We start from the raw sequence: 55,605 nt of genomic DNA, 5'->3' as shown, positions 1-55,605 counted from the left end.
TTTGCTGCAGTGGAAATGTATTCTCCACAATCCCAGAAACTTACGGTTGGTTCTACGGTTAATCCGTAAGTTACTAAAGCGATGAAAAAAGTAACCCAACCTACAATAAGGTCATATTTTTTGAAATCCTTGTCTGTTAACATATTTTATTGATTTGAAAAAATAAATGTAATTCCTCAAATTTTTGAAGAAACTGATTAAGTTTGCGAATATATAAAAATAAAATAATAAATCTCACATTTCGAGTAAAATAATGTAGAAAAAAGAAGTGATGGATTTTCTCGGCTTAAAAAGCATTCTTAATTTCAAATTAAAGAGTATTTGTTTCCTATTTTAAAGTATTAGCAAGTGAATTGTTTTATTTTGCAATAAAAGTATTTATATTTGCAACTATTAACATAAATTTTAAATTTGTATGAAAAAATATTTCTTGCTTGTTATGATGATGCCTTTTTCGGTATGTGCATTCAAAGCTACTGATAATCATCTTTTAATAGAGAAAGATTCTATCTTGCCTGATGATTCGTCGTTTGTTGAGAAATTGGAGCCAGACCAATATCCCAAGATGAGTAATTGTAACGATGCAAACGGAACCATTGAGAGTTTCAAAAAATGCTTTGTTTCTTATATTAACGAAAATGTGCAAAATGTTGAAAATCTCGAAGGAAGAGTCTATCTCGTATTTAAAATCAATGTTGAGGGAAAAGTTGAAAAATTAAGAATTCAGTCCAATCACAATGCTTTAGCTGAAGAAGGAGAGCGACTTTTAAGACAGATGCCTTCATTTATTCCTGCTCAAAAAGCTGGAAATCCCATTGATTTTATTTATTCAATACCTTTGACATTCAAGAAATTAAAAGTACTCAAGGAAGAAAAATATATTCCTGACCCAGATGTACAAGCAAGATGGGAAAATTGCGAAAGTATGAAAGATAAAAACAAATCTTTGGGTGAATGTATTCAGAGTTTTATGTTTAAAAGAATAAAATTAGAAGGCGATGAGACGAAAACGGTTTATATGTCGCTAAAAATTGATTCTGATGGAAATTCTGCAGTTGAGGGCATTGAAGGGGAAGATGAGGCTTTGGCAAGAGAAGTTTTTCAAAAATCAAGAGAATTTCCAAAGTTTATTCCTGCACAGAAAAACGGAAAGCCTGTAGGTTCTATAAATCTCATTCCTATCACGTTTAACAAAAAGGAAATGCACGAGTCCTTTAACTTTTTTCCTGATGTTTACCCACAACTCAAATCGTGCAGTACTCAATCCTTTACTTTGGAAAGTTTTCAGAAATGTTTGAATGAACACGTACAGAGAAATTTTGAATATCCGGAATTGGCGGCAAAATATAACATTCAGGGAACTGTTTCTGTCGTTTTTAGGGTGAAGGAAGATAAAAGTATTCAAATATTAGCTGCTTTGGGTGATGAAACTTATATGTTAAGAGATGAGGCAATACGGATTATTAAAAAGCTTTCAGTAAAAGCTCCAGCAATGAAGAACGGGAAACCTACTGTTTGGATTTTTGTTTATCCGATAAATTTTAAGTTAAGATAAAATTTTTATTTTGAATGAGTTAGTGTTTATTTCTTGATGTTTGGTTAAATTTTTTCTGAAAAATATTTGGAACTTAAAAAAAAGAATGTATCTTTGCACCGCGAAAATAACCAATGGCTCATGGTGTAATGGTAACACAGCAGATTTTGGTTCTGTTATTCAAGGTTCGAGTCCTTGTGAGCCAACAAAAACCTCTTGATTTTTTCAAGAGGTTTTTTGTTTTATTTTGGTTGCATAAAAAACTCCAAATTAGATTAATAATTTGGAGTTGTATGATAATTTCTGTTATTTGGGATAATTTAGATTTTCTTCTTTCAGATTGTAAAGCACTTCTTCAAGATATTTTTTTGCTTCATATTTTGCTATCGGGAGGTTGTTGTTGTAAAAATTTCCGCATTCCATTGCAGAAGCTCCCGGAATTTCTCCTTCAAAATCAGCCATATACTTGAATAAATCGGTAATTAACGGAACAATGTCTTTTGAGGTGTAATCTCCTGCCAAAATCAGGTAATTTCCGGTTTGGCAACCCATTGGTCCCCAGTAGATGATTTTATCTTTCCAGTGGCTGTTACGTAGCCAAGTGGCAGCTAAATGTTCGATGGTGTGAATCTCTGCTGCTCCTAAAACAGGCTCGCGATAAGGCAACTTCATACGAATATCAAACGAGGTAAGCACTTCATTGCCTACATAATCTTTACGAGAAACGTAAATTCCTCGTTCTAATTTTAAATGGTCAATACAAAAACTTGCTATTCTTTCCATTTTTTGTTATTTTGATTTTATTTATAAAACTGGCTTTCAACTACATCATTTCACTATATCCGATAGCTTTTCCAATAAGTGTTGTTGAGGTGCAACTTTCTATCTTAACATTCACAAAATCACCTACTTTGTAATGCTCTTTAGGGAAAACTACCACAGTGTTTTGTGTGTTTCGTCCCATCCATTGGGCGTCTGATTTTTTAGAGTTTCCTTCAATAAGCACTTCGCAAACTTGCCCGACTTTTTCCTGTGTGCGAAGAAGGCTATGTTTTTGTTGTAAATCAATGATTTCGGAAAGGCGACGTTTTTTAACTTCCTCAGGAACATCATCTTCAATTTTGCGTGCGGCAAGCGTTCCGGGTCGTTCCGAATACGCGAACATAAATCCGAAATCATATTTAACGTATTCCATCAGTGAAAGCGTGTCTTGGTGGTCTGCCTCGGTTTCGGTCGGGAAGCCGGCAATCATATCCTGTGAAATAGCACATTCAGGAATGCGTTTTCGGATGTTGTCAATTAACGTGAAGTACTCTTCTCTTGTGTGTAATCGATTCATTGCCTTTAAGATACGGTCGCTTCCGCTTTGTACGGGCAAGTGAATGTATTTGCAGATATTGTGATGTTTTGCCATTGTGTCAATCACATCGAGGGTCATATCTTGCGGATTGGACGTAGAGAAACGAATACGCATTTTAGGGTGAGCAACTGCCACCATATCAAGTAGTTTTGCGAAATTTACCGCAGTGGCTTTCTGCATTTCGCTGGCTTTATCGAAATCTTTTTTCAGTCCGCCACCGTACCAAAGATAACTATCCACATTTTGACCCAAAAGCGTAATCTCTTTAAAGCCTCTTTCTTCTAAGTCTTTGATTTCGTTTAGTATAGAAAAAGGGTCGCGGCTTCGTTCACGTCCGCGTGTAAACGGAACAATACAGAAAGTACACATATTGTCGCACCCGCGAGTGATAGAAACAAATGCAGTTACTCCATTGCTATTGAGCCTAATGGGTGAAATATCGGCGTAAGTTTCATCTTTTGACAGAATTACGTTTACTGCTTCTCTTCCGCCTTCTACTTCTTGCAGAAGATTTGGTAAGTCTTTATACGCATCAGGACCTACAACCATATCCACGATATGCTCTTCTTCCAGAAATTTACTTTTTAAGCGTTCAGCCATACAGCCCAATACGCCAACTTTCATACCAGGGTTGATGCGTTTTACGGCATTGAATTGTTCTAAACGTTTACGGATAGTTTGTTCGGCTTTTTCTCGAATAGAACAAGTGTTTACCAGCACCAAATCAGCTTCTTCAAGTATTTGTGTGGTGTTAAAGCCCTCATTTGCCAAGATGGAAGCCACAATCTCGCTATCCGAGAAATTCATTTGGCAGCCATAGCTCTCTATGTATAATTTTTTGTGATTGTTCGTATTTGCTTCCAAAACAAGGCTTTGTCCTTGCTTGGCTTCGTCAATAACTTTTTCCATAGTGATGATTTTTATCAGAGGGCAAAGATAGGAAATAATTCATAATTAACAATCTGTGTTAGAAATTGTGTTGAATATGAGGAATTAAAAAAGACCGCCTTAGCAGTCTTTTTGGTGTTTTTTAGTTTTTAAATTGAATTATTCAGCTTGTAATTCAGAAATTTTTTTAGTCCATTCTGACCATTTTGTAGCGTCTTCAGGAGTTAATTTTTTTGCAGTTTCTTGCATTTTTGCTTGCCATTCAGAAGCTTTTGCTTGAAGTTCTTTGACTTTTTCGGCACTTCCTGATTTCACGGCTTCTGCAGATTCTTTTAAGTAATTAGTGTACTCATCGGCTAATTTTTGAGCTTCATCACTGCTGAATTTAGGCACTTCAATTCCTGATACCAAATCTTTCATTTTTTCTTGAGCATTTTCAACAGCTTTGTTAGCCTCTTCTTTCATTTGGTTCATAGCATCACCGGCTTCTTCTTTTGCTTGCTCCATCGCTTCTGTTGCTTTTTGTTTTGTTTGATTGAAGCTATTGCAAGAAGTCAATGCCATAAGAGCAACAGATGCTAAACTTAATACTACTTTTTTCATTTTATTAAAATATTTAAAATTAAACTACTAACGAATTACAAAGATATAAACTTTTTTTGAAGAAAAAAGTTTTCTTGAGTTTTTTGTGCTTGAAAGTCAATTAATTTACAACACGATTGAGGCGTTTGCCTAATATTTTTTGTAGTTGTATGTAATTCAAAACCTCTTCCAACATTTCACGTTTTTGCTCTTCATCGGAATTGCCAATTTTTGTAGTGATGTTTTCTATTAGGTGGCTAACCAATAACTTACGAATGTTTAAAATAATATCGGAAACAGCCAAGTCGATGTTAGCATCTTTATCTTTTGGTACAATATCTTTCCGAAGCCAATCGTGCAATTGCAAATTTTCATCTTCCATAATAATTTGCGACACTTTTTGGCTGAGTTCCATCGGTAATTTATTTATGAAAGTTGCCAATTGATACGATTCGTCTGCTTGATTGAATTGTTCCATTGCTAAATCATAAATGTTTTTGAAATCGGGATTGGCAAACTGAATTTCGTCTTCGTGAAGTTCAAGATAAATTTTTTCGTAAACTTTCAGCTCTTGTTGAATTTTTTTCTCTTCCAATTTGCCTTCTTCATCAACTTGAAGTACAGAATCCGTAAACACACAAGTCCGATTTCCGTATAAAAGAAGATGCTTGATGAGGTCGTGCTCCAAGATTTCCAGTCGGTTTACGGTCATTTTTGCCTGTTCTTCTTTGCTTCGAGTAACTTCAAGTGGCAGACGCTTTTTGCGTTCTACTTTTTGACCTTCGTAGAAATCTTTTTTTAGAATTTGAGAAAGTGTAGAGAAAAGCACTTCTTCCGAAATATCCATAATAGTTGCACATTCACGCACATACACTTCTCGCTTGATGGAATCCGGAATTTTTGAGATACTTTCCACCATATCACGAATAGTTTCAGCTCGTTTGATTGGGTCATTTTTGGCTTCTTGCATCAAAAGTGAAGCCTTAAAACGAATAAAATCCGTAGCATTTTCCTCCAAATAAAGTACTAAATCCTCATAGGCTGTTTTTCGGGCAAAACTATCGGGGTCTTCGCCTTCGGGGAAAGTACAAATTTTAACATTCATTCCCTGCTCCAAAATCAAATCTACTCCACGGATAGAGGCTCGAAGCCCTGCGGCGTCTCCGTCGTAAAGCATTGTTATGTTGTTAGTTAGTCGATTTATCAGTCGGATTTGTTCAGGAGTAAGTGCCGTTCCGCTTGATGCTACTACGTTTTCAATTCCTTTTTGATGCAATTGAATAACATCAGTGTAACCTTCTACCAAATAGCAATTATCTGCTTTAGCAATAGCCTGTTTGGCGTGATAAATTCCGTACAGAATTTTACTTTTGTGATAAATTTCACTTTCAGGCGAGTTGAGATATTTTGCAGCTTTTTTATCTTGGGTGAGAATACGACCTCCGAAGCCTAATACACGTCCGCTCATTGAATGAATGGGGAACACTACCCTGCCTTTGAATCGGTCGAATTTTTTATCTTCTTTAACGATGGTCAGTCCTGTTTTTTCAAGAAATTCAAGCTGATAGCCTTTTTGTAAAGCCGTATCGGTAAAGGCTGTCCAGTCGTTAGGTGAATATCCCAAACGGAATTTTTTAATGGTTTCGGTAGTAAAACCTCGTTCTTTGAAATAGGTCATTCCGATGGCTTTTCCCTCTTCAGTTTCCAAGAGTGTTTCTTCGAAATATTTTTGAGCAAATTCCGAAACGATATAGAGGCTTTCTCGTTCGTCAGCTTTTTCCTTTTCTTCGGAAGAGATTTCGGTTTCTTCAATTTCAATATGATATTTTTTTGCCAAATACCGAATTGCCTCCGGATAGGTAAAATGCTCGTGTTCCATCAGAAAAGCAATGGCATTTCCTCCTTTTCCGGAAGAAAAATCTTTCCAGATTTGCTTTACGGGCGATACCATAAAACTTGGAGTCCGTTCATTGGAAAAAGGGCTAAGTCCTTTATAATTAGAACCTGCCTTTTTCAGTTGAACGAAATCGCCAATCACTTCTTCGACCCGCATTTGGTCGTAAACTTTGTCAATGGTATTTTTTGAAATCATATGTTTAGATAACTACTGCCGTTCCGCTTGCAGTTACCATCAGCATACCACCATTGCTTCCAACAGTTTCATAATCAAGGTCAATTCCCACAACAGCATTGGCTCCCATTGCCAAGGCTCGTTGTTGTAATTCCTCAAGGGCTGTATTTTTGGCTTCGATGAGTACTTTTTCGTACGTGGTGGAACGCCCGCCAAAAAAATCGGTAAGCCCAGCCATAAAATCTTTTATAACATTGGCACCGATGATGGTTTCACCGGTTACGACACCCTTGTATTCCTTAATGGGATGCCCTTCCAAAGTAGGTGTTGTTGATAGAATCATTTTTTCAAAAATTTTAAAAATACTAATCGTATAGTACAAAGGTAGAAAATTTATTCCAGAATCCGAAATATTTTGTACTTTCGCATTTGACGAAAATTCGTAAGAGTAAAGCAAAATTCTATGGATTACAATCAAGAAATTAAAATCCTTCAGCAGCAAATACCCGTTTCAATTGCTCAAGCCTTGAAACTGCTGAGAAATGCTAACGGAATCGTATCCTTAGCTTTGGAACAATTTCATCAGGAAAACATTGCTCGTATCTGTGAAGAGACTGAATGTAATCCCGTTTTGGCTCGTGAATTTTATGAAAAATGGAATTATAATCCTGAAAAAGCAATTGCGAAAATCCTGAAAAAACCTGTTGTTTTTACAACTTCCACCAGTCAAGATAAAAGTAAAATAGGTTACGTTATTTACGGATTAGATGAAAATTTTGATTCTTTCTCGGGGAAGAAAGGAATTTCTGCTTTTATTTCCGAAGCTGATTTTGAATATATTAAAAGTGAGTTTCAAGCTTTTTATCCACGGATAAATCCGCTTTTTGATGAAATGGAAGAAGAATTCAGTGCAACATCTGATAATGTTTTTGATAAGGAAATTTGTTTGGAAATTGTCGAAAAATTGCAACAAAAAGTATTTGATAGCGAAATTGTTACGGAATTTGTAAGCGATTTTCTTCATTGGCTTCGCAAACAATTGGAATATGCTCATTATATCAATTTTTACGGAAATTTATAAATTAGAAAATGAAACAAACAATTTTAAATGAATTACACTCCACTATCGGAGACGAAACCATTGATTTTTATGTTTTTGCCGAGCGGAAAGTTCCTCGTGTAGTTTCAGTATTTTTTGTGTTTTTCGCTATTTTTTGGTTGTTGGTTACTCTGAGTTTTGGATCTGTCTTTTTTGATGATTTCGGTAGAGGAAATGCCTTTTTTGAGGTGATGAATGGATTTGCTCTTACACAGATTGGAATTTTTGTTTTTATAGGTGCTGTGTTGCTTGTTTGGGGTGTGATTACCTTTTTTCAAAACGGAGGTCATTTTATCGGAACTCCCACACGTTTAATTCATTACAAAAGAGGTACAACCAAAATATATCCGTGGAGTGATTTTACAGGAAATATGGATTTCAATACTAAACAACGTTACATTACTTTTTATTTACATTCTGACAAAAAAGAAAAAAGGGACAACAAAACATATATGATTTGCAGGTCGGTACATTTATTTTCGGCAAAAAATGTTTTAGAAATAGCCAAAATTACCTATCAGCGAATTACCGAAAATAAAGATCTAAATAAATACATTTTTTAGAAATGAGAGGAGCGTTACCCTACCAATTACAATACGTGATTCACGATGAAAATGTGGAGTTTATCATTTTTGCCAATCGTGTAGCTTCTTGGAAAACTGTGTTGGGAAATTTTGTTATGGGGCTGATTTTTAGTGGAGTAGGTGTTTTTGTTTTAGATATGGAAACCAATTCGTTTGCTTTTAGCCATTATTTTGAAAATGGAAAAAAAGCCAATTTTTGGGAATTAATTTCCAGTTATAATTTGGGCTTGTTGGCTTTTGGTATACTATTTTCGCTTGTTGGTGTATTGTTTTTCGTCTCTGTGATTCATTTGACTTTCAGTGAAGGAGGTTATTTTGTAGGAACGCCTACAAGACTTATTCATTACAAAAAAGGAGATGTGAAAATCTATATGTGGGAACTTTTTACCGATGAAATAAAAGTAGATATAGACAAAAAATACATTCGACTTATATTAAAAATTGGGAAATATGAAAGAAAAGACAAAACCGAAGTTTTTGTCCCCGATAAAATTGAAATCATTTCCGCAGAAAATGTTTCTAAAATTGAAAAAGTAGCCCGCGAACGGATTTATTCTCTCAGTCATTTAACAAAATAACAATTGAAAAAGAAAAAACCTTGTGTTGAGTTTACGTTTAATTTTTAAAAAATGGTTAACTTTGTAGCTTCAAATTCAAAATTTATGTCAGAGGAATTAAAAGAACAAAAATCAAATAATTTTATTGAAAATATTATTGAAGAAGATTTAGCAAATGGATTTTCTTCCAGTAAGTTGCGTTTTCGTTTTCCGCCCGAACCTAATGGCTATTTGCATATTGGGCACGCAAGCTCGATATGTTTGAATTTCGGGTTGGGATTGCGATACAAATCGCCTGTAAATCTCCGGTTTGACGATACCAATCCGTCCAAAGAGGAGCAAGAGTACGTTGATGCCATCAAACGCGATGTGGAATGGCTCGGATTTGAGTGGGACAGAGAGTGTTACGCTTCCGATTATTTCCAAGAATTGTACGATTGGGCGGTGCAGCTCATCAAACAAGGAAAAGCCTACGTGGACGGACAAACTTCCGAAGAAATTGCCAAACAGAAAGGAACGCCCATCCAAGCAGGCACAGAAAGTCCGTACCGAAATACTTCCGTTGAGGAAAATTTACAACTTTTCGAGCGAATGAAAAACGGCGAATTTGAAAACGGAAAATATGTACTTCGTGCCAAAATCGATATGGCTTCGCCTAATATGTTGATGCGTGACCCGATTATCTACCGAATTATGCACGCTTCGCATCATCGTACTGGAAATCAATGGTGTATTTATCCGATGTACGACTGGGCTCACGGCGAAAGCGACTATTTGGAACAAGTTTCACACTCAATTTGTACGCTCGAATTTTTACCGCATCGAGAGTTGTACGATTGGTTTTTAGACCAAATTTATGATGAAAAATTGGTTCGTCCGAAACAACGTGAGTTCGCCCGCCGTAATTTGAGCCACACCATTGTCAGCAAACGAAAATTGTTGCAATTAGTGAATGAAAAACACGTTTCGGGCTGGGACGACCCGCGTATGCCTACCATTTCGGGCTTACGCAGAAGAGGTTACACGCCTGAATCTATCCGGAAATTTGCTGACACCATCGGGATTGCCAAACGTGATAATTTGATTGATGTTTCCCTTTTGGAGTTTTGTATCCGTGAGGATTTGAATAAAAAAGCCAATCGGGTGATGGCAGTGCTTGACCCTGTTAAAGTGGTGATTACCAATTATCCCGAAGGAAAAGAAGAATGGCTCGATGCCGAAAACAATCCTGAAGAGGAGGTGTTGACTTTTAGAAAAGTGCCTTTCTCTCGTGAAATTTACATCGAAAAAGAAGATTTCAGAGAAGAAGCCAATAATAAGTTTTTCCGATTGAAATTAGGAGGTGAAGTTCGTTTGAAAAATGCGTATATCATTAAGGCAGAAAGTGTTGTAAAAGATGAAAACGGAAATATTAACGAAATTCATTGTACGTACGACCCTAATAGCCGTAGCGGAAGCGGTACGGAAGCGAGCAAACGCAAAGTGAAAGGAACGCTGCATTGGGTTTCTGTGCCTCACGTCATTGAAGCCGAAGCACGCATTTACGACCGTTTGTTCACCGTTGCCGAACCTGACCGCCAAGAAAAAGACTTTTTGGAATACGTAAATCCGGACTCGCTTAAAGTAACCAAAGCTTACGCAGAGCCGAGCTTGAAAAATGCCAAAGTAGGCGAAGGGTTCCAATTCCAACGATTGGGTTATTTCAGTCTCGATCCTGATTCAACCGCTGAAAAATTGGTTTTCAATAAAACCGTTGGACTCAAAGATACTTGGGCGAAGGTTGAAAATGCTGACATATAATAAAATGAGATAAAAAAGCTGTCTTCAGAAGTTGTAAGGCAGCTTTTTTGGTTTTCAACATCTTTCTGTTAATAGAATTACTCATGATGGCTGTCATTTTGAATTGAAATGTTAATCTAAAAAATAAAAAATGAAAAGAATACTGTCGTTTATCACTCTCGTGTTTTTTGTAACTGCTTCTGCACAAGTACAAATCATTTCAAAAACGGATTACGAAAAAGCTGATTTTAGCTCACTTACCACCTTACAAAAAGACTTAGAAAGAGTGCGAATTGTGGGACTTGGGGAATCAGGGCATTTTATGGGAGAGACGTATGTTTCTAAAATTAAAATGGTTAAGTATTTACATCAACATTGCGGATTTGACGTAATAGCCATAGAATCACCACTGTACAATCTAGATGTATATTACAACGAATATATAAAAACAGGTAAAATTACAGCTTCTAAATTTTTGGCAAAAGGAGCTATATCGGGTGTGTGGACAACCGATGATATGTATGAATTATTTGATTATATTATAGAAACTCAAAAAACGAATAGACCGCTGATTTACACAGGTTTTGATGCAAGTCTATTTGACACAACAGGCTATAAACTTGATGAGGATTATATACATTTTGTGAATCGCCTTAATTCAGATACGAATTCAAATATTCAAGTTGATTCACTTTTTTTTAAAGCACTACATTCCAGTGCGAAATTGTGTTACTATCCTAAAAAAGTAGCTCCAGAGGATACTCTTATTTTGCATAATAAATTTAAAGTAATAAAAACAGCTTTAAATAAATTGGAAAAAGACCAATATTATAACTATTGGGGACAAATAACTGAAAATGTGGAATCGGTGTACCGAAGAGGATATCCCACTCCTTTGTACAGAGAGAAACAAATGGTTAGAAATGTGGAATTTTTGGCAAATCAACAATTTCCTGATAAAAAGATTATACTTTGGGCAGCAACTCTTCATCTATTAGATGACATCACAAAGGTTGAAAAATATAAAAAACTATCTAAAGATTACACAATGGGAAATGCATTACGAGAAAAATTCAAAGACCAATATTATGTAATAGCTTTTGTTCCTGCCACAGGAGTAACGGGTTTTAAAGGATATTTAGGATTGGCAAAATTCAGTGCCAAAGCTAAAAAAGGAAGTATTGAGCGGCATATTTTGGATAATTACAATCCCGATTACGCTTTTATTTCACTACGGAATGAACCTTCCCGAAAGGAAATGGCAAATAGCAAAATTGATAAATCAAATCTTATGGGATTAACTCAATTTAAGATGGATATGCTTTCTGTGGTTGATGCATTTTTCTATTTGAAAGAGGAACATTTGGTATCTTTCGAAAAACGAAAAGCGTATTTTAAAAAAGAACGTGAGGATTTGGAAAGAACTGCTGATACTTCAAACAAATGATTTATAAAATTATCTTTTCATTAGTTGTAAGTATTGCCGTATGTAGCATTTTTACAGTTTTGTTATACCAAGTCTTACCGTGACTAAACCCTCTTTGTGTAATTGTTGATAGTCAGGTTTTTAGGTGTTGCTGTTTTTCATTCATTATCGGAGCGATAGTTGCTTTGGTTACCTTTGTTTTATGTTTTCACAAGGACAAAAAATAAGAAGTCAGAAAGCCACGACCAAAATCAATTGATTTTGGTCGTGGCTTGTTTTTAGCAGCGAGTGATTTTTTCATTTTTATTAAAAAAGCGAGGTGAAAGGTTTGATGAATTGCCGAAAATAAAAAATGAAATTATATTTGCCCCACATAATTTTTACTCCTGCAAAAAGGAATTAGATATATTTTTTATTTTTAACGTTTAAGAAAATACAGAATTTAAAAAATGAGAAAACCACTTTTTACGTTGTTTTTAATTGTTAACTCTATTTTGGTTAGTTATGCTCAGGAAACGGAATTGCCTCAGCCTGAATTACCTACTAAGGAAGTAAAACACGGACGTTTGGGGCGTACACTTTCGCAAATGTTTGAAATCAGTGATGAAGACCAAAAAGGGATGTTCCGACCGACTTCCTACAAACCGATGTACGTAATTCCGTTTCGGTGGACGGATAAATTCAATCGTCAGCCGGTAAATTTCAATCCAAGCAGAGGAAACCCACCATATAGGAACTATCAAAATGTAGAAGCAAAGTTCCAAGTAAGTATAAAAACAAAAATTTGGCAAGATGTTCTTTGGGGGAAAGGTGATCTTTGGGTTGGTTTTACGCAACAAGCGTACTGGCAGGTGTTTAATGCCGAACTTTCACGCCCTTTCCGTGAAATTAACTATGAACCCGAAGTAATGTACATAATGCCTCTGAACCTTTCTGCAGGAGATTTCAAATGGCGGATGTTAGGTCTGTCGGTTAATCATCAGTCTAACGGAAAGGAACAATTATATTCCAGAAGTTGGAATAGGGTGATATTAATGACAGCCTTTGAATGGGACGAATTCATTTTTTTGGCTAATTTCTGGAAAAGATTTTCTGAAAAAAATGATGAAGATGACAATCCGGAAATAGAAAATTATATCGGGCGTTCTGAATTTAATGTGTATTATAGTACATCACGTAATATATTCCATCTTACGTATCGTAACAATCTTAATTTTAGTAAAAACAGAGGGTTTGCCGAACTGACTTATACACATCGCTTTAATTCAGGGCTGAGGCTGTTCGCACAGGTTTCTCACGGATACGGCGATTCACTTATTGAATACAATCACAAACAAACCACCATCGGAGTGGGAGTGTCGTTGTTTGAATTTTGATAAAAATACAGAGAACCTGCATAAAAAGAAAGGAATTTTATTTCCTGCCTTATTCCAAATTTTGTAAACATACCGAAATACAAATACGTATAGAAAGCCGCATTGTGTTTTTAAAACCAAAGACTTTCTATTTTTTTATTGTAATGACAGAAGTAGCTTTATTAAAGATAATTTCTTACAAAAAACAAACTTAAACAGATAAGTACGATTGCATTTATTAGTAAAATCAAATTGAGGAATGTATTACTTAATTGGTTGAAGTATAAATTTATATGGGAACAGCCTTCTGTTAAAATCATTTTAAAAAAAGATTTAACAAAACATTAAAAAATTGCTTATTTTTGCCGTCTTAAATAATTAGTTATATGAAACGGTTTTTAAAATTCCCGACACCTTACACGGTGCTGATGATTGTTATAGTAATTGCGGCAGGATTAACCTTTTTGTTGCCTTCGGGGAGATATGATACGCTTTCCTACGATAGTATTCAGAATGTTTTTATTGTAAATTCAAAAGAACAAATTCAAACTTTGCCGGCTACACAAGAAACTCTGACAGAAAAAAATATTTCCATCAGTATTGAGAAGTTTAAAGAAGGAAAAATTAAAAAACCGGTTTCTATTCCAAATACATATAAGCAAGATGAAGCCAAACCTCAAGGATTTTTAGAAATTCTTTATGCACCCATCAAAGGAATTTACGATACTATTGATATTATTCTGTTTGTGCTGGTTTTGGGAGGCTTTATCGGTATTTTTAACAGCTCGGGAACGCTTAATGAAGGCGTCGGTTATTTAGCTTACAGGCTTAAAGGTAAGGAAGGAATTCTTATTATTTTAGTTTTTACGCTCATTGCTTTGGGAGGAACTTTTTTTGGTTTGGCGGAAGAAACACTTGCCTTTTATCCGATGCTTATTCCTGTATTTTTAGCTGCGGGATATGATTTGATGGTCCCTTTGGCTGTGATTTATCTCGGGTCGTGTGTGGGGACGATGGCTTCTACGGTAAATCCGTTCTCGGTCATCATTGCTTCAGATGCGGTGGGGGTAGATTGGACAACCGGAATGGTAACTCGGCTTGTAATGCTTGTACTTTCAGCTATAATTAGTTTGGTTTATATTATTCGTTATGCAGAAAAGGTAAAACACAATCCGCAAGCCTCGGTAGCATATGGTGCTTCACTTCCCGAATCGTTGCACAATGAAAAAGCAATTCCTGTTGAGCGACTGAAATTATCGAGCAAGCTGTTATTAATTGTTTTTGGCTTATCTTTCTTGGTGATGATTCTTGGTGTATCGCAATGGGGCTGGTGGTTTCAGGAAATGACGGCATTGTTTTTAGTTGCTTCGGTAATCATTGCGATTTTGCAGCGTGCAGGCGAAGAACAGTCCATCGCACACTTTTTGACGGGAGCGAAAGATTTACTCGGCGTGGCTTTCATCATCGGGATAGCTCGAGGAGTTACTTTTATACTCAATGAAGGGCAAATTGCAGATACTATACTTTATTATTCGTCGAACTTGGTGAGCGGAATGTCGCCCGTTTTGTTCTTGCCCGTACTGATGTTTGTTTTCGTGATACTTACTTTATTTATTTCTTCTTCATCAGGAATGGCGGTAGTAACGATGCCTATTATGGGCGGATTAGCGTCGGTTGTGGGAGTAGAAGGACAAAGTGTGGTAAATGCATATTTGTTCGGAATGGGATTGATGAGTTTTATTACTCCAACCGGACTAATTTTGCCTTCGTTGGCTATGGTAAACCTCAATTATAAACAATGGATGCGATTTGTGTCGCCATTAATGCTTATTTTAATTGTTTTAGCCATTGGAGTGTTATTATCAGAGTATTATCTGTAATGAATTACTAAAAAAGGAAAATGTTTTTCTGTTTTTACAGATAGAAAATATCAATTTATTACAGAAGAATATTTAAATTGATGTATTTTCTTATAAAAATCAAAGCAAATATTTTTAATTCAGTTTGAAAAAGAGAACAATTAAATCAAAAATACTTCATATTTATTGCTTTTAAAAAAGAAGTGTAATGAAAAATCCCAAAACATATTGTTTTGGGATTTTTTCTATCAAAAATATAAATGAAAAAAGTTATTTTCTAATATTTACTATTTTGTTTTTGTGCTTTGATGCCTTTATTGATAGATTTTTTCTCTTCCGGAAGCATCTTTAAGTATGTTTTCTATCAGTTGTTGCATCTTTTCTAAAACAATTGTATTTTTTAAAGCATATTTGTCAGCTAAAAGTTTTACGTTACTAAAAATTAATGAAGTTTTTTGATTGGTATCTTCTACTAAGGCAATTTTTAGAGGTAATTCCAAAGCAATATTAGGATTATCAAGCATTAAATGAGTTCCTACTTTTGGATTTCCGAATACAATCACATTGCTTTTAGGCATTTCTATTCCTGATGCTTTTGCATTTTTATGATGGTCAAAATTTGCAAAAATAGTTAGTTGTTTTTCTTTTAAAGATTGTAATAAATTATTTAGTGTCGTATCAAAATCATATTTACTTACTACTGAATAAATTTTTTTTTCCTCGTTTTGACCGTATGTAATCATAAAAGAAAACAAAAATATAAAAACAAAATAGATTTTCTTCATAGTTTAAAAGAAAATAAATAATACGGGGCAAAAGTAATAAAAATAAAATTAAATATCGATATTTTAAAAATGATTTTTTAAAAGAATATTTTGTTTTTTATCAAATTAATATTGATGGATATTGTAACTAAATAGTTAATGATAAAAAGCAAATGAATTGTATATTTAACTAAATAGTCAAAATTAAAAAACATATAAAAGCATATAGTAACTAAATAGTTAAAACTTAAATCAAACAGAAATGTACTTTAACTAAATAGTTAATGATAAAAAAACAAAGTGAAATTCTTTTTAACTAATTGAAAAATGCTAAAATAAATAGTAAGAAGAAAAATAAAATTTTATGCTTCTTAAAATTTTAAATGCGATTATAAATGTAAGTTTAGTAATAATTGAATTTAAATGATTAAAAAGTTTTAACGATTTGATATATGTAATCTTCTTTTATAATACAGATGAAACTTAAATACTAATTATTCATATTCATCTTTAAATGAAATTCATAGGGATTTGTTAATGCTAAAAGCAATTTACAGAAAATTTTAAGGAAAAAGAGAATCATAAAAGTTAAAAAAAAGAGAATTAACACTAAAACATATTGCCTTCAAAAACTATTTTTAATATGTTTGTAATATATTAACTTATAATTGTTTAACTTTAAAATATGTATGACCAATGAAAAAACTGTTTACAATATCTAAAACTACTGAAATAGGAGATGTTTCTGAGCGATTGGTAGTGCTTTTTAAGAAAGAAACATCTTTTGCTGATGATGCTTTTTTAGTTTCACTTTTTGAGGAAATTGAAACACTTTCGGAACAAATTATAGAGGCTATAAAACGTGATGTAATTGTTTCAAAACTTGAAGAGGTTGATAATGCACGTGGTAAAATGATTCGTTCATTAAACAATATATTAAAAGGTTATCAGTCGATGCCTATTCCGAAACTGAAGGAAGCAGGAGAGAAATTATATAAGGTATTTTCAAAATATGGCGTATCAATTACGCGTGAAAGTTATGCTAATCAATCATCGCTTACTGAATCACTTTTACAAGATTTCTCTGCTACGGAATTGGAAAGCGATATTTTAACACTTGTAGGGGTTTCGGAATGTATTTCGGAGCTTCGTAATACTCAAAATAAGTTCAACGAAATGCGTTTGGAGTACGAGAAAACGTTGGTGGCTCAATCACAAAAACCTACGGCTTCACAACTCAAAAAAGTGCTGATTACTGTTATCAATACCAAATTAGTGCCTTATCTTATAGCAATGCAATTAGTAAATGCCGATAAATACGGTAGTTTTTCGGCTACCGTAACACAAATCATTGAAGATAATAATATTTCTGTAAAACGCAGAAGTGGGGCAAGGAATAAAAGAAAGAATTCAAAAGACTTAAATTCAAAAGAACAATAAATAGAAATAGTTAAAAAGAAATGCGACCTAATTTAGGTCGCATTTTTATTATTCATAAATGACTTTATATGTGGTTTCGGCTTTTTGAATATTGGTAGTGGCTGTCGAATGAATTTTTGTTAGTGATGTAAAAGTTTTTTCATCTCCGTTTACTGTGTATTTGAAATCGTACTTTTCTATTTCATCATACGGAACGTATTCGGTTCCGTTTATGCTTCCTCTTTCGTGTCTTCGGATAACAATCACAAATTGATGTACATTTTCTAAACTGGAATCAGTAAGAATTTGATATTTTCGGTTTCTTTCTGAGAAGTCATCAATTTGTTTGATAGTTTCCTGAATCTCTTCCCATATTTCACTGATTTTTTCATTATCATTGTCAGCAAAATTGCTTTCTTTTACTTGTTTTGAGTAATAATGTAAAAATCTTTTTTCTTTTATTTCTGTAATGTAGTCATTATCGTAAACATATTCAAAATTACGCTCCGATTTGCTATATTTTACAGCGTTGTTTTCCTCTTTTACAATTGATTTTACCAAATTTTTAGATGGTTTTCCCCAATTAAACGGATATAAATCTTTAAAATAGTTTAAATACCCTAAAGCCCAGTCATCATTTACAAAGAAAGTTAATAAAAATTGATTTTTATTTTCTGTATCGTAGTAAGTATAATTGATGCTTTCTTTCCCATTGGTTACTTTAACCATATTTTCATTGTCCCAATGGTATTTATAAGGTGAATTGCTTATTAATTGTTGCTTATCATTGTAACCGAATTCAGAAACATTCAATGAATCTTGCTCTTTGTATTCTCTCTTAATGATGTTTGCTTTGTCATTTAATGAAAAGGAAATATTCCTGTCTTGCTCGTCTTCGGTTATTTTGGCAAAGATATTTTCTCTTTGATAACTGATTTCGGAAGCATAGAATTGCTTATCATTTTTGGTGATTGTGATGTTTGTTATTTGGTTGTCAGTGTAAGTGAAGTTTGTTTTATAATTTTCTGTTACGGAAATTTCCGATTCCGTTTCGTCATCATAAAAATACTTTGTAGAAAAGGCTTGTACTTCTTTTATTTTTCTTTCGGCTTTTGAGTTTAAGGTAGAATTTTCAGTTTGTTGTTGTTTTTCGGTTTCAGAATTGTTTTTTTCTTTTTGGCAAGAAGTTAAAAGTAAACCAGTAATTAAAATTCCGCATAAAAATCTCTTTCTCATTATTCAATATTTTTTTAAAACGCTGGCAAATGTACATTTGTTTTTTAAGAAATAAAAGAGTGCAGCAACGGAAATGTTGAATATTAACAAATTTTTGTGAAAAATCGGAATGAGGTAATCATCGTTATAATTTTACTGATTGAAGCAGAGGTTAAAGAGATGAAATAGCAATTTTTAAAGGTTTATTTTTTTCGTTTTTGAGTGAAAACTTTTCAATAGAAAACAAAAACAGAACGTTTTTGAAGGAAAAAGCGTTCTGTTTTTATGTTTGCTTAAAATTCGATGTCATCGGCGATATTTCCTCCGCTTTCTTCAGCGAATTTTTTGGCGTATTCTTTTTGCTTTTGCTGCTGATACGGAAGCATATTAATCATATTGCTCATCCATTTCATTGCCACACTTTGAAAATCACCAAGTGAAATTCCGTAATTGTCCTCAATCCATTGTGCTCCATCTAATCCTGCTTCGTATGCGGCTTGCCTTGCTCCGCAAAGCTCATAATAAAATTTCTCATCGGTAGAAATTCGGGTAAGATAGTCATCTTTCGGTTGATTGTCGGTTTGTTTGCTAAATTTCGGGTGAGAATGAGCTTGACCAAAGTATTGCCCATAAAGCGACATCACAGTAAAAGATGTATCTTGCTGCATTCGTTTTATCCAAAGCTGATTGGCTTCGTCCCATAACGGCAGTTCAATGCCTAACCTTTTACAAACTTGCTCATCGGTCATTCCGTTTGCCATATTGGCAGCGGCAGCAGCATAATCCTGAAGCGAAACGCCGTGTATGGGTTGCAATAGCGGATTATTGGCATCGTGTGTCATATTCATAAACGGATTGACAAACCCGCTGTAATTTACCGGACTTTGGTCATCGTAATCATCATCTTCATCATCGTCGGCTTCATAACCGTGTCGTTCAAGAAATTCATCGCTGAAACGATTCAGTTTGTCCATATTCTTTTGAATACGTTTGTTGTTTTCTTTTAGCTGGGCTTGTTCTTCAGGTGTGCCTCGTTTGCCTTCAGCTCGTAGTTGTATAAGAATTTTATAACCGTTATCCATCAGTTCGTCATAAAACTGAAAGAATTTAATTGCGGCTTCTATAAAAGAATTGTCGCCTTCGTATGCTCCGAGCTGTTTTACTTCATTTATGTAATGTTGTAAATCTTTTTTCCATTGTAGCCTGACTTTTTCGGCACGAACGTAATCTTTATCATCCATCGCCTCATTCATATCTTCCATATTGTAATCACATTTATTGATGATACAAATGATTTCGTTATTGTATTCCACTTCATTATCGTAAGAGCCTTTGGCATAGTACACGCCTTCCTCTTCATTCCATCCGCCTTGAAAAGGTTTCTCTTCCTTTTTTGGTTTATTGAAAAATTTTCCGAACATAATTGTTTATTTTTTAATCATAAATGTATTCACTTTACTAAAAATTTATTCTTCGTCCTCCCAATTATCATCATCTTCATAGGAAATGTATGACCATTGCAAGCCTAAATCCTCTAAATTGTTCAGCAAATCATCAAATTCTTCTTGATTTGAGCTTCCTAAGAACAAAGCAGTTGCTTCTTTTTGCTGATTGCCTTCAACTTCAAAACTGATGCTAATAACTGCCGAATTATTTTGATAAATTTCTTGCTCAACAAAGCTTATTGCCTCAATTTTTTTGAAATTTTCCCGAACATATTTAACAACTTCAGGACTGAGATATGATTCTTCTGAAAAAATACTTCCCAACGCATTGGCATTATAGGTAAGTCCGCCCAAAACGCCATTGTAGATTGCCATATAAAGCCAGAAATCAGTAATTTTTTGTGTTTGTAATATCCAATTAGGCTGTGTTTCAGAACCGTAATTTCCCCAAACAGGCGGATTATCCAAATGCAAATCGTTTTTGTGAATTCCCCAATAAGCAACACCTTGATTTTCCTCATAAAAGCAGAGAAAATCTCCGTCAAAGTCTATTTTTTCAGGAGAAAATAAATAGTTATGCGACTGGTTAATGCTTTCAGTCCTGCCCATTTGCAAGTAATATTCCCGAAAAGCTTTCGGAAATGTAACATTTAGGCGTTTTTCTGCCAAAAGAAGCTCATCTTCTGAAAATCCTGCGTATTCGCTTTCCGGAAGTTGGTATATTTTCTTGATTTCTGTAAGTATTTCCAGCATTTATTTGTTATTTTACTTCGGTTTATTATAAGTTAAAACGATTCCGGTAGAGCAACTCTTCGGGTCATAAAAAGCATTTACTTTTCCCCAAGGAAATTCCGTATTTCCAAGTGTTTTGGCAATCCATTTTTCGTATGATTTCTTCTTTTTTAATTCTTTCTTTTCGTCGAAATCTTCCCAAGAGAAATCTTTTTCATAAATGCCTTTAAATTCAAATATAATTCTGTTCAATTCTTCTCCTTTAAAGCAAATATCTACATAAAATTGCTGCTGTTCTACGATAATGTCATAAAAATAAATCCAAAAATAACCCGTCCCTACTTCCCAATATTTGTTATCAGGAAATTGTTCTCTCAGTTGTGTGTAAGTCGTTGCCTGATTTATCACAACATCTTTCAGCAGAAGGAAATCCCCGTTGGTAACATCTATAATTTTCATCGGTGTTCTTTTATTGGTTGATAGATATTATAAAAATGTATGCTTTTTATGGCTTTCGCTTACGAAAGTACGCTAAAATTCATTTAAAAATTCATTTTCAGAATTTCATTAACTGTTAGCCCGAATTCTTTCAGTCGGTAGTTGAGGTTGCAGTAAACATAATCTTCATCTTCTTTCGGGAAACGCATAGCGACTTTCTTGTAATGCGGAAGCAACGTCTCGTTTTTGATACCGTGTAATGCTCGCAGTGCCTCGGTTACCACAGATGGTTTTTCATCATACAAACCTTTTACGAAAGTATCCAAGTATTTTTCTTTATTTTTCAGATGCCCTAAGATGTAAAAAGCATCTGAACGGATTTTATAATCCTTGTTCTCAGCAAAAGGAGCTATCCACTCGCCGTAATCCAAGTCTGTTTCTCTCAACACGTAGCCACAGAAGCGGAAAGTCTCTTCGTCGGTGATGTTTGGTAATTTCTCGAGAATGATTGGCAATAAATCTCGGCTGTCTTGCTTCTTATTTTTGGAATACCAATAAATATTCTGAAAAAAACGTAATAAATTACGCTCGGCAAGCTGTGGAAAATACTTTTTAGCTCGCTCAAAATCAGAAATACATAAAATAGTAACAAAATACTCAAAGTACGTATCTTCCTTTTGTATGTAATCTTCAACTTTATTCAAAACAGCTGCAGAAAGAGGCGGTTTTTTACAATAAAGTCCTAATAAGGCATCGGTTTTTTCTTCTTTTTCAGAAGCATTTTCAAAGATAGAAAGCAATTCTTCGGCACTTCCGCCCATTTGATAACTAAATCCATTCATAGACTTATCAATTTGTCCGGAAATGATTTCATCGAGCCACCGTTCGTACCAATCCAAGAAATTTTCCTCAAAAGCGAAGTGCGGTTTTTGAAAGTCGAGGTCAATATTTACAATCCGTCCGCGATACTTACCTTCCAGCACGATGGCAGTGTCATAGGTACAGCCTTGCGTGCCAAAAGTGAGCAGCGAACCAAAGGCTTTGTCCATTTCACGGTCGTACTCTTCATCAGAAATATCCTCGTCATCAATAAGTTTTGTGATTATGTTATCCCAATGTTCATAGCTTATCTTTGGATATACAACGCACGGAAATTTGAAACGGTCTTCACTCTCTTCAATGCATTGTTCAATAGGATACAGCCCGTAGAAGGGAGCAGCACCGCTTTCTTTTTTCTTTTTTCCACCATTTCCGATATGCAGAAGGAAATTTCGGAAGCATTCAGGCAATGAAATTTGATATTTTTGCTCTAATTCCTTCAGTTTTTCTTCAGAAAGAGGCGAACCTATTTCATATTTATGACTTCTTGCTCCAAAAACTTCAAGTTTTTTATCAACTTCTTTGGCTTGTTGTAGTTTTTCTTTGATTCTGGCTATTTGATTGCTGTAATCCATTATTTTTTATTTTTAAAGAAATCGTTTTTTGATAAGATTTTATATTTTCTGTATATATTTACAACTGACTTTATAAAGCAAGAATTTAACCATCACAGATTTGATGTAAAAATAACACAAAAAATAGATTTACGGACTCATTTCTTGCTGTTTTTCTCGAGCAATACCTCCACCGACCGCAGGTTGAAGCTGTTGTTTGCAATCAACACGATATTCTTCTGCCGGTTGGAGCTGAAATTTGCGAACAACAGTCTCATCGGCTGCCGGTTCAGGCTGTTGTTCGCGAGCAACACCTTCCCCGACTGCCGGTTGGAGCTGTTGTTTTGAAAAAATGAGGTTTTTGTTTCTGTTTTTAGCTTATTTTTCGTGATTTCTTGTTTCTTTTGTCAGAATAATAAGTGATTTTTCTGAATTTTGTATGAAAATAGGCTAAAGTTAGTGTTGAAATTTTTGAAATGCTGTTTTCTACAGCTTAAATTCTTCAGTAAGAATAAAGAATTTCGTAGAAAATGAGTTTCTCTACGAAATTCGTTGTCAGAACATCACTTGAACTTTTAGTCGTCTTCGTGTTTTTCAAGGAAATCGTCGCTGGCTTCGTTGAATTTGTCGGCGAACTTTTGCATCAAGTTGTTGTTTTCTTTCAGCTGTGCTTGCTCCTCAGGAGTGCCTCTTTTGCCGGCCAAACGCATAGCGATAAGCTTTTGGTAGCCGTTTTTCATCAATGCATCGAAGGACTCAAAGTACTTGATGGCAGCCTTTTGGAGCATATCATCACCGTTGTAATCACCTAATTCGTTCACCTGAGCGATATAGCTTGGAATGTTTTTAATCCACTCCAGACGAACCTGCTCGGCACGAGCGTAATCTTTGTCATCCATTGCCTCGTTCATCTCTTCCATATTGTCAAGCGTTACGTTGGTAATACAAACGATTTCGTTATTGTACTCCACTTCGTCATCAAAAGAACCTTTGGCATAGTAAACACCTTCTTCTTCGTTCCATCCGCCTTCTTGGTTTAAGCCTTCAGGAATGTTCATTTGGAAGTTATCTCCCATTGCCTTTTTCATTTCTTCTTGCATTTTTTTCATTAAATCTCCGAACATAATTTTGTGTTTTATTTGGTGAACAATTTATTAAACTCTGGGGCAAAGATATTTTTGAGTGATAAAAATTCCTAAAAATGGGCGACTACAAAGTGTCTACAACAGAAAAACATTTTGTGTCAGTAGCGTTGTTTTTAGTTGTTTGTGAGGTTTTTAGCTTCGGATATTAGTTTGTTGAATTCTTCCTGCGGGATACCTCTTGCACCGAGACTTTCAAAAAGTTCAGTGGCAATTTTTCGTTCTTCCGGTTCGGTTTGTGTTAAAAGTTTTATGATTTTTCGATATACATCGGGGTTTTCATAAAAATTGTACTCATCATAGGTTATTAAATCGTGTATTTCACGAAAAAGAACTTTTTTGTTGGCTTGCCCAAGAATGGGAACGATATTTTTTACTACTTTCCACATTGCAAAACGCCAGCGGAAATACGCAATGAACGTTTCTTCCGGAGTGGAAGTGCTTCTGTTTGAAATTTTTTCGTAGAATTTTTCTTCCTTTTGGGTGCGTTCTTCTGCCAAATCTTTAGCGATGAACTCCAATTCTCGCATTTTTGTGCCGGGAACAAAAGTATTCTGTGTTTGGCAATACGGACAGGGAATGTACGTAGAGATGAAATATATTTCGTTGATTTCCAATTTTCCTCCGCATTGCGTGCAATGAAAATTGTCTTTGATTCGGTTGTATTGCTCGATGATTTCCTGAAGTGTGGTTTCGGGAGATTTTTCTTTTACATCTTCAAAAACATTTTCGGATAAGTTGCGGATTAGGTCTTTCCAATTTTCGAATTCATCGTGGATTTTCCGGAACCATTTTTCTTTAATTTCACCTTCGGGCGTGCGTCTTTCCCTAATTGTGGGTTCGTGAACTTGAATTTGATTGTCAAAAACCTCCTGAGCTTTGTTGATTATGCTTGTAAATTGCCCTTGAATGCCCATTTTAAAGTTAAAAAAACTTCGTTTGTGGCTGTCGATATCCTCGTCGTAAAAGCTTTGTGCTGAGGATTTTGTTTCTTCGGCGAGTTGGTTGGCTCTTTCTGTCAGTTTTCTTAAAAAATTACTGAATCTGATGTGTAATTCTTCCATTTTATATGTGTTTGATGTCCAAATTTTTTTGATAAAAAGTTTGAAGTTTAACGACTGTTATCTTCTTTTTTGATGTAAATTCCATCATCGAGTTTATGGTGTATAAATTCATAACCGCAATAAGCACAATGTGTTACTCCCTCCCGTTTTGCTCTTCCTGCACCGCAATTTGGGCAATCTTGAGTGTCGAGTTTTGCTTCCTCACTTTGGAACTTGTCATCGCCGTATTTTTTTTGCTGTTGAGCTTTCAGTTTCATCTTTTCTACAAAAGATAATTTTTTGTTTTCTTCCATTTTGTTCTGTTTATAAGACTTTTGTTTTGATGTATCTGTGAAGTTTTGGCGTTCGGAAAACGGTTGTTAAACGCTGAAATATTTAAAATTTAGTTTCGGAAAATGGTTGTCGGAGCGGTAATCGGCAATAATGTAACCAAGATGCTCTTTTCCGTCAAAGAAAACACACTCAATACCGTATTCGTATGAGTTTTCGCTGCTTTCATCATAGTTGAAAACATCTAAATAATCTTGCCCGCTGATTTGCTTTTGCATTTCTTCGATTGGAAAAATTCTTAACTTGCTGAGGTCTTCCACAAAATCAAGCATTTCATAGATTTCTTCCAAAAATTCTCCCGAAATATCAAACTTGTTGGCTAAGGTTTTAAAATCCTTTGTTTTGTATGCTTCTAAAAAATCGGAAACAGCGAAATAAATTTCTTCTTTAAGTGGTTGCATATTATTATTTTTTTTAAAAAGAATTAATGTGAAATGTTTTTTTATTCGTCATCAATAGGTTGATCGGTAAGGAGTTTTTGAAATTCTGTGAAATTATCGGCGTGTTTTTGACAAAACATATCGCTGTACCAAGTCCATACCGAGCCATTATGCAGATTGATAAACAGAAATCCTTCGTTCAGGCTACCAATTACGAAACCGCTTTTTACTTCTTCAGGTGTGATATGGCATATATCTTCACGAAAGGTAATCATTGAAAAATCCAAATCAGAGCTGCTTAACCACTGGTAGTCAGCATTGTTGCTGTCGTAAGTTTGTGAAAGTAATTGACTTTCTGTCCAGATTTCTACCTCCTCACTAAATTGGTTTTCTGTATTGGGATACATTGTTAGCCAAAAATCTTGTTTTTCGTAGTTGGTAATAAAATCTAAATACTCTTTCGGAAGTTTTCTTCCTAAATGTGTTGTAATCATATTGTTATGTTTTAAATTTTGAGTTTATTTTTTGTTGAATATCGCTTTTTCAAACCTTACAAATTTATAGTTGCTTGTCCCCACCATTTTTCTTCCTTTGTGTTAGGATATTTTCCTGTGATTTGGAAATGACAAAAGATGAGTTTTCCGTCGTAGTATTCCATTGAAGTAATATCGGAAAGGATTTCTCCACCTTCGTTCTCTTGTGGTTGGTAACCTTCAATGATAATTTCTTCGCCGAATTCCATCGTTTCGGGGTTAAACAGAAAATGACGTGCACTATATTCATTGGAAACAATCCAACATTTGTCGGTTATTTTGCTGATTCCTCCATAAGAGAAATCCTCTGAAAAAGTGAATGTTTTGAGTGTTTTTAAGTCAGGGTATGAGGCTATGAAAATAGTATCTTCATAGAAGTTAAGCAGTAAAGCCTTTTTATCGTTGTCGAATGCAAATAGAAAACATACGTCTCTTTCCATTTCCCGCAGGATTTCAATTGTATTCTTCTGAACGGATAAAAAATATTCTTGCGAACCGTCTTGTCCTCCGCAAAAATCAATGGCAACTGATGTTCTTTCAGGGAGTAAAGTAATAATGAAGGCGGAATCATATATCACATCTTCCATTTGGGTGGAAGTAATTGGTTTTCCTTCATAATCGTATACCAAAACGGTTACTAATTCTTCATTTTCACGACGAACGAGCCAAATCCATTCATTACGCGGGTCGAATTTTGCATAGCAGATGGCTTCTTTCAATTCCCAAAGCATTTCTCGCTCGAAGTTCCATACTGAAAAGCTTTCTGTTTGTTCGTCCCACTTCAGAAGTAATCTTTTCTGTTGGTCGATGTCGAAATTCCTCAAATCAGATGTAAAATCGCTGAGGTTTTTGCTGTACATTGGGTGGTAATCGGTTTTTGTAAAATTGCGTATAACCATATTTATATTTTTATTTTACAGAAATAATTGTTTTCTATGTTGCTTTGTTTCAATAGTTTTTTTGAGTTTTTTGCTCAAAACTTTTTACCGATGCCAAAAAATTTTTTCTACAATGCCCTCGCCCACAATGTTACTGCTTTCCATTATAAAAAAGGAGGTTCCCTCTGTAAGTGCCGAATAATCTACTGTGTCATACAAAGGCAAAGCACTGCACTTTATGGGTTTGTCGAATACAACTTCTTCGCCATCAATGAAATAAATTCCCAAATAATCTTTCTGTCCTTTGACCATAAAATGCGGTCTGTATTTCCCAGAGTTGAGATTTGGAACATATTTTCGTTTGTGAGCGAAAAAGATAACTGTGCAATGAAAAGTAAAATCCAGATAATTATATTCTTTCATAGGTTTATTCGCTTAACATTACTTCTTTTTCATTTTTGGACGGAAAGAAGTTTTCTTGTCAAATCCTTTGTTTGTAATCTTTTGTTCGTTAGGAACTTCGGGCGACTTTTCGGTAGCAGATTTTAAATCGGACAGAAATTGTACAACATTTTGCCACACAAAATCAGGGTCAATATAAATTCCAGCCTGAGCTAAAAACGGATTGGCATCCAGTAGTATGGAAGACGAGTCGTGCCAGAGTCTTCTAAGTAACAACAGCGGTTTTTGTGAAAAATCTTCCCATTGCAATTGTTTGCCTGAACCCCTGGTAATATTTTTTACGGCATAAATATTTTTGGTTCTGTTTTGGTGTAATTGCTCGTATAGTGAATAATTATTTTGAGTATATAAATATGAGGTAATGGTAATGCTCTTGCCATTTTTGAGTTTGAAATCATCACTTCCCAAAAAATAATCAGAATAAGCATCCAAATCCGCTACATTTTCCAAATCAAAATGCGTATAAATATGGTTTTTCGTTGAAAAAATATGTACCAATTCATTGCCCACATACAATACGGAATGCAGAGCATCAGTATCAGTTGGTTCTTTGAAAATGGATTGATTTACAAGCAGTTCGTTTTTAATGAGCAAAACAGGGTCGCGACGGTCGAAGACAATTGTTTCATCCATTCCGTATTCGGCTACTTTGTAATCGTAAAAATCTTTAAATTGACTGATGATTTTCATCATTAAAATGTTTTATATTTATGATGATTTTCAAGATAACGAAGGCAATATTTTCTTGTTTCTGCTTCGCCTCGTGTGTGTTCTATTTTCTGATGTAAGATTTTGACTTTTTCGCTAAAACCTCCAATTTTGCGACTGCATAAAACGCACATTATTATATAGCCCCAAGAGGTCGGGATTTCGCTTAAAGTTTTCACATAATCAGCGATTTGCTTATCCATTTTAGCATCTTCCAAAGTGTATAAGAAATTAATTCTTGCCTCAGCGGAATATTTTTCGTTATAAAAAACCTCTAAAATAGCGTTTTGCACTTTTTCAGATTTTGCCAATTTCGGATACAAACGTTTCAAACCCGTACCGACACGTAGGGCAATGGTGGCAAGTTCGTATTCGTATTCTTGCTTTGCCCACGAGTCGGCAATGCGAAAAGGCTCTTGAAAATTGTCAAAGGCAAAATTCACTGCCTCAAAAAAATGTGCCACCAAACTATCCTCCGTAAAGGTTTGGTTTTCATCAGTAAAGTGAAATAACATCGCCATCATTTTGTGGTCTTTTTCGGTTTTTTGTTTCATATTTTTCTTTTTTAAATTGAGTTTCACGATTATTTTATCAAAGCGTTTATTCTCAATAGTATAAATTTACTTTTCCTTAAAGGCAAATGCTACTAAATGGAATTTATTTGGGTCTAAATCCGTTATGTCTTTATGATTCTCAAAATACAAAATAACGCCGCTATTAAGTTTTAGTTCTATATTTAATTTAGTGGTAGTTTTTTGAAAATCAATATGGTGTGTGTTTAATTCTTGAATGACATTTTTTAGAGTCAATCTGCGTGGTCGCTCAAAAATCCACCTATCAATGCTGATATGCTTACCTGCGTTTAGCTTTTGATAGTTAAAATGGTCAGAAAACATCATATACAACTCATTTTTAGAAAAATGAAACTCTATATTTCCATAAGTCCAAATGTTGCTGCTTGTGTGGTAATTGTCCCAAATGCTATCTGGCTTCGGAAAATTCTCTAAAATATATTCTTTTGTTTGACCAATTTTGATACAGTCAAATTTTCCTGTTTTTATAAATTCCAGAAAATCAATGTGTATAAGATTCATTATTTTTTAATACTTTGTCAAAGCTTTGACAGGTTTTTTTTTCACTCATTTATTAAGATATTTTTCAATGTTCAATTTATCTGTTTTATCTGTGTTTAATTCGTACATCTTGCCTGTGTTGTAAATGACCCAATGGTCAAAAAAAGGCGTGGCTTTACCACCTCTGGCAGTGATTTTGTGTATAAATTCTCCTGTTTTAATATCAATGCGTTCGCCAATGGCATCGTTAAAAACAATTTGATGATTGTAAATGAAAAAATCAGGGGCGTAATGGAATTCTTCCCAATTCAACTTTTTGGTTTTCCATAGAATATCGCCTTTTGCATTGAATTTTATCCCGAAAAATTCGCCGTCAATGGCAAAATATTCATCGTTACCCAAAGCTTCCACTCTGTGAATGAGTTTTTTTGAGCCCAAGTGAATGACTTTTTTCTCAAAAGTAGTCAGGTCTAACAGAATAACTTCATCTTTTTTACGACTATTAGGGTAGGAAAAAATATGATTGTAAAAGTTTTTTGAACAATAAGTTAAACAGTTGTTCCCTTGCATAAAATGCACAATCAAAGTAAATCATAAGTGTTTTATTTATAGTAAGTTATTGTTTTAAAATAGAAATTTATTTCAAAACAATTAAATATTAGTATTTGACAGCACAAAAGTATTTTACTCTGACTAAAGATGACAAAAATAATTGTCTACAAAGTGTCTACAAATTTTATTTTTTGCTTTTTTGATGAAAATTTCCGCCATTTTCGAGGAAACTTTTAAAGTTTCGTTCAGTTTTCTAAAATACATATTTATTAAAACAAGAAAGCATATATACTTTCTTGTTTTAATAAATCATTTTTGAGATTGCTTTATGCTTCCTTTTAGATGAAATAATTTAACTAAGTAAGAAAGACGATTTTTTTATGAATAATCAAAAGTAAAAAGTACAATGTGGCTTATGGGTTCGTATAACATAATGATGGCGTCGGCACCGTGTGAATAACTGTACCCTGAGACCGAAGCAATCTGATAAAACGGATTGCCATTGTGCGTGATAGAAATGTTCCAATCTTCATCTTCTGTCAGAACAAAAGCCGAAGGAATGGGTTCGCTGTCCACCCAATTGCCGCCCTGAATGTCACCTCCCAAGCTATCCAGATAGTTTCCGCCATAGTAAGGAAGTTCATCTTTTTTGCCAAAGTAACCTTTTTTCTGAAAATCTTTTTTATTTTGATTATAGGTGCTTATGGCTTCATCAAAGTTTTTGAGAGCTTCTTCGTAAATCTCTTGTTTTCGTTGCTCAAATAAAACGGAGTTATTTTTGAAATAACTCATATCCCAGTCTTGAGTCATCATTTCCTTAAGTTGGTTGTGGTACATTGGGCTTCGCAAAAAATATCCTTCTTTCCCTAAAAATTCGTATTTATTGTCTTTCGTTAGACGGAAAGCCAGCCAGTTCACCCCGATGAATTCATTATGAAAATCTTTTGTGTATTCGCCAATATAACCTTCATACGGTTCAATAGGGTTAATCATATGCAAAATTGTTTCTTCCCATTCTGGATTGATTTCTTTCAAATTGATAGAAATTAGAGGCAAAAAATGTTCTTTCAGCCAAGATTGTTTTTCCGAAAATACTGCTTCAGCTTTCGGGAAAGGGTGAAGATTTTCATTCAAATCGTTTATGTTTTCTCTAAAATACATATTTTTTTAAGTTAAAAGTTTGTTCATTAAGTTATATTTATTTGTTAGAGAGCATATATACTTTTTGTTTTAATAAATCATTTTTATGTTTCCTTTTAGATGAAATCGTTCAGGAAAGTAAAAGAATAGCTTTCTTTTATGAATAATCAAAAGTAAAAAGTATAATGCGGCTTACGGGTTCGTACAACATAATGATGGCGTCGGCACCACTTCCACAATAATTATGTCCCGCCACTTCTGCAATCATATGAAAAGGATAATTATTGTAAGAAATTTGAATACCGTCATTGGGTAATTCTTCATCGCCATCAGGATATTCTATCGTTATTTTGAAGGCGGAAGGGATTCCTTCTTCTTCTGCGGAAGTTGTCCAATTTCCATAAAACATTTCTCCGCCTAAGCTATCCAGAAAATTCTTGCGATTGGGCTTTCCATTGTACTCAGGATATCTCACGTTTACCAAAGTGCCGTACTTCGCCACGTTTTCTATACTTTGCAGATAGTTTTGTTTTAAGTTTGAAAAATGTTTCTCTTCTTCACTGTCAAAGTTCCAATTGTTGATAGTCGTTCGCATAAAAAATCCTTCCTTGCCCAGAAATTCATATTTGTTATCTTCCGTTAGGCGGAAAGCTAACCAATTGGGAGCCGTAAATTCGTTGTGATGTTTCTCTGTTCCGTCACCGATATAACCTTCATAGGGTTCAATAGGGTTAATCATATGCAGAATTGTGCCTTCCCATTCCGGATTTATTTCTTTCAAATTGATAGAAATTAGAGGTAAAAAATGTTCTTTCAGCCAAGATTGCTTTTCAATAAAAATATCTTCAGCTTTTGGAAAAACGTTTAAATTTTCTTTTAGTTTTTGGATGTCTTCTATTAAATTCATTGTTGTTGAAATATTATTTTATGATGTTTTCAAATCCTTTTTTGTCGTTCAAGACTTTTGCAGAACGATACAATAGAGACCCTTCGCCATTTTCGTCATAATCATCACTATAAAAGGCAAAAAGCAGCAACCCGTTTTCCTTTCTGTTACCAAAAACGCCCTCTTCATCACATTTTTTGAGAGCATCAATGATACATTGTTCAAAATCTGATCGGATTTGGTTGTATTTGTCGTAATCGTCCAAGCCCTTTACAAGCGAATACGCTTCGTTGTACAATTCTTCACTCACAGAAATAAAATCTCCTTCGTAAAGTTTACAAACACCTGACCAGATGGCACTTAACAATCCGTCATATTCAGGGTCATAATCATCTGTTTTTCTCCACGCCTCTATATCTTGGCGGGTAACTCCTGCGTTGTTGGCTGCGAAAAAATCATCAACCAAAAAGAAATAATATGCCACAAGGTCTTTACTTTCCTTATCGGTTTGATTTTTAATAAATTGGAAGGAATGGCGGATTTCTGCCTCTGCTAAACTCTGAATTTTTTGTTTTTGTTCTTGAGTCATAATGCTGATATTTAATTGTTTAAAAATATTTATTTTCCTAAAATTTGATGCTGTTATTTATTCTTGACTTACTTAATGTTGACATATAATTTATATTTTTCGATTAAGTTTTTCATTTTTTCAGAAATAAACCAATCGGTATAGCTATGTTTATCACGAGCGATATAAAACTCGGGCAGATTTTCGTTATATACGATATTTCCAAAATAGTCCGGTGCCAATTCTCCGTCTATTTCTTCGGTGTCCGATTTTTCGTAATCGATAATCTCCAAATACCGATTGATTTTCGCTACAAAAAATGGTTTTTTGATGGTTTTTGCCTCAATTTCAATCGGATAAAAAGTAATTTCATCGCCAATTTCTTTTGAAAGAATTTCTACAAACCGTTCGGAGAAAATGGGTAAACTTACAAAGCCTATCAGAAAATCAGCTTTTTCCAAATCCGAATCTTTTACGCCCGTGTCGGCTTTGCCGGTCAATTGCATATATTGCAGGAACGTTCCGTTGCCGTCGGGGGCAACGAAATAATCAAACATTCTGTCCGTTGAGGCTTTAACCGTTACATAAGTGCATTCGGCTCGCAATTTGGGTTGTAATTTGTACACTTTCATATTTTTATTGTTGATTTTTAGGGTTTGAACTTTTATTCAAAGCTGTAATTTCTTTTAAAAAATTGAGCATAAACGGAAAAGTTTTTATTTCATAAGTAAAAACCTTTGCATCGCTATTTTCTACTTCTAATTTTCTGTTTTCGTTGTATTTATAACAATTATTTTTGGTTGTAACGGTGAATAAATCACCCTCAAAAGCGATGGAATCTACCTCAAAACTACTCCAATCAGGCACGGCATACACCAAGAACAGTTTATCATTGATTGATTCTACTTTGTCGTAATCATTTTCAATTTGCAGGTTACCGTTTTTTACTTCAGCAATGAGAAGTAAAATTCCGGACCCTTCCGTAAACATTGAAATGATATTGCCGTTGCTGTCTCTGTTGGTTGTATCTATCCTGCAAATATTCCCTTGCCAAGTTTGGATTTCAATATCACAAAAATCAGGGGCTGGATTCTGATTAAAAACCTTATTTTGGTTTAGAAAAGCTAAATTTTTAAGCCAAACTTTATCTTCCGGATATTGTGAAACCAATTTTATGTGTTTGTAACGCCCTTGCGAGAGTACTTCAAAAGAAATTTCAGTGAAATTCTCATTTGCTTGAAAATTGAAAACGGGTAGGAGGTAGCTGTCACCATACGGATTTTCATCGTATTCAAAGCATTGATTTTTATTGTTGTATAATAAGCAAACACCGTTGTAATTGTCTTTACCGATGTACACAGAAAAGAGTTCATAATAAAGATTCGTTGAATGTTGGAGTGAAAAAAATTCTGTCGGAATTATTTCAGGAGCCGGAAGCTGAAATCCGTTTGCAAAAGCCGTTTCTCTGATGAAATTAGTAAGTTCTTCTGTATAAACATTGTACAAAAATCCGTGCAGATACTCAGGTTCTTCGTCCTCTCGGTTGAAAGTAGCCAGATTTTCACAAATTTGATAAATAGCTTTTGCGTATTCTTCCTGTGGAGCGTTGGTTTGCCGAAAGTTTTCCATTTTTTTGCAGAAAATATCCAAGTCATCACTGCATTTTTGAATGTTTTCTTGCGTAAAATATCGTTCTTCCTCCGGAGTTTGTTGCCAATCGGTGTGAATGAGTTGTATGATTTCGTTTTTTGTCATTTTTCTTAAATAAACTTTAAATTGTTCTTTGTTAGATATATGTTGTTGTTAATCAATTTTTTGGCATTTTCTGAAATCCAAAGATTGGGTTTGTATTCTGTTTTTCCGTCCGAGATTTTCGCTTTTTTACAAATACTTTTGATGGATTTTACCATATCTTTGTAAATGGGAGCAGTGGGTTCGTTATCGGTAGAAACTCCGTCAATACTTTTGGCGTGAACCAGACTAAGCCCAATCTTTCCTTCGTTATTGAAATAAGCCATTGATATTTTATTGTTAAAGAAACTCAATTCCGCCGGAGAAAGCCCAATGAAAACTTTTTTGCTTCGCACTCGTTTAAAATCAATGTTGCCGTCTGACTTTGAATCGAATTTTTCAAATCTTACCTTGCGATAATCATCAACTATAGAGATGTACATTGGTAGGTATGTGTCTGTAAGTTCGGGATTAGCGAGTTTTATTCTGCCTAAAATTATCTTTTCCCAAAAGTTTTGGTATGCTGAGAAAATGCTTTCTTTTGAATCGTATTGATAATCCAATGATACACGGCAATTTGTTTTCATAAAATAGAAATCTTCTCTGCTGAAAATCAGTTGAAATTCATCAGGAGTAATGATAAAATAGAATTTATCCCAGGTTATTCCATTCATAACGATTACAGAAATTTATTTCAGTTCCCAAGTTTGTTGTACTTTGGCTTGCTTGATGAATTGTTCAAAATTTTTAGCAGTTTGACGGATATATAAGTCGTAGTAAATTTCCCAAACGCTATGGTCTTCAGGATGGAAAAACAACTTTCCGCCATCTGTTGAACCAAAACAAAACGCCTTGCGAATTTGTTCCAAAGTAATGCCTTCAGTTTCACCTTCCAAAGGTTTGTAATTAAGGTCGGCATCGCTAAGCCATTGATAATTAAGTGAACTTTTTTTGTCGTCTGGGTCACTATTACGAATAAGCATATCGTATGCGTAGATACAATAATCTTGACGGGGCGTGCTATTTTGTTTTGCCGTTTTGCGTCTTCCATAGCGAACGCTTGTCATTTGGTTTTCGGGCTTGTTCGCCATAAAATCCTTGTATGACTGCGGGATGTTTTCATTTTCTATTCTTTTAGCGTGAAACTGCTTTTGAGTATCTAATTCTTTTCTATTGTATTTCATAATGTTATTTTTTTCTGCAATTCGTTCAGAATTGCTGTCAATTCTTTATTGGAGTGAGTATAATTGGGCTTTTTCGTTCCGAAATAGACTTCTTTTAATTTTGCTTCAATAGCTGGTTGTAAGTTTCCATCTATCAGTTCTTTAAATTGCAAAAAATCCAATTTAGGACAATCTTTCACAAAATCAATGCTTTGTATTTTTTGTAGAAAAATAACTTTTTGTAAAGTTTTGGATTTCAGTTGAATGTCCTTCAATTTTCGACAAGATTCAATATTCAGTATTTTAAGATTTTCACAATTGCTTACATCGCTAATATCCTCCAATTTACTGCCCATTTGTAACCAAATTTCCTCCAAATTTGACAAATTTTCTAACCCTTTGGCAGTTTTGCATAAAAATTGGGCAAAGCGTACCTTTTTAAGGTTTTTCAGCAATGACAAACGGCTAAAATTTTCATCAGAAAAATGACGAATTTGGATATGTTCCAAACGTTCACATTTTTCAAAATTGATGATATTTTTATGTAAAGCACCAATAAATTCTGTGAGATTTTTGCATTGCGAAATATCGAAAACTTCATTGTTTTCAGTCTGGAAAGCATCATTGAACCACATTAGGTTGATTCTCCGTAGATTAGGTAAGGAGTAAAGAGCCTCGAACCCTGTGATTATCGTATCATTATCGTGAACAATAGTCAAATCCCGAATGCTTTTTAAATCTTTCAGATAAGACAAGTCAATTCGTTTTACATTGTCCCAACCAATACCTCCAAAACTTATCGTATCGTATTGATTTTGTAAGACTTGATCGCGAACATATTCGCCTTCTGGAGCATATCCGCTGAATATATTTCCTGTTGGGAAAGTTTCAAATTTACTTTTCATATTTTTTTCAAAATTAAATGTTTTCTTTTAAAAATAGAGACCAATCATCATCCTCATCTTGAAAGTGAAGAATATGCGTTCGATATTTATCTCCGAAAATATAATTTTGTATAAAATCGTTAAAATCGGTGCTGATATTTAGCATATCTTTGTATTTTTCCGCATCAAAATATACATTTCCTGTAGTTTTATCTATAAAAACAGGCTCATAAAGTATTTGTCCGATTTCATACATTGTATTTTTAGCATTTTCAGGAACTCTGTATTGGCTTTCTAAGATATCCGAAGTTCCCCAAAGTACAACATCTCCGAAAAATCCTCCATCGCAAATTTTCAGGAAGTTTTTATGTTCTTCAGTTACTAAATTTTCGATTTCTGGATTCAATTTTGTTGCTCCTTCAGAAATTTCTCCAATCAAAATAGCATCTTCCAAAGCATTTAGCCGATTTCTGTAATGTGAAATTAAATCTTGTATCATTTATCTTTTCTTTTTTGTCAATTATGAATTTCATTTACATTTTTTCTAATAGAAATCATAGTATAATCCCCATTCTCCCGTTTTACTGTTTCTGGCAAACATAAGGCTTCCGGAATCTATCACATTAAATTGTGCTTTTTCATCGCTACTAATCTGAAATACAAATTCAAAATCATCACCGAAGTATATTCCTGACTGACAAAATGATGGATATCCGCCAAATTTGTGTGAATAACTATGTTCACCGCTCATAATATCATCATAATAATTTAGCAGATTTTCATTTTCTTTGTCATTATAATTATCTAATTCACTAATTTCATCTGCTATGTCATCAGGAATGCCTCCGCCGTCCCAAAAAGGAAAATCTCGCTCCTTATAGATAGGTTTTAGCGGAAAAGGTTTGGGATATTCTTGTGTCGGGAATTCATATTCAACCAATTCATCTTCAGTAGTATATTCTCGGATAAGCCAACCGTCGCCATTTGTGCCAAGTTCGGTAGATAGTTCCCAATATTGCTCTCCATTTTCATCAATTTTTGAAGTAGCTGTTTCACCTTCAATGTGCGGGAACTCTTTTCCCATAAATACCGTAAGCCAAGTGATGTGCTTTAATTGTTCGGGGACAAAAGGCAAATCAGGAAGATAAAACTGAGCAAGTGGATACAATTCTTTGCCATTTTTGTCAATAACAGCTTGCTTTTCGTTAGGTTTACAAAGAAAAACACGACCAATCCAATTTTCATTTCTTTCTCCGCTTGGGCAAAATCCTCCCGTTTCAAATTCAGTAATGGGTTTTTGTAATTTTGTTTTGAATTCAGCTATCTTTTGCTGAATGTACGCTGATTTTTCTTTACTCATATTTTTTCGTTTTTTTGGTTTTTATTTATAAAAATGTTCTATATCATTTTGGTTTGTGAATTTATCTAAGAAAGGCAAAGCATATTTTTCAATATCTTCCAAAACTAATTGTCTTTCCGATTGATATTTTTGTTTTCTGGTGAAAATATCCTGAATTTCATCAAAGGCATACCAAAAATCTTCATTTTTCTTGATATTCCCGATGCGTTCCCGTATATGAAAATGCGTCATCGGAGGGAAATTATTGTCAGTTTTAGCTATATCTACACCAATATTTATTGTAAAAGTAATAGATTCATTGCTGTTATAAAGGCTTTTTTGAATATTTATAAGCTGACAAACATCGTTTTTTATCCGATAAAAGTTAAGTGCTTTTTTCTTGAATCCGATAGGCTTTAACAAATCATAAACGGCTTTAATGGTTTCATCAAAAGCGACTTGTGCATTAGTTTTTTCTTTCATATTCTGCTGTTTTTGAGATGTTTTTTGATGCTAAGTAAAATGAATTTTTTGTTTTACAATTGTTTTTTTAGTTTTCTTATCAAGAAATTTTATTTTTATAATTCACTTTTCTATTTTTCATACTTACTTTTTGATGTTTTATCAAGGAATTTTATTTTTACAAGTCACTCTTCTATTTCGCGTACTTACTTTTTGATTTTCTTTTAAAAAATACCTCATTCTACACTGACTTTTTTGTTTTTTGTACTTTCTCTTTGATTTTTTACACTAACTTTCCTATTTTCTTTACTTACTTTCCTATTTTTGAATTTATTTTTCACCTAAATTTCTGATGAGTTTGTCAATTTCTTCAAAATGTTCCTTATTTGAAGCTGCATAACATACATCATAATAAGGTTTGTTGTTAAAAATAGCAATAATATCACCTATAAAGTTACCATAGAAATCAATACCTATCCATTTTTTGAAAGCAAAGGGCTTTTTTTGGAAATTTTGTTTTATAAATTTTAATTCTTCTTCATTTATAAATAAAAAATCTTCTGACGAATATTCAAAACTGAAAACTGCTTGTAAATTTGCCATTGCATTTAAGAAATCAGTAAGCGTTTCAGATTCTTTTTCCCAAGTTTCTTGGTTTTTACTCATATAAACAGACGGATTTTCCTCTGTAAGGTCTTCTTTTTGAATAGCCCATACACAAGCCCACTGATTTTCTGCATAAAAAATTAAATAATCTTTATTCTTTGACCATTGAACTTGCTCAGGAATGAGTAAACTATCTTGTGTTTGGTTCAGTTTTGTTATTTTTCCTAATTGAACATAATAATCATATAGCACTTGGGGGATATTAGAGCTTACTTTTCTAATATTTTGTAGCTCTTCATCGGTAAATCCGTTGTTTTCTTGGATATTGAAAAGTGTTTTGATGTAATTAAAGTCTGTCATTGTCTTATTTTTGGTTTTATACGCTTGTAAAATCTTCATAGAAAGCTAATTTTTCTCTGCAGAAGGCTATTAAAAGGCGTTTTTCAGGAATTTTTTTCTTTCCGAAGCCACCTAAACAAATTCCTAATGTTTTAAAAGTAGTATATTGCTTTCCTTCTATAAAATTATTGTCAATTTCCTTAAGTTTTTCCAATCCTAAACTGAAAATATCCCTATTTTCAATCATTGGTGTAGTGTCTTTCAGGCAAATTACTTGATTTAGAATATAATCATTGCCTTTTTTATCATAAATAAGCTCTTGTGCATTACGAAATTCTGTTATTCTTTGCATTATATTATCTATTTCTACTTTGAGAGCCTCTCCAAATTGAGTAATGATTTCTTTTTGAGTTTTCCCAAAGTGAAAATTGCCAACACTTTTGTAGGGTTTGATATTAATTTCGTTCATAAGTTTATTTTTTGATATTTTTTTAATTGTTGTTTTCATCTTTTATTTCCGGAATTTGGATATTTGGCAGTGGGTCTCCCATTTTTTTTGCAATTTGATAATGCGACCAGCCTTCAATTTCCTGTTTTCCGTAAATAATCATCCGAATTTCAGTGTCTCTGGTGTCCATATCGCCCAGATACATACGCTGATGTTCAGGAACTTTCTCATATGCTTTTTTCAGTTTGCTTTGGTTTTCCTTCGTTGGATTGTTTTTGAATTCTTTGAATGTATTTAAGCAAATTTCAAACAAAGTAGGTACATTATTGAGCTTTCTGAATATTTCTTCAATTTCCTTTTGTATATTCTTGATGCTATTGCACCAACTTTTTTGCTCAATGGAGAAACTTCCTAATCCATAGATATTTATAACTGAATTTTTTGGCGGATTCGTTACTATTTTTTTCTCTTTGACGAGCTTTTTAAATTCCTCAAAACTGATTTCAAACGGATTTTCAAGCCTTGTAATCTGTAAAGTGTGGTCAGCAAAAGCGATAATTTTTACCAAATGATAGATTTCATTTTCTTTATAGTACAGATTTAAACTATTGGCTTCAATTTTTTTAGAATTAAATCCATATTCATTTTTAATTTCTTTAAAAATAGTTCCTTGACCGTTTTCGCCAATGGTAATTTCGCCTATTTTTTTCTCAACATAGGTGTAAATATTTTTCCATTGCGGGTTCATTTCACGAATAAGGCTTTCAACATAGGCAATAAAACCTTTTTTGTTGAAAATCCATTGCGAATTTTTGATTTTCCAACATCCTAAATTAAAAATTGAAATGTCCTCGCCATCAGGAACGCTTAAAACCACCCATTCGCTATTAACTTCTTGCTTAAAAATCTCAAAATCGTGAAAATTCCAGCAATAAACACGTCCGTTTTCGTAAATATCTAAATCTACGAAGTGATAACCTCCGTTTTCAATAATCGCAGGAACGGAAACGCCTTGTATTTCTTGTGTTTTGTAAACTTTATTTGAAGGTTTGAAATTCATATGTTTTTTATTTAATAATGATAGAAGATTTTTAATTTGTTCGTGTTTTCATTTATGATTTGCTAATCGCTTAAACATTGCAAATTTTCTTTGTGATACACTGCATAAGAGATAATTGTAATGATTTTATATACAAAATTTATTTCAGATGATGCGGTTGCTTTTTGTGTCATTTCAAGGGAAAGAGAAAATAGTTCTTCATAAGCAATTTCTAATTCTTCAAGGTAGAAAACGGGATTATTATAATAGTTTTCCCATAGTTTTTTGATGAATTTTATTTCGGTTTTGTCATAAAGTTTGGCTAAAATGACTTCCTCTTCATAAGTAATATAGCCAATACCTTTATTTTGAGCATTTTTTAGGTGAATTGAGAGCATAATTTATTCGTTTTTTAGTTCGATTTGCTTTTCGGAAAGAATTTCTCCACGATACCTTTTTTCGTATTTTGTTAGAATTCCATTTTGAAAGTATCCGATGTAATAAGCTCGTTCATTTTCGTGTTTGGTGGCTTCTTCTTCCGAGATTTCTTCGTAAAGATAAGTCGGTTTGCCGGATTTTTGTTTATGCAAATCGGAACAACTTAAAAAGAATCGTTTTTCCATAGCTTTTTTAGGCTTTTTGATAGCGAATTTGATGATTTTGTATTTATTTTTTCATTTTTTAGTTCTGATGAAGCTAATTAGGTTTTGAAATACTTTCTATGTAAGCAAACCAATTTCAATTTCATCATTAAGTGGAATACGGTTCAGGTTTTCGTGTGATGTTTTCTCGCTTTGGGCTTTATTAAAAACATTAAAGGCGTATATTTTTTTGATTTTTCCATTTAAGATTTCACCAATTTGTCCTTGCCAAATCTCCTCTTCCTTAGGAATATAGGAGGTGGAACTCCAAAAACTTTCTTTTGTTATCCATTCATTCCAAGTTAGGTTTTTATCAGCAAGATAGCCGTAAGCGTAATCAATTCGGACAATAGGCAGATAAGTTTCGATGATTTTTTGAGCCTTTTCGTAGTCGAAATTATCATTAGCTTGCCAGAAAAACTCGATATCTAATCGGAAAAAGTTATGCGATTGCATCCATAAATTGAATTGTGACCTGTAATTGTAATAATCTTTGTGCGAAGCGCTGATTCCGAACAGATTTTTGTAGCCTTTTTTATCGATTTTCTTCCAAAAGGTTTGTTGTTTTACCAGCGGGTCGCCTTTTGAAATGCCATATCCCGAACCATTGATGTCCATTCGTAAATCGGTCTGTGTAAATATCTCTTCGCCAATGGCAATGAGTGTTTTTACTAATGTTTCTTTCTCGTTTTCGCTGTAATTTTCCTTGCCAATGTTAGCATAAATGCGAAGGTAATTTTGTTTTTTCATTAGAATTTAATTTTTTTAAGATTAAGTTATTCAAACACTAATATTTCATTAATAAAGATGATTTTTTATCGAAAATATCTTTGTGAAAGTGAATAGATGTTCCGTATTTGAATTCATATTTTAAATGTGATGATAACATTTTAAAAACAGATGATGTTGCTTTTATCTCTCCTTCAAACCAAATATCCCAAGCCATTTGTATCGTTTTATTTTCTTTTTCAAATTGGTATAAATCAAAGTCGATAGCTTTATCAAAGATTTCGGGGCTGTATTCTGCAATGAGTTTCCAACTATTTTCTTTCAGATAATCAACAATTTTATAAAATATTTCGGTTGGAATATCAGTTGCGATTTGTGTTTTGTTATTCATTATCAGTATTTTGTGTTATTAATTGGTTGGGTTAAAGCAAATGAGCTATTTTTCTTTCTGAAGGTTGGGATAAGGATTCTCTTTTGATGATTTTCGCCAAATGCTTTTCTCTGCTAAATGCAATCTTTCTTCCAAATCAAAGTTTCCCATTTTTGAAAATACATTATCTTTATTAATTATTTGATTTTCATTGTTTAAAATTGCTCCATTTGTTTTTTTTGCAAGGAAATAAGCAATGCGGTACACATTTTCTTCCGTATCGGAAGTGATTTTGAAAGTCAAATTATCTTTTTCAATGCATTGTATGTCAAACCATTGTTTGTTTTCTCGGGAACGCATATAAAGCTCTGTCCAATTTCTGCTATAAACGGGAGAAGCATCGCCATCACTGTCACAATTATGAAAATCATCACCAAAAAAGAAAGCTTTAAATACGGGAAAATCAGGTCTTTGTTCGTTTATTTGTACTTTTAAAGAAAATTGTTGCATTGAATTTTTATTTTGGTTTGTATTACTAAATTTACTGCCTATCTGAATGCACTATATGTGGCTAAAATCGTACTTAATTTAGATGTGTAATCCTCAATGTATTTCATTGTAATGTCATCACCATAAGGTTCAAAACATTTTTTACTTAATTCAATATCAAGTAGATAAATGTATTTTTTCTTAAACCAAATTTCTTTGCTTATTTGGCATAACTCGGTAAAATTTGCTTCTTCTTGTAATTTACGAAAGGCTTTTAATTCTATCAGTTCTCTTTCACCAAGTGTTTTTGCCCCTGATGCCTGAGTAGAAATATTACTTACGCTGTACATTTCCTTAATAACTGCATCTTTAAGATAAGCTGCACTCGGCAATAAATTAGTAAGTCTGTTTATATAATCATCAAAGAAACCTGTCCCTAATTCCCAATTTTCTGCCAATGGAATACCAATAGCCAAAGGATTTCCTATCCAACTATCATCATTATAGCGTGGCGGAGAAATAATTAGGTGTCCTCTTTGGCTTTTTTGTGAATGCTGACTGATGTAAACATACATATATACTAAGTTTTCGCTATCCAATTCTTTAACCCAAGAACGCATATTACGAATCTCCATTGGAACAGCGAAAAAACCTTGTTCTTTTAGAAACTGCTTTAATTTCTTAATCTCTTCTGCAAAACTCATAATAATGTTTCATTTAGTTTGTTTAGAATTTAAAAAATACTTTTTGATATTATTCATAATTATTTATTGATAGAATTTCCTTTTTTTTCAAAATATAAAAAAATCTTCAAAAGAAATGCATATTTCGGGTATTTTATCAGCAAATTTACTTGCTAAACTTTGCGTTTAATGCTTTTTGTCGCTCGATATTGGAATTAATTTCAGCTAAAACGTTTTTTTTATCCAATTTTCCTGTTGCTCCTATTGCCAAAACCTCTAAATAACGTATTAAAGCAGTAGTTCGCCAAGTAAATTCTTCTTTTTCAGATGTGTTGTAACGTTCCAATTGCTCCAAACTGCTCTCCACCAGCATTCCGTCACGTTTTTTTTGCAGATGCTCAGCGTGTTCCTCATCGTCATCCCATTCGGAGCGTACCTCATTTATCAAATAATGCTTAATTTTCTCCTTTTCGGTGTTGTCATTGCTCAAAAAATAACGCAAGGTGTAACTTGGTTCCACAAAAGTCCATTGGTTAAAATTGCCGTTAAACGGAATTTGCGTCATCAAATCAAGGAGCGTTTGAACGGCAGGTAAATTGTTGGTGTACAATAAACTGAAAAGCAGGTCATTGGCTTTTTTTAAATTGCCTGCATTGGTTGCCGAAAATTTTTTGTCCAACAACTCAATGTGTTTTATTTGTTGGGCAGTAAGCCCTTCGTGTTTTAATAATTCTTTGAAATTCATTGTTACTATTTGTTTAAATTATTCTGTTTTTGATAGAAAATTCTAAAAAAACAGGCGAAAATTCCTGCCAAAGCACTGATTGTCTCTTTGATTTTTTAAAGTAGTCCTTTTTTTATAAAAAGATTAAATTCTTTACTTATTCTTCTTTTTTTGCTGATAATTATGCTTTGGCATTCCTAACGTTCTGTCTACGACGTTATGCATCAGGTAAGCAAAGCCATCTTCAAGTATAAATAGCTGGTCAGACCAGTAAGTTTGTTCGTTTTCAACAGCAGCAGGGTCAAAACTTTTGATAAATTCCGTAATTCGTTCTACTTCGGCTTCCATTGGGAAGTCCTCATCACTTTGATGAGCCTTATACATAAAAATTCCAGCCATATATCGGCAATAACTCCTGTAAAATGCCGTGAGGGAACTATTCACAAACACTAAGTTGCTTTCATCTTCATAACAGAAATCATATTTAAAGATTTTTCCTTCTTTGTCAATCACAAAATATTGTTTCTCAAAGCCAATTTTTCCGAAACATAAAAAATCACCAAAAGGAATGCGTATTTCGGGCATTTCATCGGCAAATTTTACAAAATAAATCCTTTCGTGTTCGTTGTCGAGAAGCAAAGGTATTTCGCTTTCGTATATTTTGTTAATGTCTTTCTCTTCTTCTTGGCGTTCTTTCAGAATAGTTATGCCGTCTGTTTGTAAACATTTTAGTAAATTCATTGTTAGCTAATTAATCTGGTTATTTCGCAAAAATATTTTTAATTTCTAAAAATAATTGGATTTGATTTTCTTCGCTTTTTACCATTTCTTCCACCAAAGGAACTTTCTTTGAGGTTGTATTCCCATTTCTTTTAATTGTTTGCGAAATTGTGGTTTTTCTTTTCCTAATTTGTATAGTAATTCGTGGTCTGTTTGATGATTATAGAAAGCAAATGCTTCCAAAATTTGGCGTGTATGCCAATAATCTTCTGAAAATAGAAATTCTGTGAGTTCACTAATTCTGTTAGGGGGAGCAATGGTAATGAGTGCTTCTATAAACAGATTTTTATCGTGCTTGTTTTCAGTATGATGTATTTTTTGTAAAAGGTCATCGAATACTTTATTATCAGTAGCGAGTTCTGATGCGGTTCGATGCTTATTTTGAAAATCCGGAGATTTAATACCAAAGGCAGAAACATCGGTAATTTCTTCAGATTTTACCTTTTCATAAAAAGTTTTGAGTGTCCGAAAGACTGGTTTTGTCCAAAAATCTTCTGAGAAAAAGAAAATCCAACCTCGCATTATTCCTTTTGTCATAATTCCTGCACAATTGCTGTCTTCATCTGCTGAAAATAACAAAATGTCATCACAAAACGAAAGATTTTCATATTCTTCTTTCAGAAATTTTACGTGTTCAGTGTAAATTTCAACTTCTTCTGCATCAAAAAGATGTATATTTCTGTCGAATTTGGTGTAATTGGCATACCAATCATTGATAATATCAATTTCTTCCTGCAAAAGTCCTTCAGGATTGAGATTGAAATCCTTAAAATAATCTTTGTGATACGTCATTTTCAGTTGGTTTTTGGGTTAATTTTCATCTTTCCAGACATCTTCATAGCCTTCATTGTCAATGATAAAACGAAATCCTTGCTTTAATCCCAAATAAGGTAATACTTCGGGCAAAATTTCAATCAGATGATACCAATGTATTGGTTTGTAGAAATCATCTGCATCAGAATACTCTCCGCAGTAAATAAACCACGAAACGTTTTTGCCTTCCTCCAACACGATTCGCTCCCCAACGATGGGCATTTGTCCGAGTGTGTCTAAGGCTACCGCTACCATTTCATTGAGTTTTAGTTGCTCAAACTCAGATTGGTATTTTGCACAAATTTTCAGTTGTGATTCCTTTATGTTCATAGTTTTGTTCTTTTTATATTTTACCCATTTTATCTCCTATAAATTGCCTCCATTCAGGCTTTAGCTTTGGGCTGATATGTTCAGTTAATTGTAATAGTTCTTTTTTGTATTGAGAACCAGAAAGTTTATAAATTGCCCATAACAGTTTTTTATGAAACGAATAATAATTGTTGTACTGCATATATTTCAGTTTCACTCGGAAAGCTTTAAGCAAATACGGAACGGTTTCTTTGTTTCTGTTGTCTTCCAAAACAGAAATAATATCTTCGTGACGTTCGTGCCAATCTTTGAGTAATAATTCTTGACAAAGTGCTACAACTTCTTTATTATGAATATTAAAAATGAATACAATCAACAACGCATTTTCTAAAGTTTCTCCATCTTTGTTTGCTGTACAATCTTTCAGAAACAGAATTGAAAGTGTTTCAACCGAAATATTTTCTTTTTCAGCACATTGCGTGATGTAATATTTCAGGTCGTATTCAGAAAGTTTTTCCTCATAAAAAAGGTCAATGTAATGATTTATTTCTGCAAAATCCATTGTTTATTCTTTGATGTTGAGTTTAATTCCGTGAGCTACTGCAAATTTTAAGATGTCCTCGCCGACAAAACTGCCATAAGTAAAATTAATTTGTTTGACGGTTTGTAATTTTTCATATGATTTGATGAATTTTCCTTTGTAACTGCAATTTTGCACGAAATTATTGAGGAAAATTTCTGCTTTTTCTTTTCCGCCGTGCCAAAATACAAAGTAGAAAGGTAAAAGTTCATCGTGTTTTACATTTTTGTTGAAAATTGCTCCATTTTCTAATAAAAAATCTACTGCTTTGTCTTTATTTTCAAAAAGTTCAAAAATAGGTAAGGCATATTCTTTTAAATACTTTACAATTTCATCGATGGTTGGCTGAAAACTAAGCCCTGCCAAGTTCCATGCGTGCCAATATTGACACGGCGTGAGGTAACCGAGTTGTTTAGTAAAGATTGACTCCCACATTTCTTGTCCGTTACTTTGTGTGTTGAGCCATTTTTCCATTTTTTTGGAAGAAATGTTAATGTGCGGAAGTATGCTAACGCTACCGCTATGGTTTCGCATACTGGTCTGAAAGTAAATTTCAAACTCAATGCTTTTATCTTGACTTGTTTTCTTTAATTTTCTGCCTTTTTGAATGGCTTTAAAATCAGGGAATTGCTGGGCAATTTCGCCACAGGCTTTTTCAAAAATTTCTTTCGGTGTACTCATATTTTTTTCTTTAGTTTGATTTGTTCATTTTTGTAATTCTGCCTTGAAATATCAATGTTTTTGTTAATACCATTTTGATATACAGATTTTTATTGCAATTCGATTTCTTCAACAGAAATAAAATTAAATTTTAATGTTTTGAGATGGTCGCATTTGAGTTTACAAAACATTTTATTGTCTTTTTCTTGAATTTCAATAGCTTCAATTCGGATAAAAACATCTTCCTCGTCATCTTCAGTGAATAATTGATTGGCTTCTTTTTTCCATTTGCTAAAAAACTGTATATCATTTTGATGATGAAATTTTAACAAAATACGTGTTTTTTGCGGATAGAAAATAGAATAAAGAGAAATCCATAAACTCAAAATCTTTTCGGAAACAATAACTTTTTCCAAACCACCATCGTGATAACAATATTTTAGCATTTTATACAATTTGTTGCCTTTATTTTATTAAAGATATTTGGCTAATCGTTTTTCTTTTAAATTTTGGTAGAGACACGATGCGTGCGTGGTTATTTTAATTTAAAAATCTTCATTTTCAAATTTATTGCCAATGGGTTTCAAATTAAGCATTTGTAAAAATTCACCAAAGCTATCGGCATATTTTTCGCAGCGATAGAGGTCAGTATCGTTATCCCAATCCGAATCATCGCTAAAATGCCATACCGAACTATCGTGCAGATTGATAAAAACGTTACCTTCATAAGTGTCAGCTATGGTAAAGCAAGTTTTCACTTCGTCAATAGAAATCGGTTCATCAAGACGTAAGGGCTTGACTTTTTCAAAATCATAATCGGCTTTGCTAATCCATTCATACCAAAACGATTTTTTATCATAACTATTTGATAGCAAACCTTTTTTTGTATAAAGTTTGATTTGCTTATTATGGCGATACGGATTGTTAAAATACCATACTTGAAAATTTTCTTTTGAATCAATTTTTTCAATAAATTCCAAATAGTCTTTCGGAATGTTTTTGCCTAAATGTTTGGTTATCATATTTTTAATTGTGTTTATTTAATCGTTTCTCTTTCAGTAACTTTAATTCTTAGTTGATGAATTTATCTATATTTTTTTGCAACGTTCCCCAATTTTCAAAATCAGGAACTTCCAACCACTGCGGGAATTGTAAAGTTTTGAAATCAACAAATTTGCCGATAAGTTTCATCTTACTGATTATCAAATGCTAAGTGTAATAATGCTTTTTGTAATTGCATCAAGTTTTCCAAGTTTTGACTTCTTACTGAAAAGGCAGAACTTTCACAATCAAAAAGTAATACTTTAAGTAAAGGTTTATTGGTTTCTTTTAAGTACTTTTTAAGTCGTTTTTCGATGTCGTATGCGTTGATTTCGGTATCCTCAGAATACTGTTTTTCAGTCAAAAAAATATTAAAGTCATCTAATAAAAAGGTGTATTCATTATCAGATGAAGCAAAGATGTGAGGACAAAAACTGCGTGTCTTGTTTCTTGGAATTGTTTGCTCTTCTGGTGCTTCCTCTTTTTCTTCTAATTTTTGTAAACATTCGAGCAGATAATTTTGTAAAGCACCTCCTAATTTACTGTATTTCAATTCAGCCAGAGCAATGTATTTGTCTTTCAATGCTTGATTTTTTACCTTTACGACTATTTCACGTTTTTGGGCGTCACTTTTCCATAAAAAGTCAGGAATATCAATGCTGTTATTAATGATTGTGTCCAAATCTTTTGTCAAGTTTTGTAAAAAATCATCTCGTAATGCTTTTGGAATCTTGCGTTTATTACGTTCACAATAATCAAGCAGAATTACTTTCCATTGCTGAGCCTCTTCGGTCATTATGGGATTATCTCCTCCATCAAAATGTTCACAAAGGAGGCTCAATGCTTTAATGTTTCCAAAAATACTTGTGCGTATTTTGTCCAAAGTTTTGTAATGTTCAATATCTTCACGAATATTTTTAACATTATAATTGGCTGCATCAAAAAAAGCTAATGAGGATAAGTCATTTCGTTGTAGTTCACTATCTGTTATTTTCATTGCTGTATGTTATTTTGGGTTACTTAAAGATATTTAGCTAATCGTTTTTCTTTCAGTAGCTTTAATTCTTGATTGATGAATTTATCCATATTGTTTTGCAATGCTTCTTTGTTTTCAAAATCAGGAGCTTCCAACCATTGCGGGAATTGCAAAGTTTTGAAATCAACAAACTCGCTGATAAGTTTCACTTGGCTTGCTTCTTTCAAAAGCCCCAAGTGCATCGCATACTCATAGCCCAAATCTTCCTCTTCAAGGGCTACGACAACATTTTTACAGTATTCACGTATCTCATTAAGAGATAAAATCCGATGGAAATAGTAATCCAAACTTTCCTGTGCTTTTTTGGTACTTTGACATTGGGTAACACTTTTGTAATGCTCAAAAATAGCTTTCCGCTGGTGGGAAGTAATGCTCGGAATTGCAGCAATGATGGCTAAATACGATTCTACATCGCCCCAAATGAGGAAATCTTCTTCAAAAGGTACGCTCAAAACTTCGGGAAGTAAAGCCAAAAGCGGTTCGTATTTTTCACAAATAAAGAGACTATCCATCAAATCGGATAACGTTTCCCTGTTTATTGCATTTTTTATAGAGAATTTCTTCTTGAGTTTTTCTAAATTTTTTTGTTGCCTTTTGGTGATGCAAAAAGGTTCTATTTTTTCAAACGGAATATTCATTTTTTTTATTGTTAGAAAAATTTATTTGTCTGTCCGCAGTGTAATAAATGATTTTTTTATAAAGAATTGGTTTCCAGTTTTTTATTTTAATAAATGTAATACACGAAGGCTAAAAGTATCTTGCATTGTAAGCTGTTTTTTATCCACAGGAATAATCGTTAAAATATCATTTTCAGCACTATATCTGTACATTTGCCCATTTAACACTTCATAAAAATAACCTACAAATTCCTCATTTGATTCTTCATTATCTGTATTTTCAACAAAGTCCGTAAAGCGGATATGTTCGGCTTTCACACCGATTTGTTTTTCAATTTGTTTGAGCCAAGTCGGAAATTCTTTAGGAATGTTTTCTGTCAAATCATAAATATCTTCAAGAAAAACTTCATCTGGAATTTCATCAAGTTTCATAGGTTCCATATATTTTTTATGTTTGTTGTGGAAAAATTTTACTTGTTAATAGTTTAAAAAGCCAATCCCTCAGAAGAGCGGGATTGGCAAGAATGAATTAACTTCCTAAGTTCAAGTAGATTACAGGAGTTCCGTCTTCTTGATAGGATTCCAAATCGAAGCCTTCAAAGAAAATATGGTCGCCTAAATCTTTGTTTGACAATGTATTGTGAATATGACGAAGCAAATTCAACGCCCCGAAATAATCGCGGTCTTCACTTTCAAGTTCTGTCAATATGCGGGCGTAGTACATTCCGTCTTCGTCTGGGTCGTCAAAAGTTTCGGGATTAAGTAAACGCTCATTTTCCAAAATATCTTTCTCACTTTTGATGTAAGCATCATACATCATCATCACTTTGGAGCTATTGAAAATTGTGGCAAACGGTGTGAAATCTTCTAAATCCTTCTCAATATCAGCGTTATATTCTTGTACGTCTTCCCAGAAATGCATCAGCGAACCATAAAAACGGTCGTTAAACGCCCACGCAACATCATCTAACAGATTCGGAGTTTCCATAGCTTCGTAACCTTCGCAAACGTTGATACGATGGATATCTACCACAGGCGGATAAGCAACATCAGCAGCTTCAAACTTATCAAGCAAATCGTCCGCCGATTGGTCGAGTTTGAACTGTGTTTCTTCCGGATAAAGCGGTACCACATAGAAAAACCCGACAGCTTTTCCTGAAGGTAGTTCTGCCATTGCCCATTGAGTTTCCTCATTATCTTCACTTTGCGTAATAGCTCCGATAAGCATCAAACAATCGAAATTGGTGCCTTCCAAAGCCTCGCCTGTTGGGATAGTGTGTCCGTATCCTAAGTAAGTTTGATGGTGAATAGGCAATCGGGCTAAATTTTTCAGCCAACGGATAGGCCAATAATCTTTCTCGTCCTCACTTTGAATGTTCCAAGTAGGAGGAAGATTGATAACCAATTCAGCAAACGGTGATGATGAATATTCTTCTGGAGTGTACATCTGAAAAGCTCCCATACCGCCCGTTACCAACGTGTAATAATTCCGCTCGGGTGTAGGTTTTATAATGTATATATCACAATGAATATCAGGTGATACTAATTCGTGAAGAACCTCGTCAAATTTACCGAAGCTCTTTTCGATGTAACTCTCCAAAGCTACGCGTTCCTCTTCTGTGTAGTAAGCCAATTCTTCGTAATTTTCATTTTCAGCAAATTCAAGAAGATGATTTTCAGAGTTGTATGCTAATTGTCCTGATTGTAAGTTGCGAATGATGTAACCTAACCAATCTTTGATATCATTATAAAGGTAACCTACCTCAAAGTTATTGATATCTTCGTTGAGCATCACGCAGATGATTTGCCCGTAAAATTCTTCTTGTTTAGGGTCTAAATCCATACAAATGAAGAATCGTTCTCCGGCTAAAATCGGAATCCATTTTGGGTTGAAAAGCGTATTTTTGATGTCTTCTTCATCGAAGAAAGCCTCTTCGGAGAGTTTGACACTTTTCCAATTTTCGCCATAATGTTCCTTTACGAAATTCAGCCATCTTTCTTGAATTTGAGGGACTTCACTTAATGAAACAAAATGCTGATTATCAGTGGCGAAAAACGGCACGATTTCGGTTTGACCGTTAAATGTGCGATAGAGTTCTTTGTAAGCCCCGGGAAGTTTCGTTCCGATTTGTTTTTCAAAGCTTTCCAGCTCAGTATCAGAAGCTCCTTTGGCAAGAAGAGTACGCAATTTGGGTGCTTTTTTCTCCAAAAAGTTTAAAAAACGCTCCAGCGGATATTGCACGCTCTCTCTTCCACCATTGTAAACATCTACGGGCGAAATGCCTTTTTCTTGAGCATATTCAATGCAAGCCAGATAGGTTTCCACGTCGTTGCCACAGCCTTGCAGCTCTCGTTCTTTGAGGAAGTGTTTTTTAGCTAATTCGCTGTTATTTAGGTAGAAATATGAATACCCGATACGATAATTCCACGAAGCCGTTTCGCCAAGCTCTTCTTCCAGATATTTAAAAACTTCAATTGCTTTTTGCAGATATTTCTCATTTCCAACCGATTGGTCGAGCCAGTAAAAGTTATTGTAAGCCCTTCCGAGTTCGCTCAAAACGGCGGTAGAACGCTGCTGCACAGGCAGGTTTTCTATGAAATCAATAATGGCTTGGATGTTGTCGTTTTCGTCCCAAGCATCAATTTTTTTCAAGATTTGTTTTTCTGTCATAGTTTTGTAAATTAATTGAAATATGTATTTTATATTCTGTTTTTTTTAAAAATTTGCTAAAATCTCAGCTTTTTTAGCTTTGTATTCTTCTTCATCAATAAGTCCGTTTTCAAAAAGCGTTTTTAGTTTCTGAAGTTTTGTTGTTGGGTCATCGTTGGTTACCGGTTGATTTTGTTGCATTTGCTGTTGCATTGTTCCCATCATCATTCCCATTGCTACACCTTCTTTCACGCTTGAATTGAGATTACTGCGGTCGTTGCCAATGGCATTAGCGGTATTAAATTGCTGAAAACGATTCATATCACCAATAATATTCATACTTGTAGCCTTATCATAAAATTCTGTAACTTCTTGTGGAAGAGTAACGGAACTCACCGTGAATTGCGTTATTTCAATTCCAAAATCAGAGAAATAAGGCTCAATCATTGGGCGAATTTTATTGCTCAACTCGGTCATATTTCCCGCAACATCTACAACGGAAAGGTTAGCGTTGGAAAGAGCTTCCCCAAATTTTGGAGCGATAAAGTCACGAAGTTGTGCTTCCAGTTCAAAAACCGTTAATAAAGGATACGTGCCAGCGTATTCCTTGAAAAACGTGGCGACATCGGTTATTTTTACGTTGTACGACCCGAAGGCACGCACTCGTACCTGCCCGAATTGTGAGTCACGCATCAGTACCGGAGCAGGCGTTCCCCATTTGAGGTTCACGAATTGTTTGGTTGAAAAATAATATACATCTGCCTTGAATGGACTTTCAAAACCGTACTTCCAGCCTTTAAGTTTGGAAAGAATAGGTATGTTTTGGGTAGAAAGCGAATGTGTACCGGCACCGAAAACATCGGCAATGTTGCCTTCATTTAAGAAAAGAACAGATTGGCTTTCACGCACGACGAGCTTTGCTCCATTTTTTATCTCTTTATCTTGGTCAGGAACTTTCCACATTAGTAGATTGGGGTCAGGTTCTACCCATTCAATGATTTCTAAATACGGGAGTTTTGAATCTGGATTTGACATAATGAAATAATTTATTAATTCATTTGCAAAGATAGGCAGAAGCCCAAATTATGTCAAAGAGAAAGGCGTCTACAAACTGTCTACAACGAATATTTTCTGTATGTTTTTCTATTCTTTTTTACATTGTTGATGTCTGTATATCCGGAAAAAATGTATATTTGCCTCAATAAAATACAAAAAAGATAAGAAAAATTTTATTTTTATTGGCTATGGTAATAATGGCTGTAGCTTGTGGCAAAAGTGATGATGGTCAATCGGGCGGAACTTATACGGTAAAAGTTCTAAAATCAGAAGGAGTTAAATTATTAAACGTTGTAATTGTTCGCGATGGGCAATCTAATACAGAGGAAGTTAATAAACCTTTGGCAGAGGATTGGGTAAAATCTTTCACAGTAAAAAATGTTATTGCTGCTTCAGTAACAGCGGAAGGAACAAATGAAAACGCTACTTTGACATTGCAATTACTAAAAGGAGATAAGGTGGTGAAAGAATCTACTTCAAAAGGTGTATATTTGATTGCAACCGTTAGCGAGTAAGGAAAAGTAAATTTCTGTTTTGTTGAGATTATCTTACAATATTCTGAGATAATCTCTTTTTTTGTTACGCAGTGAGGCTTTGTAAAAAATCTTCTAAATTTTCTTCTTTCTCCAAATTTAGTTTTTGTTTGATGCGATACTTACTCATTCGGATGCTTTTTGGTTCCACGTTAAAGGCTGAGGCGATTTCCTTTGTGGAAAGCTTCAGATACATATAGGCACAATATTTCAGGTCAAGCGGCGTGAGTTTATTGGCTGAAAGTTCACTGAGTTTATTAAAAAAATCAGGATGAATGTCCTGAAATTCCTTGACGGTTTGCTCAATGGTGTCATCTAAGAATTTTTCTTTTTTCAAAACGCGGTCGATATTGAAAGTGTTTCCTTCCTGCTTGATTTTGTCTTTTATTTCTTCTAAAAGTTTGTTTTTCCGGTCGATTTGGAGTGCATTTGCCAGAACTTCTTTTTGCATTTGTTCGTTTTTGAGTTGTAAGAGCTCTTGTTCTGCTTTTAGGCGGGCTTGTTCTTCTTTCTCAAGCCTTAACTGCATTTTTATTTCCCGTTCCATTTGCGATTTTTGGATAGAAAGCAATCTTCGTTCTTTTTCTTTGAGCAAAGCACGTGCTTCGGCTTCGTCCTTTTCTTTTTCAAGTCGGAGTTGTTTTTCGGTTTGTAGTTTTGATTTGTTTTGTTGATTTCTCACGACAAAGATAAGAGCAATCAAAGCTAAAAAAGAGATGCCTATGTAGAGGTAATTAAGTTGTTTTCTGCTTTCGGCTAATTGTGATATGGTTTCTATTTCTTGTTTTATTTGTTGGTTTTCAAACTCGGCTTCGAGGCGAAGTATCTGTTCTTGTTGGGTTTGGTCGTGGAGCTTGGCTTTGTATTTCTCTTTTTCGTTTTTTAGGTAAAGAGCTTTTTCAAGATTTCCGCTTTTTTCGTAGAGTTGTGATAGGGCTTCGGCAAGAGCAATGAGCGTGTAATAATCGATAACGGGTTGTTGCTTGCTGATTTCAACAAAGGCTTCTGTCAGAAGTTTTTCGGCTTCAGAGGTATTTCCTTGTTGCAGAGCGATTTCCGCCAAAAGTCCTTTTGCATTGGCTTGAATTGAAGCAGTGTTGCTTTTTCCTTGCGATACTTCAAGGGCAATGGTGGTGTACTTCCGGATGCTGTCTAAAGTATTTGTGTCAGAAAGGCTTCCGCTTTGGAAATAGAAATCCGCAATGTTGATATTCGTTATTCCGTACGTGATTGAGCTTACTTTATTCGGATATCGCTTGTAAACTTCCGCAGACCTCTGTAAATAAATCAGGATACTGTCTTTAAAGGCTTCATTTCGTTCTTTTTTGTACAAATATCCCATAACGGTGGACATTGCCGAATAACCATTGGAAAGAAGATTGTAATTATGAGCCTTATCGGCGGTTTCGATAGTCTTTTGAGCATATTTTCGGGCAAGAGAAGCATCTTCCACACTTGAATAAGCCCCATAGAGAATGTAATAGAGCCTTGGTTTAAGTGATTCAATCTTATTTTCTTCTGCGATGGTTAAAGCCAACTGACAGTTTTCAACGGCGAGGTTGCGTATGTCAAGATAGTTATAGTAATAAGCCTTAGTGTAATATCCGAAGGCGAGTGCTTGAGCGGA

67 protein-coding genes and 1 tRNA gene (2 of these 68 only partly in view) are annotated in these 55,605 nt (G+C 34.0%); 11 read left to right on the top strand and 57 right to left on the bottom strand.

Annotated features, from left to right (window positions below; all coding sequences use genetic code 11):
* On the bottom strand, positions 1 to 143 hold the start of the coding sequence (locus tag GN105_RS03925; RefSeq protein ID WP_155284119.1) for a glycosyltransferase family 117 protein. Its footprint begins 3,142 nt before the window's first position; the window shows 143 of its 3,285 coding nt (coding positions 1-143); it begins with the start codon at positions 141 to 143; its stop codon lies off the left edge, out of view.
* Positions 144 to 415: 272 nt separating this feature from the next.
* Between GN105_RS03925 and GN105_RS03920 the strand changes: the two genes are divergently transcribed.
* Positions 416 to 1,555, top strand: coding sequence for an energy transducer TonB (locus GN105_RS03920; RefSeq protein ID WP_155284118.1), 1,140 nt, complete (start codon positions 416 to 418; stop codon positions 1,553 to 1,555).
* A 114-nt stretch (positions 1,556 to 1,669) separates the two neighbouring features.
* A tRNA-Gln gene (locus GN105_RS03915) sits at positions 1,670 to 1,740 on the top strand.
* A gap of 100 nt (positions 1,741 to 1,840) precedes the next feature.
* Here the strand turns inward: GN105_RS03915 and GN105_RS03910 are convergent.
* The 5 genes from GN105_RS03910 to GN105_RS03890 all read right to left on the bottom strand — a co-directional run bounded on the left by GN105_RS03910 (position 1,841) and on the right by GN105_RS03890 (position 6,778).
* The gene (locus tag GN105_RS03910; RefSeq protein WP_155284117.1) at positions 1,841 to 2,317 is read right to left on the bottom strand and encodes an S-ribosylhomocysteine lyase; all 477 of its coding nucleotides are present in this window, start codon (positions 2,315 to 2,317) and stop codon (positions 1,841 to 1,843) included.
* A 40-nt stretch (positions 2,318 to 2,357) separates the two neighbouring features.
* A complete protein-coding gene (miaB, locus tag GN105_RS03905; RefSeq protein WP_155284116.1) occupies positions 2,358 to 3,803 on the bottom strand; it encodes a tRNA (N6-isopentenyl adenosine(37)-C2)-methylthiotransferase MiaB in 1,446 nt (481 codons plus the stop codon).
* A gap of 138 nt (positions 3,804 to 3,941) precedes the next feature.
* Positions 3,942 to 4,385, bottom strand: coding sequence for a hypothetical protein (locus GN105_RS03900; protein ID WP_155284115.1), 444 nt, complete (start codon positions 4,383 to 4,385; stop codon positions 3,942 to 3,944).
* 100 nt (positions 4,386 to 4,485) lie between these two features.
* On the bottom strand, positions 4,486 to 6,456 hold the full coding sequence (gene dnaG, locus GN105_RS03895; RefSeq protein ID WP_155284114.1) for a DNA primase: 1,971 nt from the start codon (positions 6,454 to 6,456) through the stop codon (positions 4,486 to 4,488).
* 4 nt (positions 6,457 to 6,460) lie between these two features.
* Positions 6,461 to 6,778: a heavy metal-binding domain-containing protein gene (locus GN105_RS03890; protein ID WP_155284113.1), complete on the bottom strand. Its 318-nt coding sequence runs from the start codon at positions 6,776 to 6,778 to the stop codon at positions 6,461 to 6,463.
* Positions 6,779 to 6,898: 120 nt separating this feature from the next.
* On the opposite strand from GN105_RS03890, the gene GN105_RS03885 reads away from it, so the two are divergent.
* The 7 genes from GN105_RS03885 to GN105_RS03855 all read left to right on the top strand — a co-directional run bounded on the left by GN105_RS03885 (position 6,899) and on the right by GN105_RS03855 (position 15,115).
* Positions 6,899 to 7,516, top strand: a complete 618-nt coding sequence (locus GN105_RS03885; RefSeq protein WP_155284112.1) for a hypothetical protein — start codon at positions 6,899 to 6,901, stop codon at positions 7,514 to 7,516.
* Between the two features lie 8 nt (positions 7,517 to 7,524).
* Complete coding sequence (locus tag GN105_RS03880; RefSeq protein WP_155284111.1) at positions 7,525 to 8,097, top strand: hypothetical protein; 573 nt, start codon at positions 7,525 to 7,527, stop codon at positions 8,095 to 8,097.
* 2 nt (positions 8,098 to 8,099) lie between these two features.
* Positions 8,100 to 8,696, top strand: coding sequence for a hypothetical protein (locus tag GN105_RS03875; protein ID WP_155284110.1), 597 nt, complete (start codon positions 8,100 to 8,102; stop codon positions 8,694 to 8,696).
* A gap of 84 nt (positions 8,697 to 8,780) precedes the next feature.
* Positions 8,781 to 10,475, top strand: a complete 1,695-nt coding sequence (locus GN105_RS03870) for a glutamine--tRNA ligase/YqeY domain fusion protein (protein WP_155284324.1) — start codon at positions 8,781 to 8,783, stop codon at positions 10,473 to 10,475.
* A gap of 130 nt (positions 10,476 to 10,605) precedes the next feature.
* A complete protein-coding gene (locus tag GN105_RS03865) occupies positions 10,606 to 11,901 on the top strand; it encodes an erythromycin esterase family protein (protein ID WP_155284109.1) in 1,296 nt (431 codons plus the stop codon).
* A gap of 428 nt (positions 11,902 to 12,329) precedes the next feature.
* Positions 12,330 to 13,256: a phospholipase A gene (locus GN105_RS03860; RefSeq protein ID WP_155284108.1), complete on the top strand. Its 927-nt coding sequence runs from the start codon at positions 12,330 to 12,332 to the stop codon at positions 13,254 to 13,256.
* A 365-nt stretch (positions 13,257 to 13,621) separates the two neighbouring features.
* Positions 13,622 to 15,115 carry a YfcC family protein gene (locus GN105_RS03855; RefSeq protein ID WP_155284107.1) on the top strand — a complete coding sequence of 498 codons (1,494 nt, stop codon included), beginning with the start codon at positions 13,622 to 13,624 and terminating at the stop codon, positions 15,113 to 15,115.
* A gap of 293 nt (positions 15,116 to 15,408) precedes the next feature.
* Here GN105_RS03855 and GN105_RS03850 read toward each other — a convergent pair whose 3' ends face one another.
* Complete coding sequence (locus GN105_RS03850; protein WP_155284106.1) at positions 15,409 to 15,879, bottom strand: DUF302 domain-containing protein; 471 nt, start codon at positions 15,877 to 15,879, stop codon at positions 15,409 to 15,411.
* 675 nt (positions 15,880 to 16,554) lie between these two features.
* On the opposite strand from GN105_RS03850, the gene GN105_RS03845 reads away from it, so the two are divergent.
* Positions 16,555 to 17,298, top strand: coding sequence for a DUF6261 family protein (locus tag GN105_RS03845; RefSeq protein WP_155284105.1), 744 nt, complete (start codon positions 16,555 to 16,557; stop codon positions 17,296 to 17,298).
* Positions 17,299 to 17,346: 48 nt separating this feature from the next.
* Here GN105_RS03845 and GN105_RS03840 read toward each other — a convergent pair whose 3' ends face one another.
* From GN105_RS03840 to GN105_RS03595, 49 genes are all read right to left on the bottom strand, one after another.
* On the bottom strand, positions 17,347 to 18,513 hold the full coding sequence (locus GN105_RS03840) for a hypothetical protein (protein ID WP_155284104.1): 1,167 nt from the start codon (positions 18,511 to 18,513) through the stop codon (positions 17,347 to 17,349).
* A gap of 272 nt (positions 18,514 to 18,785) precedes the next feature.
* Positions 18,786 to 19,913, bottom strand: a complete 1,128-nt coding sequence (locus GN105_RS12935; protein ID WP_227977322.1) for a DUF6620 family protein — start codon at positions 19,911 to 19,913, stop codon at positions 18,786 to 18,788.
* A 45-nt stretch (positions 19,914 to 19,958) separates the two neighbouring features.
* A complete protein-coding gene (locus GN105_RS03825) occupies positions 19,959 to 20,690 on the bottom strand; it encodes an SMI1/KNR4 family protein (protein ID WP_227977323.1) in 732 nt (243 codons plus the stop codon).
* Positions 20,691 to 20,702: 12 nt separating this feature from the next.
* Positions 20,703 to 21,128: a hypothetical protein gene (locus GN105_RS03820; protein WP_155284103.1), complete on the bottom strand. Its 426-nt coding sequence runs from the start codon at positions 21,126 to 21,128 to the stop codon at positions 20,703 to 20,705.
* A gap of 83 nt (positions 21,129 to 21,211) precedes the next feature.
* A complete protein-coding gene (locus GN105_RS03815) occupies positions 21,212 to 22,561 on the bottom strand; it encodes an SMI1/KNR4 family protein (RefSeq protein ID WP_155284102.1) in 1,350 nt (449 codons plus the stop codon).
* Positions 22,562 to 23,115: 554 nt separating this feature from the next.
* Positions 23,116 to 23,664 (bottom strand): LIC11966 family surface protein, encoded by a 549-nt coding sequence (locus GN105_RS03810; protein ID WP_155284101.1) that lies wholly within the window; start codon positions 23,662 to 23,664, stop codon positions 23,116 to 23,118.
* Positions 23,665 to 23,798: 134 nt separating this feature from the next.
* Positions 23,799 to 24,746, bottom strand: coding sequence for a hypothetical protein (locus GN105_RS03805; protein ID WP_155284100.1), 948 nt, complete (start codon positions 24,744 to 24,746; stop codon positions 23,799 to 23,801).
* A 47-nt stretch (positions 24,747 to 24,793) separates the two neighbouring features.
* Positions 24,794 to 25,039 carry a hypothetical protein gene (locus GN105_RS03800; RefSeq protein WP_155284099.1) on the bottom strand — a complete coding sequence of 82 codons (246 nt, stop codon included), beginning with the start codon at positions 25,037 to 25,039 and terminating at the stop codon, positions 24,794 to 24,796.
* Between the two features lie 66 nt (positions 25,040 to 25,105).
* Positions 25,106 to 25,477: a hypothetical protein gene (locus GN105_RS03795; protein WP_155284098.1), complete on the bottom strand. Its 372-nt coding sequence runs from the start codon at positions 25,475 to 25,477 to the stop codon at positions 25,106 to 25,108.
* Between the two features lie 41 nt (positions 25,478 to 25,518).
* Positions 25,519 to 25,950 (bottom strand): hypothetical protein, encoded by a 432-nt coding sequence (locus GN105_RS03790; protein ID WP_155284097.1) that lies wholly within the window; start codon positions 25,948 to 25,950, stop codon positions 25,519 to 25,521.
* 56 nt (positions 25,951 to 26,006) lie between these two features.
* The gene (locus tag GN105_RS03785; RefSeq protein WP_155284096.1) at positions 26,007 to 26,888 is read right to left on the bottom strand and encodes a hypothetical protein; all 882 of its coding nucleotides are present in this window, start codon (positions 26,886 to 26,888) and stop codon (positions 26,007 to 26,009) included.
* Positions 26,889 to 26,972: 84 nt separating this feature from the next.
* Positions 26,973 to 27,290, bottom strand: coding sequence for a hypothetical protein (locus tag GN105_RS03780; RefSeq protein ID WP_155284095.1), 318 nt, complete (start codon positions 27,288 to 27,290; stop codon positions 26,973 to 26,975).
* Between the two features lie 18 nt (positions 27,291 to 27,308).
* The gene (locus tag GN105_RS03775; protein ID WP_227977324.1) at positions 27,309 to 28,022 is read right to left on the bottom strand and encodes a hypothetical protein; all 714 of its coding nucleotides are present in this window, start codon (positions 28,020 to 28,022) and stop codon (positions 27,309 to 27,311) included.
* A complete protein-coding gene (locus tag GN105_RS03770) occupies positions 28,022 to 28,591 on the bottom strand; it encodes a hypothetical protein (protein ID WP_155284094.1) in 570 nt (189 codons plus the stop codon). Before GN105_RS03770 ends, GN105_RS03775 begins: the two co-directional genes overlap by 1 nt.
* A 66-nt stretch (positions 28,592 to 28,657) precedes the next feature.
* Positions 28,658 to 29,131 carry a hypothetical protein gene (locus tag GN105_RS03765; RefSeq protein WP_155284093.1) on the bottom strand — a complete coding sequence of 158 codons (474 nt, stop codon included), beginning with the start codon at positions 29,129 to 29,131 and terminating at the stop codon, positions 28,658 to 28,660.
* A gap of 45 nt (positions 29,132 to 29,176) precedes the next feature.
* A complete protein-coding gene (locus GN105_RS03760) occupies positions 29,177 to 29,680 on the bottom strand; it encodes a hypothetical protein (RefSeq protein ID WP_155284092.1) in 504 nt (167 codons plus the stop codon).
* Between the two features lie 360 nt (positions 29,681 to 30,040).
* Positions 30,041 to 30,823, bottom strand: coding sequence for a hypothetical protein (locus tag GN105_RS03755; RefSeq protein ID WP_155284091.1), 783 nt, complete (start codon positions 30,821 to 30,823; stop codon positions 30,041 to 30,043).
* A gap of 136 nt (positions 30,824 to 30,959) precedes the next feature.
* The gene (locus GN105_RS03750) at positions 30,960 to 31,709 is read right to left on the bottom strand and encodes a hypothetical protein (protein WP_155284090.1); all 750 of its coding nucleotides are present in this window, start codon (positions 31,707 to 31,709) and stop codon (positions 30,960 to 30,962) included.
* A 13-nt stretch (positions 31,710 to 31,722) separates the two neighbouring features.
* A complete protein-coding gene (locus GN105_RS03745) occupies positions 31,723 to 32,277 on the bottom strand; it encodes a DUF4303 domain-containing protein (RefSeq protein WP_155284089.1) in 555 nt (184 codons plus the stop codon).
* Positions 32,278 to 32,345: 68 nt separating this feature from the next.
* On the bottom strand, positions 32,346 to 32,888 hold the full coding sequence (locus GN105_RS03740; RefSeq protein WP_155284088.1) for an imm11 family protein: 543 nt from the start codon (positions 32,886 to 32,888) through the stop codon (positions 32,346 to 32,348).
* 4 nt (positions 32,889 to 32,892) lie between these two features.
* Entirely contained in the window at positions 32,893 to 34,011 is a 1,119-nt protein-coding gene (locus tag GN105_RS03735; protein WP_155284087.1) for a DUF8184 family protein, read from the bottom strand.
* Positions 34,012 to 34,016: 5 nt separating this feature from the next.
* Positions 34,017 to 34,661, bottom strand: a complete 645-nt coding sequence (locus GN105_RS03730) for a hypothetical protein (RefSeq protein ID WP_155284086.1) — start codon at positions 34,659 to 34,661, stop codon at positions 34,017 to 34,019.
* A 15-nt stretch (positions 34,662 to 34,676) separates the two neighbouring features.
* Complete coding sequence (locus GN105_RS03725; RefSeq protein WP_155284085.1) at positions 34,677 to 35,171, bottom strand: hypothetical protein; 495 nt, start codon at positions 35,169 to 35,171, stop codon at positions 34,677 to 34,679.
* Entirely contained in the window at positions 35,168 to 36,055 is an 888-nt protein-coding gene (locus tag GN105_RS03720) for a leucine-rich repeat domain-containing protein (protein WP_155284084.1), read from the bottom strand. The genes GN105_RS03725 and GN105_RS03720 overlap by 4 nt, the downstream gene beginning before the upstream one ends.
* A 13-nt stretch (positions 36,056 to 36,068) precedes the next feature.
* Positions 36,069 to 36,533: a hypothetical protein gene (locus GN105_RS03715; RefSeq protein WP_155284083.1), complete on the bottom strand. Its 465-nt coding sequence runs from the start codon at positions 36,531 to 36,533 to the stop codon at positions 36,069 to 36,071.
* A gap of 45 nt (positions 36,534 to 36,578) precedes the next feature.
* On the bottom strand, positions 36,579 to 37,394 hold the full coding sequence (locus GN105_RS03710) for a DUF1963 domain-containing protein (RefSeq protein ID WP_155284082.1): 816 nt from the start codon (positions 37,392 to 37,394) through the stop codon (positions 36,579 to 36,581).
* A gap of 21 nt (positions 37,395 to 37,415) precedes the next feature.
* Positions 37,416 to 37,856 carry a DUF4304 domain-containing protein gene (locus tag GN105_RS03705; protein WP_155284081.1) on the bottom strand — a complete coding sequence of 147 codons (441 nt, stop codon included), beginning with the start codon at positions 37,854 to 37,856 and terminating at the stop codon, positions 37,416 to 37,418.
* A gap of 309 nt (positions 37,857 to 38,165) precedes the next feature.
* Positions 38,166 to 38,840, bottom strand: a complete 675-nt coding sequence (locus tag GN105_RS03700) for a hypothetical protein (protein WP_227977325.1) — start codon at positions 38,838 to 38,840, stop codon at positions 38,166 to 38,168.
* Positions 38,818 to 39,249, bottom strand: a complete 432-nt coding sequence (locus tag GN105_RS03695) for a CTP synthase (RefSeq protein ID WP_155284080.1) — start codon at positions 39,247 to 39,249, stop codon at positions 38,818 to 38,820. The genes GN105_RS03700 and GN105_RS03695 overlap by 23 nt, the downstream gene beginning before the upstream one ends.
* 22 nt (positions 39,250 to 39,271) lie before the next feature.
* The gene (locus GN105_RS03690; protein WP_155284079.1) at positions 39,272 to 40,288 is read right to left on the bottom strand and encodes a DUF7638 domain-containing protein; all 1,017 of its coding nucleotides are present in this window, start codon (positions 40,286 to 40,288) and stop codon (positions 39,272 to 39,274) included.
* A gap of 62 nt (positions 40,289 to 40,350) precedes the next feature.
* Complete coding sequence (locus tag GN105_RS03685; protein ID WP_095895575.1) at positions 40,351 to 40,665, bottom strand: hypothetical protein; 315 nt, start codon at positions 40,663 to 40,665, stop codon at positions 40,351 to 40,353.
* A 3-nt stretch (positions 40,666 to 40,668) separates the two neighbouring features.
* The gene (locus GN105_RS03680; RefSeq protein ID WP_095895573.1) at positions 40,669 to 40,890 is read right to left on the bottom strand and encodes a hypothetical protein; all 222 of its coding nucleotides are present in this window, start codon (positions 40,888 to 40,890) and stop codon (positions 40,669 to 40,671) included.
* Between the two features lie 96 nt (positions 40,891 to 40,986).
* Positions 40,987 to 41,658, bottom strand: coding sequence for a hypothetical protein (locus GN105_RS03675; protein ID WP_155284078.1), 672 nt, complete (start codon positions 41,656 to 41,658; stop codon positions 40,987 to 40,989).
* Between the two features lie 37 nt (positions 41,659 to 41,695).
* Positions 41,696 to 42,028, bottom strand: a complete 333-nt coding sequence (locus GN105_RS03670; protein WP_155284077.1) for a hypothetical protein — start codon at positions 42,026 to 42,028, stop codon at positions 41,696 to 41,698.
* A gap of 45 nt (positions 42,029 to 42,073) precedes the next feature.
* Complete coding sequence (locus GN105_RS03665) at positions 42,074 to 42,517, bottom strand: hypothetical protein (RefSeq protein WP_155284076.1); 444 nt, start codon at positions 42,515 to 42,517, stop codon at positions 42,074 to 42,076.
* 38 nt (positions 42,518 to 42,555) lie between these two features.
* The gene (locus GN105_RS03660; RefSeq protein WP_155284075.1) at positions 42,556 to 43,200 is read right to left on the bottom strand and encodes a hypothetical protein; all 645 of its coding nucleotides are present in this window, start codon (positions 43,198 to 43,200) and stop codon (positions 42,556 to 42,558) included.
* A gap of 145 nt (positions 43,201 to 43,345) precedes the next feature.
* A complete protein-coding gene (locus tag GN105_RS03655; RefSeq protein WP_155284074.1) occupies positions 43,346 to 43,924 on the bottom strand; it encodes a DUF6707 family protein in 579 nt (192 codons plus the stop codon).
* 132 nt (positions 43,925 to 44,056) lie between these two features.
* Positions 44,057 to 44,644, bottom strand: coding sequence for an SUKH-4 family immunity protein (locus GN105_RS03650; protein WP_095895561.1), 588 nt, complete (start codon positions 44,642 to 44,644; stop codon positions 44,057 to 44,059).
* A gap of 78 nt (positions 44,645 to 44,722) precedes the next feature.
* Positions 44,723 to 45,475: a hypothetical protein gene (locus GN105_RS03645; protein WP_155284073.1), complete on the bottom strand. Its 753-nt coding sequence runs from the start codon at positions 45,473 to 45,475 to the stop codon at positions 44,723 to 44,725.
* A gap of 18 nt (positions 45,476 to 45,493) precedes the next feature.
* Positions 45,494 to 45,826 (bottom strand): immunity protein Imm33 domain-containing protein, encoded by a 333-nt coding sequence (locus GN105_RS03640; protein ID WP_155284072.1) that lies wholly within the window; start codon positions 45,824 to 45,826, stop codon positions 45,494 to 45,496.
* Between the two features lie 13 nt (positions 45,827 to 45,839).
* Positions 45,840 to 46,367, bottom strand: coding sequence for a hypothetical protein (locus GN105_RS03635; RefSeq protein WP_155284071.1), 528 nt, complete (start codon positions 46,365 to 46,367; stop codon positions 45,840 to 45,842).
* 3 nt (positions 46,368 to 46,370) lie between these two features.
* Complete coding sequence (locus GN105_RS03630; RefSeq protein ID WP_155284070.1) at positions 46,371 to 47,066, bottom strand: hypothetical protein; 696 nt, start codon at positions 47,064 to 47,066, stop codon at positions 46,371 to 46,373.
* 89 nt (positions 47,067 to 47,155) lie between these two features.
* Positions 47,156 to 47,491, bottom strand: a complete 336-nt coding sequence (locus tag GN105_RS03625; protein WP_155284069.1) for a hypothetical protein — start codon at positions 47,489 to 47,491, stop codon at positions 47,156 to 47,158.
* 99 nt (positions 47,492 to 47,590) lie between these two features.
* The gene (locus GN105_RS03620; protein ID WP_155284068.1) at positions 47,591 to 48,067 is read right to left on the bottom strand and encodes a hypothetical protein; all 477 of its coding nucleotides are present in this window, start codon (positions 48,065 to 48,067) and stop codon (positions 47,591 to 47,593) included.
* A gap of 170 nt (positions 48,068 to 48,237) precedes the next feature.
* Positions 48,238 to 49,083: a hypothetical protein gene (locus GN105_RS03615; RefSeq protein WP_155284067.1), complete on the bottom strand. Its 846-nt coding sequence runs from the start codon at positions 49,081 to 49,083 to the stop codon at positions 48,238 to 48,240.
* A gap of 23 nt (positions 49,084 to 49,106) precedes the next feature.
* Positions 49,107 to 49,760 carry a DUF6707 family protein gene (locus tag GN105_RS03610; RefSeq protein ID WP_155284066.1) on the bottom strand — a complete coding sequence of 218 codons (654 nt, stop codon included), beginning with the start codon at positions 49,758 to 49,760 and terminating at the stop codon, positions 49,107 to 49,109.
* Between the two features lie 81 nt (positions 49,761 to 49,841).
* The gene (locus tag GN105_RS03605) at positions 49,842 to 50,180 is read right to left on the bottom strand and encodes a hypothetical protein (RefSeq protein WP_155284065.1); all 339 of its coding nucleotides are present in this window, start codon (positions 50,178 to 50,180) and stop codon (positions 49,842 to 49,844) included.
* Between the two features lie 88 nt (positions 50,181 to 50,268).
* Positions 50,269 to 52,410 (bottom strand): suppressor of fused domain protein, encoded by a 2,142-nt coding sequence (locus GN105_RS03600; RefSeq protein ID WP_155284064.1) that lies wholly within the window; start codon positions 52,408 to 52,410, stop codon positions 50,269 to 50,271.
* Positions 52,411 to 52,455: 45 nt separating this feature from the next.
* On the bottom strand, positions 52,456 to 53,424 hold the full coding sequence (locus GN105_RS03595) for an SPFH domain-containing protein (protein ID WP_155284063.1): 969 nt from the start codon (positions 53,422 to 53,424) through the stop codon (positions 52,456 to 52,458).
* Between the two features lie 209 nt (positions 53,425 to 53,633).
* Between GN105_RS03595 and GN105_RS03590 the strand changes: the two genes are divergently transcribed.
* A complete protein-coding gene (locus GN105_RS03590) occupies positions 53,634 to 53,960 on the top strand; it encodes a hypothetical protein (protein ID WP_155289067.1) in 327 nt (108 codons plus the stop codon).
* Positions 53,961 to 54,024: 64 nt separating this feature from the next.
* Here GN105_RS03590 and GN105_RS03585 read toward each other — a convergent pair whose 3' ends face one another.
* Positions 54,025 to 55,605: the 3' portion of a hypothetical protein gene (locus tag GN105_RS03585; protein WP_155284061.1), read on the bottom strand. 321 nt of this gene lie beyond the right edge of the window; only the last 1,581 of its 1,902 coding nucleotides appear in the window; its start codon lies beyond the right edge, outside the window; the stop codon is at positions 54,025 to 54,027.

Origin of the sequence: Capnocytophaga felis, assembly GCF_009684755.1 — a bacterium.
Classification (GTDB): domain Bacteria; phylum Bacteroidota; class Bacteroidia; order Flavobacteriales; family Flavobacteriaceae; genus Capnocytophaga; species Capnocytophaga felis.
The sequence above is the reverse complement of the archived record's forward strand: the minus strand, read 5'-3'. Positions and strand labels throughout refer to the sequence as shown.

Excerpts from the sequence above, each read along its gene's own strand:
- GN105_RS03920 (WP_155284118.1), top strand. The coding sequence starts at position 416 with ATGAAAAAATATTTCTTGCTTGTTATGATGATGCCTTTTTCGGTATGT.
- GN105_RS03910 (WP_155284117.1), bottom strand. The coding sequence starts at position 2,317 with ATGGAAAGAATAGCAAGTTTTTGTATTGACCATTTAAAATTAGAACGA.
- miaB (WP_155284116.1), bottom strand. The coding sequence starts at position 3,803 with ATGGAAAAAGTTATTGACGAAGCCAAGCAAGGACAAAGCCTTGTTTTG.
- GN105_RS03900 (WP_155284115.1), bottom strand. The coding sequence starts at position 4,385 with ATGAAAAAAGTAGTATTAAGTTTAGCATCTGTTGCTCTTATGGCATTG.
- dnaG (WP_155284114.1), bottom strand. The coding sequence starts at position 6,456 with ATGATTTCAAAAAATACCATTGACAAAGTTTACGACCAAATGCGGGTC.
- GN105_RS03890 (WP_155284113.1), bottom strand. The coding sequence starts at position 6,778 with ATGATTCTATCAACAACACCTACTTTGGAAGGGCATCCCATTAAGGAA.
- GN105_RS03885 (WP_155284112.1), top strand. The coding sequence starts at position 6,899 with ATGGATTACAATCAAGAAATTAAAATCCTTCAGCAGCAAATACCCGTT.
- GN105_RS03880 (WP_155284111.1), top strand. The coding sequence starts at position 7,525 with ATGAAACAAACAATTTTAAATGAATTACACTCCACTATCGGAGACGAA.
- GN105_RS03875 (WP_155284110.1), top strand. The coding sequence starts at position 8,100 with ATGAGAGGAGCGTTACCCTACCAATTACAATACGTGATTCACGATGAA.
- GN105_RS03870 (WP_155284324.1), top strand. The coding sequence starts at position 8,781 with ATGTCAGAGGAATTAAAAGAACAAAAATCAAATAATTTTATTGAAAAT.
- GN105_RS03865 (WP_155284109.1), top strand. The coding sequence starts at position 10,606 with ATGAAAAGAATACTGTCGTTTATCACTCTCGTGTTTTTTGTAACTGCT.
- GN105_RS03860 (WP_155284108.1), top strand. The coding sequence starts at position 12,330 with ATGAGAAAACCACTTTTTACGTTGTTTTTAATTGTTAACTCTATTTTG.
- GN105_RS03855 (WP_155284107.1), top strand. The coding sequence starts at position 13,622 with ATGAAACGGTTTTTAAAATTCCCGACACCTTACACGGTGCTGATGATT.
- GN105_RS03850 (WP_155284106.1), bottom strand. The coding sequence starts at position 15,879 with ATGAAGAAAATCTATTTTGTTTTTATATTTTTGTTTTCTTTTATGATT.
- GN105_RS03845 (WP_155284105.1), top strand. The coding sequence starts at position 16,555 with ATGAAAAAACTGTTTACAATATCTAAAACTACTGAAATAGGAGATGTT.
- GN105_RS03840 (WP_155284104.1), bottom strand. The coding sequence starts at position 18,513 with ATGAGAAAGAGATTTTTATGCGGAATTTTAATTACTGGTTTACTTTTA.
- GN105_RS12935 (WP_227977322.1), bottom strand. The coding sequence starts at position 19,913 with ATGTTCGGAAAATTTTTCAATAAACCAAAAAAGGAAGAGAAACCTTTT.
- GN105_RS03825 (WP_227977323.1), bottom strand. The coding sequence starts at position 20,690 with ATGCTGGAAATACTTACAGAAATCAAGAAAATATACCAACTTCCGGAA.
- GN105_RS03820 (WP_155284103.1), bottom strand. The coding sequence starts at position 21,128 with ATGAAAATTATAGATGTTACCAACGGGGATTTCCTTCTGCTGAAAGAT.
- GN105_RS03815 (WP_155284102.1), bottom strand. The coding sequence starts at position 22,561 with ATGGATTACAGCAATCAAATAGCCAGAATCAAAGAAAAACTACAACAA.
- GN105_RS03810 (WP_155284101.1), bottom strand. The coding sequence starts at position 23,664 with ATGTTCGGAGATTTAATGAAAAAAATGCAAGAAGAAATGAAAAAGGCA.
- GN105_RS03805 (WP_155284100.1), bottom strand. The coding sequence starts at position 24,746 with ATGGAAGAATTACACATCAGATTCAGTAATTTTTTAAGAAAACTGACA.
- GN105_RS03800 (WP_155284099.1), bottom strand. The coding sequence starts at position 25,039 with ATGGAAGAAAACAAAAAATTATCTTTTGTAGAAAAGATGAAACTGAAA.
- GN105_RS03795 (WP_155284098.1), bottom strand. The coding sequence starts at position 25,477 with ATGCAACCACTTAAAGAAGAAATTTATTTCGCTGTTTCCGATTTTTTA.
- GN105_RS03790 (WP_155284097.1), bottom strand. The coding sequence starts at position 25,950 with ATGATTACAACACATTTAGGAAGAAAACTTCCGAAAGAGTATTTAGAT.
- GN105_RS03785 (WP_155284096.1), bottom strand. The coding sequence starts at position 26,888 with ATGGTTATACGCAATTTTACAAAAACCGATTACCACCCAATGTACAGC.
- GN105_RS03780 (WP_155284095.1), bottom strand. The coding sequence starts at position 27,290 with ATGAAAGAATATAATTATCTGGATTTTACTTTTCATTGCACAGTTATC.
- GN105_RS03775 (WP_227977324.1), bottom strand. The coding sequence starts at position 28,022 with ATGATGAAAATCATCAGTCAATTTAAAGATTTTTACGATTACAAAGTA.
- GN105_RS03770 (WP_155284094.1), bottom strand. The coding sequence starts at position 28,591 with ATGAAACAAAAAACCGAAAAAGACCACAAAATGATGGCGATGTTATTT.
- GN105_RS03765 (WP_155284093.1), bottom strand. The coding sequence starts at position 29,131 with ATGAATCTTATACACATTGATTTTCTGGAATTTATAAAAACAGGAAAA.
- GN105_RS03760 (WP_155284092.1), bottom strand. The coding sequence starts at position 29,680 with ATGCAAGGGAACAACTGTTTAACTTATTGTTCAAAAAACTTTTACAAT.
- GN105_RS03755 (WP_155284091.1), bottom strand. The coding sequence starts at position 30,823 with ATGTATTTTAGAGAAAACATAAACGATTTGAATGAAAATCTTCACCCT.
- GN105_RS03750 (WP_155284090.1), bottom strand. The coding sequence starts at position 31,709 with ATGAATTTAATAGAAGACATCCAAAAACTAAAAGAAAATTTAAACGTT.
- GN105_RS03745 (WP_155284089.1), bottom strand. The coding sequence starts at position 32,277 with ATGACTCAAGAACAAAAACAAAAAATTCAGAGTTTAGCAGAGGCAGAA.
- GN105_RS03740 (WP_155284088.1), bottom strand. The coding sequence starts at position 32,888 with ATGAAAGTGTACAAATTACAACCCAAATTGCGAGCCGAATGCACTTAT.
- GN105_RS03735 (WP_155284087.1), bottom strand. The coding sequence starts at position 34,011 with ATGACAAAAAACGAAATCATACAACTCATTCACACCGATTGGCAACAA.
- GN105_RS03730 (WP_155284086.1), bottom strand. The coding sequence starts at position 34,661 with ATGAATGGAATAACCTGGGATAAATTCTATTTTATCATTACTCCTGAT.
- GN105_RS03725 (WP_155284085.1), bottom strand. The coding sequence starts at position 35,171 with ATGAAATACAATAGAAAAGAATTAGATACTCAAAAGCAGTTTCACGCT.
- GN105_RS03720 (WP_155284084.1), bottom strand. The coding sequence starts at position 36,055 with ATGAAAAGTAAATTTGAAACTTTCCCAACAGGAAATATATTCAGCGGA.
- GN105_RS03715 (WP_155284083.1), bottom strand. The coding sequence starts at position 36,533 with ATGATACAAGATTTAATTTCACATTACAGAAATCGGCTAAATGCTTTG.
- GN105_RS03710 (WP_155284082.1), bottom strand. The coding sequence starts at position 37,394 with ATGAGTAAAGAAAAATCAGCGTACATTCAGCAAAAGATAGCTGAATTC.
- GN105_RS03705 (WP_155284081.1), bottom strand. The coding sequence starts at position 37,856 with ATGAAAGAAAAAACTAATGCACAAGTCGCTTTTGATGAAACCATTAAA.
- GN105_RS03700 (WP_227977325.1), bottom strand. The coding sequence starts at position 38,840 with ATGAAGATTTTACAAGCGTATAAAACCAAAAATAAGACAATGACAGAC.
- GN105_RS03695 (WP_155284080.1), bottom strand. The coding sequence starts at position 39,249 with ATGAACGAAATTAATATCAAACCCTACAAAAGTGTTGGCAATTTTCAC.
- GN105_RS03690 (WP_155284079.1), bottom strand. The coding sequence starts at position 40,288 with ATGAATTTCAAACCTTCAAATAAAGTTTACAAAACACAAGAAATACAA.
- GN105_RS03685 (WP_095895575.1), bottom strand. The coding sequence starts at position 40,665 with ATGCTCTCAATTCACCTAAAAAATGCTCAAAATAAAGGTATTGGCTAT.
- GN105_RS03680 (WP_095895573.1), bottom strand. The coding sequence starts at position 40,890 with ATGGAAAAACGATTCTTTTTAAGTTGTTCCGATTTGCATAAACAAAAA.
- GN105_RS03675 (WP_155284078.1), bottom strand. The coding sequence starts at position 41,658 with ATGAAAAAACAAAATTACCTTCGCATTTATGCTAACATTGGCAAGGAA.
- GN105_RS03670 (WP_155284077.1), bottom strand. The coding sequence starts at position 42,028 with ATGAATAACAAAACACAAATCGCAACTGATATTCCAACCGAAATATTT.
- GN105_RS03665 (WP_155284076.1), bottom strand. The coding sequence starts at position 42,517 with ATGCAACAATTTTCTTTAAAAGTACAAATAAACGAACAAAGACCTGAT.
- GN105_RS03660 (WP_155284075.1), bottom strand. The coding sequence starts at position 43,200 with ATGAGTTTTGCAGAAGAGATTAAGAAATTAAAGCAGTTTCTAAAAGAA.
- GN105_RS03655 (WP_155284074.1), bottom strand. The coding sequence starts at position 43,924 with ATGAATTTCAAAGAATTATTAAAACACGAAGGGCTTACTGCCCAACAA.
- GN105_RS03650 (WP_095895561.1), bottom strand. The coding sequence starts at position 44,644 with ATGAATTTACTAAAATGTTTACAAACAGACGGCATAACTATTCTGAAA.
- GN105_RS03645 (WP_155284073.1), bottom strand. The coding sequence starts at position 45,475 with ATGACGTATCACAAAGATTATTTTAAGGATTTCAATCTCAATCCTGAA.
- GN105_RS03640 (WP_155284072.1), bottom strand. The coding sequence starts at position 45,826 with ATGAACATAAAGGAATCACAACTGAAAATTTGTGCAAAATACCAATCT.
- GN105_RS03635 (WP_155284071.1), bottom strand. The coding sequence starts at position 46,367 with ATGGATTTTGCAGAAATAAATCATTACATTGACCTTTTTTATGAGGAA.
- GN105_RS03630 (WP_155284070.1), bottom strand. The coding sequence starts at position 47,066 with ATGAGTACACCGAAAGAAATTTTTGAAAAAGCCTGTGGCGAAATTGCC.
- GN105_RS03625 (WP_155284069.1), bottom strand. The coding sequence starts at position 47,491 with ATGCTAAAATATTGTTATCACGATGGTGGTTTGGAAAAAGTTATTGTT.
- GN105_RS03620 (WP_155284068.1), bottom strand. The coding sequence starts at position 48,067 with ATGATAACCAAACATTTAGGCAAAAACATTCCGAAAGACTATTTGGAA.
- GN105_RS03615 (WP_155284067.1), bottom strand. The coding sequence starts at position 49,083 with ATGAAAATAACAGATAGTGAACTACAACGAAATGACTTATCCTCATTA.
- GN105_RS03610 (WP_155284066.1), bottom strand. The coding sequence starts at position 49,760 with ATGAATATTCCGTTTGAAAAAATAGAACCTTTTTGCATCACCAAAAGG.
- GN105_RS03605 (WP_155284065.1), bottom strand. The coding sequence starts at position 50,180 with ATGGAACCTATGAAACTTGATGAAATTCCAGATGAAGTTTTTCTTGAA.
- GN105_RS03600 (WP_155284064.1), bottom strand. The coding sequence starts at position 52,410 with ATGACAGAAAAACAAATCTTGAAAAAAATTGATGCTTGGGACGAAAAC.
- GN105_RS03595 (WP_155284063.1), bottom strand. The coding sequence starts at position 53,424 with ATGTCAAATCCAGATTCAAAACTCCCGTATTTAGAAATCATTGAATGG.
- GN105_RS03590 (WP_155289067.1), top strand. The coding sequence starts at position 53,634 with ATGGTAATAATGGCTGTAGCTTGTGGCAAAAGTGATGATGGTCAATCG.